Origin of the sequence: Rhodococcus globerulus (assembly GCF_019334125.1) — a bacterium.
In the GTDB taxonomy this organism is placed as follows: Bacteria; Actinomycetota; Actinomycetes; order Mycobacteriales; family Mycobacteriaceae; genus Rhodococcus_F; species Rhodococcus_F globerula.
In genome coordinates, this window is the sequence record NZ_CP079698.1 from 1,135,001 (window position 1) to 1,192,671 (window position 57,671).

Genomic DNA, 57,671 nt, shown 5'->3' on the forward strand with positions numbered 1-57,671 from the left:
GACAAAAAGAGTCAAATCACTAGCAAAAAAACTCAACTAGCAAAAAATATGTCGGCAACCATTCAGACGGAAGAATGAACAATCACCGACGAAAAATACTCACACCCCGAACATCAGAACCGAAACCCGAAGGCCCGGAACATCATTCGACATGTGAAGTACCAAATAATTTGGCACTGACATTCATCGACACACTGTTGAGTTCTCAAAGAACACGTGCACACCTTCGCATCAACCAGTGTCGAATGCTCCGGGGCAAGGGTTACAATCTTAGCTTATGCACCACCGGGAAGCAAGTTCCCGATGCAAGTGCTTGTCTCCGACTTCGTCCTACCGCGTGTCCCCGGCCTCTCGGTCGGGGTTGGTGTCCGTGTCGCTCTGACTTGGATAAAGTTACGCGACGGAAAACGGAGCGTCAAACTCCCAGGTCGCGGATGATCATTGTGTTAAATCCGCTGGTAGCTCGCTTGCAGGCGAGCCACCAGCGGGCTCAGGAGTCACTTTAGGCAACTGTGACCCCACACACGTCAGTTCGCCAGTACTTTCACGCCGGCAAAGTTGCGCTTTCCGCGTCGTACAACCAACCAGCTGCCGTGTAGGAGATCCGTGACGGCCGGCTCCCAGTCCTCAGCTGACACCTTCTGGTTGTTCACCGATGCGCCACCCTCCTTCACAGCGCGCCGAGCAGCGCCCTTGCTTTCGCATAATCCGCTGGCGACAAGAAGGTCGACGATCGTCCGCGGCTCCCCCGGTGCCAGTTCACTGACCGAGGCTTCCTTCAACGCAGCGGCCAGAGTGGATTCGTCGAGCTCCGTCAGCTCAGCTTTTCCGAACAGTGCCTGGCTGGCCAACTCCACTGACCGTGTGTTGTGCTCGCCGTGAACCAATGTCGTCATCTCCGCCGCAAGACGCTTCTGTGCCTCTCGAGCATGCGGGCGTTCTGCGGTAGCAGTCTCGAGTTCTGCCAATTCCTCTGCACTCAGGAACGTGAACCAACGCAAGTACTTGATGACATCGGCGTCGCCGGTGTTCACGAAGTACTGGTACCAGGCGTACGGGCTGGTCATTTCCGGATCGAGCCACAGGCTGCCGCCGCCGGTCGACTTACCGAACTTCTTTCCGTCAGCCGAGGTCACCAGCGGGACGGTCATCGCATGGACACTTTCGCCATCCACGCGACGGTTGAGTTCGACGCCGGCGATGATGTTGCCCCACTGATCCGAGCCACCCACCTGCAAGGTGCAGCCAAGATCGCGTCGGAGGTGCAGGTAGTCGTTTGCCTGGAGCAGCATGTAGCTGAACTCGGTGTACGACATTCCGTCGGATTCGAGACGACGCTTGACGGTGTCACGCGCGAGCATGACATTCACCGAGAAGTGTTTGCCTACGTCGCGCAAGAAGTCGATGGCCGACATATTGCCGGTCCAGTTCATGTTGTTCTCGATGACGGCGCTGGTCGGAGAATCGTCGAAGTCCACAAATCGTTCGAGTTGGCCGCGGATTCGTCCGGCCCAGTCAGCGACGGTATCGGCCGAGTTCATCGTGCGTTCCCCGACGTCGCGGGGGTCGCCGATCAGACCGGTTGCGCCACCGGCAAGAACGATCGGGCGGTTACCGGCACGCTGAAAACGCTTGAGCGCAAGAAGAGGAACCAAATGTCCGGCGTGCAGGCTCGGCCCTGTGGGGTCGAACCCCGCATAGAGCGTGACCGGTCCGGCCTCGAGATCCTTACGCAGAGCGTCGAGATCAGTTGATTGGGCGATGAGCCCACGCCAGGTCAGTTCGTCGAGAATATTCTCAGTCACGGGCTCGATCATCCCACCCTCACGAAAGGGCGGGCGCTCGCGGGCTTCGACGGTAGGCCGACACCGCCGGCGAATCAGGAATCCACAGCCGCCACGGGATCTCCGCTGCCGAGCTGACACCGACCCGGGGCCCCGCTACCCAGTTGTCCGACTCGCTCAGGTCCAGTCGAATTCGTGAATCCCGATCGAAGACATCAGCCCCGTTGTCCGCCAACGTAATTCCTGCTGCGGACCCGAGATTTCCCGGTCCGCGCGCCCAATCGCGGGGCGGACGATCCGGTGAACGACGGCCGGAGACAACATCGTGGCCGGCTTCGACCTCTGCTGCGCGGAGGAGTACTCCACCGGCCACTCCGGCCGGACCGTACGAGATGTTCATGCAGAAATGCATCCCGTAGCTGCGGTACACGTACAGCAAACCTGCGCGCTCGAACATCACCCGATTACGCGGCGTCCGCCCCCGATAGGAATGTGCTGCCGGGTCCGGCCACGGTCCGTCCTTCTCCCCGCCGTATGCCTCCACTTCGACGATCCGAAAGCTGACGTCGTCTACTGACAGTGTCGAACCGAGAATGATCAGTCCCGCCTCCAGCGGAGAAGTCACGCTCGCCAACTGCTTGATGCTCACCATTCGATTGTGCCTTTCCCCTTGACGCTGGGGCGCGTCCGGTTTCACAATTCAACATGTGATGAATTAACGGAATCGAGGTTCACCGTGACCACAGCACCTGCCATCGACATCCGAGGACTCACCGTCATCCGTGGAAAGCAGGAGGTTCTCCACTCCATTGATCTGCAAGTATCCGCCGGATCCGTCACCGGACTACTAGGCCCGTCTGGTTGCGGCAAGACAACACTGATGCGAGCGATAGTCGGAACTCAGATCGTCAAGAGCGGCGACGTACGAGTTCTCGGTGATCAAGCCGGAACACCGGCACTGCGTCGACGCGTCGGCTACGTCACCCAATCCCCCAGCGTCTACGGCGACCTGACTGTCACCCGCAACGTCCAGTACTTCGGATCGCTGTACGGAAAGTCCGGTGCCGATGTTCGGACCGCAATCGACGCGGTCGGGCTCACTCGCTACGCGGACCAGATCAGCGCAGACCTGTCCGGCGGACAGATCGGACGCGTGTCACTGGCCTGTGCTTTGGTTGCCGATCCCGATCTGCTGGTTCTCGACGAGCCGACCGTCGGACTCGACCCCGTCCTTCGAGTTGAACTCTGGGAGAGATTCGCTGAACTTGCCAAGGGCGGAACTACCCTGTTGATCTCCAGTCACGTCATGGACGAAGCAGATCATTGCGCCGAACTGATACTGATGCGCGACGGCTTCCTCCTTGCGCAACTCACGCCCGACGAACTTCGCGCGAAGACCAGGTGCGAACGCCTCGAAGACGCGTTCCTGGAACTCATCCGTACCTCGCCGGTGGGAGGCGAAATATCATGAGTGTCACCATCTTCGGAGCAACGACAGTTCGCATTCTCATGCAACTGCGTCAGGACCGCCGCACAGTTGCCATGATCTTGTTGGTTCCGTCGCTGTTGATGATCCTGCTCTACTTCCTCTACGTCGACGTCCCGACAGCGCCAGGCGCAGTACCGCTGTTTCAACGGGTCGCCATCACTATGCTCGGGATCTTGCCTTTTGTCGTGATGTTCCTGGTCACTTCCATAGCAATGCAGCGTGAGCGCAGTTCCGGAACCCTCGAGCGACTACTCACCACCCCGATGGGCAAACTTGACCTTCTCGCTGGATATGCCGCGGCGTTTTCGTTGTCGGCTGCGGCCCAGGCGGCCCTCGCGTGTGCCGTTGCCTTCGGGTTTCTGGGTCTCACTATCGCCGGAAGCCTCGGCTGGGTGATAGTCATCGCCGTACTGGGCGCAATCCTCGGAGTGGCGCTCGGTCTGTTGGCCAGCGCTTTCGCAAAGACCGAGTTCCAAGCCGTTCAGTTCATGCCGGTGGTCGTGGTTCCACAGCTGTTCCTCTGCGGACTCCTGGTTCCGCGCGACCAGCTACCGACTTGGCTCGAATGGATCAGCAACGTCCTACCTCTGAGTTACGCCGTCGACGCACTTCAGCAGGTATCGATACACGCCGATGCCACCGGCCAAATGTGGCGCGACCTCGCGGTGATGGCTCTCTTTGCCGCGGCCGCTCTCACACTAGCCGCTGCAACGCTGGACCGCCGAACCCCATGAGCAGCAACAACATACCGTTGCGGCCGGGGCGGCGGCCGGGAAAGTCCGAGACCCGGACGCAGATCCTCGCGAGCGCCAGACGCGCATTCTCACAAAACGGATTTGCACGAACCACGGTCCGCGCCATCGCAACCGAAGCCCAAGTCGATCCGGCCCTGATACATCACTACTTCGGCAGCAAGGAGCAACTGTTCACCGCCGCAATCGCCCTACCGCTGGATCCGAAGAAGGTTCTGGCCCCGGTTCATTCGTCGACAAGCGACCAACTGGGTACGAGCCTGTTGACTGCCGTCCTCGGCGTGTGGGAATCGGAGCATCAGGCCGCCATTCTCGCCGCATTTCGCTCGGCCATTTCCGGCGAGGGAACCCGACTGATTCAGAGCTTCCTTCTGAACATCGTCCTGCGGGACATCATCCCGCGGGTGGATTCACCGGCCGGGACAGGAATTATTCGAGCCGAATTGGTGGCGTCGCAGATCGCTGGACTCCTGGTCACTCGCTACATTCTCGAGCTTGAACCGCTGAAATCGCTGAGCGTCGACGCGTTGGTACCGCTGGTAGCTCCGAACCTCCAGCGGTACCTTACCGGCGAACTACCGATCTAACCTTCTGCCTTCGCGAGCAACTTCTCGTGCTCGTCGTCTGCAACATCGCGCGCTTCGTCGATCAGCAATACCGGGATACCGTTTTCGATCGGGTATGCGCGTCGCAGACGAGGGTTGTAGAGCAGCTCGTCCCCGACCAACAGCAGTGGACCCTTGTCTTGCGGGCAGGCCAAAATGCTGAGCAACGTCGAATCAATAGCCACGTTTATCCTCTCGAACCGAACACGAACCGATCAGGTTCAGGCTACCTGCTGAGCCGATACTCACCGCGAACCCGTACCCATCCTGGTTGGCATCAATTGCGCCGCAACTGCCTTGGTCAGCCGCTTGTACGACTGGGTTTCGGAGTCGAGATACCAGGTCCGCGGTCCCGGAGCCGGAAGCCCGGCCGCTGCGAGCACGGCGGGATTGGGCCGGAACGACGATCCAACGGCGATCTCGTCGACCACGTGCACGATGTCAGGACGCGCATCGAAGTCGAGGTGATCCAACGTCTCGGCGAGTTCTGCGGCACGGAAATTGCGGCCGGGCAAACAGGTCACCGCGGCGACAGCCAACTGGAACGGTGCCTCACCTACCGCGTACGCCACCGCAAGGTCCACCCGCGAGACACTCGACAGTGCGTCGACGATCGGAGCGGTGAAGACGGGTCCACGCACAGTCGAGATCACCGTGTTCTTGTGGTCGACCAGCCAGTAGTCGCCGTCGGAATCACGGCGGAACAGGTTTTCAGTGGGTATCCAGGAATCTCCGGCCTCGAAGAGTCCGCGCATGGCACCACCGGACAGATCGGCATTGAATCCTGCACGACCCAGCAACAACCCGACCTCGTCGTCGGCGCACTCGCGGACAAACCCGTCCTCGTTCTCGAGGATCCGGCCGCTGAGCGGGTCGTATGCCGCAAGTCGCACCCGCGCACTACCGGGCAACGGACGCCCTTTGCACCCGATCTTCGATCCGGCCACATTCGCGAGGATCACGTCACCTTCGGTTGAGGCGTAGAACTCGAGGATCTGAGCAGGATCGAACGCCTCGGTGGTGCGCTTCCACAGCCCCGGCGGCATTCCGGATCCGATGAACAACCGAACGGGATGAGTACCGTCGAGCAGGAGAAGATCCTCGTCGAGAATCTGGCGCATCATCGACCACGTGTAGCTCACCACGGTGACGCCGTAGCGATGGATCTCCTCGACAAATCGAGCCGGGTCCAGCCCCCTCGACAGCGCGATCCGGCTGCCACCTGCCATTGCGCCGCCGATTGTCGCCAGCAAACTTGACGAATGATGGAGCGGCGCAAGGCAATACACGGTATCGCCCCGGTCGAGGTCGGCAGCCGAGGCCGTACCGAATGCCGACAACGCCCACCGGTAGTTGGTAATCTGCTTGGCTTCGAGTCGGCCACCGGATTCCGCGAAGATGATGAAGGCAAGTTCGCGCGCAATCCCCGGATCAGGCCTGTACCAACCCGGCAGACTGACCGTCGTCGGGTCGATCTGCTCGAGATCGATGACGTCGTGCGCGGAATCCACGCTCAACCCACGCGCGTCACCGCCGCCGAGTACCAGTACCGGACGCCCAGCTGCGAGCACTTCCTGAACGTTTTCCGGATCGGTGATAATCCGATCGACATTTCCGAGTTTCACCGCCGTCGCAATGTCGCCGCCCGGTGGGAGCATGACTGCAACAGCTCCGAGTCGCGACAGCGCGGCGATAGCAGCGAGTGCACTCGGCCGGGTCTCCATGAGAATGCCGACGTGCGCTGCCGGGCGCACTCCAACCGAAATCAAACCGCGAACAACGTTGTCGATGCGGATGTTGACGGCTTCGTAGGTATGGACCCGGTTGTCGAAGAGGAAGCACTCCCCTGCCGGAGCCTTACGGCGCTGCTCGGCCAAGAGCGCACTGAGCGAAATCTTGGTGTGCGGCTGAATCTGATTGAGCCTGGCCAACCTGGGCAGAGCCCGAGCAGCCTCGCCGGACAATTCGAAAGTCCCGCGCAATGCTCCGCTGGCCAGATCGCTGATGCCCTTGGTCACGCCGACGCCGACCTCGGCTACCGAGGCCACGGTGTGAATGATCCGATTGCTCATCGACACCCCGGTCTCGTCCTCGGGGTACGGGCCCTGCGGCATGCGCTCGACGCGTGCCGGCCGTGTTCCGCCCTGCTCGATCCACTGCACGAACTCGCCTGTTGTCGGCCACGTGTGATTTGCGGCGACGGAACCAACGACCAGGCCGAAATGACCAGCGCGCAAGGTTGATTCGTAGACGTCAGCTCGCGGCGCTGCCTGCGTGATCCCGCGGACCGCTTGGGGCTGCCCGATGTCGTCGACCTCGCCGACAAATGCCAGAACGGGACAGGTGATCGACGCAAGCGTCACCGCTTGATCCTTGATGACAAACCCGCCGGACATCATCCGGTTGTGCACGACAAACTGCTTGAGCAGTTCGGCAACAGCGGGCCCGGACCAGCCGACCCATCCCTCCGTCGCCAGGAAGCGTCGTTGCTGTTCGCGCGGCAGGAGTGCCTCACGATCGTGAAGTTGCAGTAGGAAGTCGACACGCGACTTGAGCGTCTTGACGGGATCGAGCAATTGGAAGCCTGTCCGGGCCATCCACCCCGTGACCGCCAGCCTGTTGAAGACGTGATCCGCGAGGAAGTCTGCTCCCCACGTGGCTATCCCGGCCGGAATACCGAATGGGAGCGCCGCAAGTGTGTCGACGGGACTTCCGAAAGTGATGAGACTGGCGATGTTTCGGCTCTGCCGATATGCCGCAGCTTGGTAGGCGAACATTCCGCCCTGCGAATACCCGGACAGATGAACGTCTTTGCCGGTATGCCGATGAACGTGATCGACGATCTCACTGAGCGCGATGATGTGGTCTGCAAGATTACGGCCCCAGCCACCATCCTGTGCGTCAGGTTCACCGAAGTCGACCACCCACGGATCAAGTCCCATCTCGTGCAGGATGCCGACTGCCCCCTGATCGCGCGTCACGTCGTACACACCGGCCGACATCATCATCGGCGGGACCAATACGATCGGCGGACCGGTCTCCCCTGGATCGGTGTCGGGAAAATACCGCCGCAGACGGTACATCGGCGCACGTTCGACGCTCTCGAACGGCGAGGTTGTCAGATCCGTCTCGAGTCCACCCAGACGAACAACCTCCAGGCCGTTCTGCGCTGTCGCGACCACCCGCCGAAGCGGACCCAGCACCGACTTGGAATTCAATCCCACCATTTCACTCCCAAGTAACTCGCGTCAAAAACTCTGTCGCATTCGTGTCGAGCTAAACAAGCCTACTGCCCCCGAGAACACGTACGCGGCCAGTGAGGAAAAATCCTCTCTGACCGCGTACGACAACACCGACAACCGATGACTGATTTAGAGGGGCCACTCTCGCAGCGACTGAGCCAGCGTGCGTACGCCGTTCAGTTGCTCGGCCACCCGGACACCTGCGGTTCCGCCACGTGCGTTGCGTGAGGCGATGGAGCCCTCGACGGTCAGCACTTCCCGAACAGCAGGCGTCAACGACGCGTCGACTCCGGCCAGTTCCTCGTCGGTCAGATCCTCGAGTCCAACGCCGCGAGCCTCGGCGACACGCACACACGCGCCCGCGGCCTCATGTGCGACACGGAACGGAACGCCCTGACGAACCATCCATTCCGCGATGTCGGTGGCCAGTGTGAAGCCGGCCGGAGCCAACTCCGCCATGCGCTCGGTGTGGAACTCGAGGGTCTGCACCAGGCCGGTGATGGCCGGGAGCAACATTTCGAGTTGCGCAACCGAATCGAAGACCGGTTCCTTGTCCTCTTGCAGATCGCGGTTGTACGCCAAGGGCTGCGCCTTGAGCGTCGCCAACAATCCCGTGAGGTTGCCGATCAGACGACCCGACTTACCGCGCGTGAGCTCGGAAACATCCGGGTTCTTTTTCTGCGGCATGATCGACGATCCGGTCGACCACGCGTCGGCGAGCGTGATGTAGCCGAATTCCGGTGTACTCCAGATGATGACCTCTTCGGCCATCCTCGACAGGTCGACGCCGATCATCGCCAACACGAACGCAGCCTCGGCAGCGAAGTCGCGCGACGCCGTGGCATCGATCGAGTTCTCCGCCGAGCTGTCGAACTTCAGTTCTGCCGCAATGGCTTCGGGGTCGAGCCCGAGCGAGGAACCGGCGAGCGCGCCGGAACCGTACGGGGACACCGCAGCTCGCACGTCGAAGTCACGCAGACGCGCAACGTCACGCAACAACGGATGTGCATGTGCCAGGAGGTGATGCGCGAGCAACACGGGCTGAGCGGCCTGCAGGTGCGTCTTACCCGGCATGACTGCGTCCGGATGTGCAGCTGCCTGAGTGGCAAGAGCGTCGACGACGTCGAGCACTCCGTCCGCAACGCGGCGCACCGCATCACGGAGCCACATACGGAACAGCGTCGCCACCTGGTCGTTGCGCGAACGGCCGGCACGCAGACGCCCACCGACCTCGGGACCGACTCGTTCGATCAAGCCGCGCTCGAGTGCGCCGTGCACGTCCTCGTCGGACTCGCTGGGCCCGAAGACACCACTTGCGACGTCAGCGGCGAGGCGCTCCAAACCGTCGAGCATGGTGGCAAGGTCGGCTTCGCTGAGGAGACCGGCCTTGTTCAGCACGCGAGCATGAGCCTGCGACGCCCGCACGTCGTACGGAGCCAGAACCCAGTCGAAGTGAGTCGACTTACTCAGGGCCGCCATGGCGGCGGCCGGTCCGGATTCGAACCGCCCGCCCCACAACGCGCCTTCATTAGTGCCGTGTTTTTGGGCGTCTCCGACACCGTGCGCAGTCATTCTTTACAGACCCAGATCGCGCTTCGCGGCGACCTTCGACGACAGACCGTGGATCTCGACGAAGCCCTTCGATGCGGACTGGTCGAAGCTGTCGCCCTCGTCGTACGTTGCGAGGTTGAAGTCGTACAGCGACTCGGGGCTACGACGGCCGTTGACCGTGATGGCTCCACCGTGCAGGAAGAGACGGATGTCGCCGGTGACGCGTTCCTGCGTCTTCTCCACAAACGTGTCGAGAGCATCCTTGAGCGGGGAGAACCACAGGCCGTCGTAGACCAGCTCGGACCAACGCTGCTCCATCTGACGCTTGTAGCGACCGAGTTCGCGTTCGAGGGTGACGTGCTCGAGTTCCTGGTGAGCGGTGATGAGCACCATCGCACCGGGAGCTTCGTAGATCTCGCGGCTCTTGATGCCCACGAGGCGGTCCTCGACGACGTCGAGACGGCCGACTCCCTGAGCGCCGGCGCGGCGGTTCAGTTCCTGGATGGCTTCGAGGACGGAGACCGGACGGCCGTCGATGGCAACCGGGCGACCCTTGTCGAAGCTGATGATCAGCTCGTCGGGTGCGTTCCAGTTGGCCGTCGGATCCTCGGTGTAGTCGTAGACGTCCTTGGTGGGCGCGTTCCACAGATCCTCGAGGAATCCGGTTTCGACGGCGCGGCCCCAGACGTTCTGGTCGATCGAGAACGGCGACTTCTTGGACACGTTGATCGGGATGTTGTTCTCTTCCGCGAAGGCGATTGCCTTTTCGCGGGTCCACGCGTAGTCACGAACCGGTGCGATGACCGAGAGGTCGGGCGCGAGGGCGCCGAAGCCGACCTCGAAGCGAACCTGGTCGTTGCCCTTGCCGGTGCAACCGTGCGAGACGATGGTTCCGCCGTGCGAGCGTGCGGCTTCGACGATGTGCTTGACGATCAGCGGACGGCTGATCGCGGACACGAGCGGGTAGCGATCCATGTACAGGGCGTTGGCCTGGATGGTGGGCAGGCAGTACTCGTCCGCGAACTCGTCACGAGCGTCGACGACAACGGATTCGACTGCGCCGCAGTCGAGTGCGCGCTGGCGCACGACCTCCATGTCCTCGCCGCCCTGTCCCAGATCGATGGCGACGGCGACAACTTCAGCGCCCGTCTCCTTACCGATCCAACTGATGGCAACAGAGGTGTCCAGCCCGCCTGAGTAGGCGAGTACGACGCGATCGGCCATGGTGTGTGTGCTCCTTCGGTTGAAAATCTTCTATCAAGAATAAGGGGTCAGGCGAGGGATTCGATCATGGCGCTGAGTTCCGCTCCGGAAAGCGGTTCCCGGGCCATCACGAAGATGGTGTCATCCCCCGCGATAGTCCCCACGATATCGGTCAGCGAGGCACGATCAAGTGCACTCGCCAGGTAGTGCGCAGCCCCCGGTGGTGTCCGGAGTACCGCCATGTTTCCGCTGGAGTCCGTGGACACCAACAGCTCTCCGAGCAGTCGCGACAGACGATCAGTACCACCTGACACACCGCGTACGGGGTTACCGTCCTCGGGCACCACATACACACCAGCGCCGCCGTCCGCTGCCCGGAGTTTCACCGCTCCCAGCTCTTCGAGGTCACGCGAGAGCGTTGCTTGTGTCGCCTCGATGCCTTCTTCTCCCAGCAGCGACGCAAGTTCCGTCTGACTGCGAACCGGGTGCGCCGCCAGCAGCGCGATGATGCGCGACTGGCGACCGGCCCGAGTAGGAGCGATGCTCACGCCGCGCCTGCGGTTCTCTGCTCGAGCAGCCAGACCAAAAGGGCCTTCTGCGCATGCAAGCGGTTCTCGGCCTCGTCCCACACAACACTCTGTGGGCCGTCGAGCACCTCGTCGGTGACCTCTTCCCCTCGATGTGCGGGAAGGCAGTGCAGGACAACGGCCTTGGGGTCGGCGAGTGCCAGCAGGTCGGCATTGATCTGGTACGGACGGAAGGGACCGACCCGGTCGAGACCGTCGTTTTCCTGACCCATCGACGTCCACGCGTCGGTGACGAGTGCATCTGCACCAGCGGCAGCTTTCTGCGGATCCCGGGTAACCGTGATCGTGGCGCCGGTTTCCTCGGCCCGCTTACGTGCCGCGTCGAGAATCCACTGTGCCGGTTCGAAGCCCTCCGGACCGCAGATCGTGACGTTGATGCCGGCCGTGACGCCGCCGAGCATCAGCGAGTGCGCCATGTTGTTTGCACCGTCACCGAGGTAGGTGAGGTTCAGACCCTTCAAATCACCCTTGTGCTCGGCCAGCGTCTGCAGATCCGCAAGGACCTGACACGGATGGAACTCGTCGGAGAGTGCGTTGACGATGGGAATCGTTGCGCCCGTTGCCATCTGCTCCAAGCGCTTCTGGCCGAACGTGCGCCACACCACGGCTTCGACGTAACGGGAGAGGACGCGTCCCGTGTCGGCCAATGTCTCCTCGCGGCCGAGCTGCGTGCTCCGACCGTCGACGACAACGGCGTGGCCGCCCATCTGTGCGATGCCCATCTCGAAGGAGAACCTCGTGCGGGTCGAGTTCTTCTCGAAGATCACTCCGACGCCGCGCGGCCCCTCGAGTGGGCGACGCGAAAACGGATTCTTCTTGAGCTCGGCAGCCAGGGCAAGGACCTCGGCCTGCTGCGCAGGAGTCAGATCGTCGTCCCTGAGAAAGTGTTTCACCATGGTAGTCACTTCTCCCCCGGCTGATCAGCCGATAATGCGTGATCGAAAATGGCAGGTAGTGCCGCCACAAACGCCTCGGCCTGCTCGTCGGTGAGGATCAGCGGCGGTGCCAACCGGATGACTCCGGGATTCGCTGCATTCACAAGATACCCGGCTTCACGTGCTGCATTTTCCACTGCGGGCGCAACGTCCTGCGTCAGCACCACACCGAGCAGAAGTCCGGAACCGCGGACGTAGTCGACCAGCGGATGGCCCAGTTCTTCGATGCCTGCGGTGATGGACTTGCCCAGGCTGTCTGCGCGCGAGATCAGGTCTTCGTCCGCAACGGTCTTCAGCACGGCAAGTGCCGCCGCAGCGCACACCGGGTTGCCACCGAACGTCGTCCCGTGTTTTCCGGGACCGAACAGCTCTGCCGCAGCGCCGGTCGCAATGCAGGCGCCGATCGGCATTCCGCCGCCGAGCCCCTTCGCGAGAGTGATGACGTCCGGAACGATGCCGACAGCCTGATGAGCGTAGAACCAGCCGGTCCGGCCGATACCGGTCTGCACCTCGTCCAGTACCAGCAGAGTGCCCCGCTCCGCCGTGATCCGGCGAGCTTCGACCAGGTATCCCTCCGGCGGCACGACAACGCCGCTTTCACCCATGATCGGTTCGAGGAACACTGCTGCGGTATCGGAATCGACAGCCCGGTCGAGAGCCTCGATATCGCCGTAGGGAACGAATTCGACGCCGGCAGGCATCGGTTCGAACGGCGCCCGCTTGGCCGGCTGACCGGTCAGTGCCAAGGCACCCATCGTCCGGCCATGGAAGGAGTTCTCGGCGGAGATGATCTTCTTGCGTCCCGTGGCGCGGGCGAGCTTGAAGGCGGCTTCGTTGGCCTCGGTACCCGAGTTGCAGAAAAACGCCCGACCGGACACATTGCCCAGATGTCCGAGCAACTGCTCTGCCAATTCGATGACAGGCTCGCTCGCATACAGGTTGGAGACGTGCCCGAGGGTCGACAGCTGATCCGTCACAGCCTCGATGATTGCGGGATGCGCATGACCGAGAATGTTGACGGCAATGCCGGCGAGGAAATCGACGTACTGCTTACCTTCGGCATCGGTGAGAACGGCGCCTTCGCCGCGTACGAGAGCTACCCGAGGTACACCGTAGTTGTTCATCAGCGAAGCGGACCACCGCTGCTGCAATTCGATCGTGCTCATGAGTTGGCTCCCTGCTCGGTGATGTCGGCTCCGGGCACAACCATCGTGCCGATGCCCTCACCTGTGAAAAGTTCGAGTAGAACGGAATGCGCAAGCCGTCCGTCGATCACGTGCGCCGACGGAACTCCGCCTCGCACAGCGCGCAGGCAGGCCTCCATCTTCGGCACCATGCCCGCGTCGAGACTCGGCAGAAGCTGTGCCAATGCGTCGGTGTCGATTTCGCTCGCGAGCGAGGAGCGGTCCGGCCAATCCGTGTACAGCCCTTCGACATCGGTCAGAACAACCAGCTTCTCCGCACCGATCGCTTCGGCCAAGGCCGCTGCAGCCGTATCCGCATTGATGTTGTGAACAACGCCGTCCACGTCGGGAGCGATTGTCGACACCACCGGAATGCGTCCTGCCGCAATGAGATCAAGCACCGCGTCGGGGTTGACCGTGGTGACGTCGCCAACCAGGCCGATATCGGTCTGCTCGCCTTCCACTGCAACGGTACGACGCGTCGCTGTGAACAGGTGGGCGTCTTCGCCGGAAATTCCGACAGCGTACGGTCCGTGCGCGTTGATCAGTCCGACGAGCTCACGGCCCACCTGACCGAAGAGCACCATACGGACGACGTCCATGACTTCCGGTGTCGTGACCCGGAATCCACCACGAAACTCGCCCTTCATGCCCAGGCGGGCCAGCATGGCATTGATTTGCGGTCCACCGCCGTGAACCACAACGGGGTGAATGCCGACGGTACGCAGAAACGCCATGTCCGCGGCAAACGCCGTCTTGAGTTCGTCGTCGACCATCGCATTGCCGCCGTATTTGACGACAACGATCTTGTCGCGGAAACGCTGTAGCCACGGCAACGCTCCGGCCAGGACGTGTGCCTTCTGATGTTCGCTGATCGAACTCAACAGATCGGTCATGAGGAGTACGCCGAGTTCTCTTCGACGTACGCGTGCGACAGGTCCGTCGTGCGAATCGTCACGGACTCGTCGCCGATCCCGAGGTTGATATCGAGTTCGATGTCGATGCCACTGAGATCGACATCGCGCGCGCCCGGCGCACCGACGCCGTCAATGCAGACGGGACTTCCGTTGAAGGACACGCTGATTCGATCGGGATCGAGTTCGATGGGCGCGATACCGACGGCAGCAAGGACGCGTCCCCAGTTGGGATCGGAACCGAACAGCGCGGTCTTGACCAGGCTGTCACGCGCGATGGTCCGAGCACCGATCAGCGCGTCGGACTCGGAGGCCGCACCGCGAACCGTCACCTTCACACGCTTGGTGACACCCTCGGCGTCGGCCATCATCTGATCGGCGAGGTCGTCGCATACTGCCAACACTGCAGCGTTCAATTCGTCCTGGCTGGGGGCAACACCACTGGCACCGGACGCGAGCAACAGCACGGTGTCGTTGGTCGACGTGGCACCGTCGACATCGAGGCGATCGAAACTCAGGTGGGTTGCGGCGCGCAACGCGGTGTCGAGCTGCTCAGCGGTCGCAACGGCATCGGTCGTGACGACACACAGCATCGTCGCCAATGCGGGCGCGAGCATGCCTGCACCCTTTGCCATGCCGCCGACATTCCACTTGTTTGCGTGGTGCAGCGACGCCTGCTTCGGCACGGTGTCGGTGGTCATTATCGCGTACGCCGCGTCCGTACCACCGGAAATACCGCCCGCAAGTTCGTGCACTACTTCGGTGACACCGGGAAGCAGCTTGTCCATCGGCAGCCGGTCACCGATAAGTCCGGTGGAACACACGGCAACCTCGATCGCGCCCGTCTCGGTGCCCCAGTTGCTCAGCGCCGACGCCACTTCCTCGGCGGTCTTGTGCGCGTCCTGAAATCCACCGGCACCGGTGCATGCATTGGCACCGCCGGAGTTGAGCACAACTGCGCGCAGCTTGCCCGTCGTGAGCACCTGCTGCGACCACAAAACCGGCGCAGCCTTCACCTTGTTGAGGGTGAACACGCCCGCGGCCGCAAGATCAGGTCCTTCGTTCAGCACCAGCGCGAGGTCGGACTTGCCACTCTTCTTGATACCGGCGGCAATTCCGGCGCCGCGGAATCCGGCAGGTGCCGTCACACCCTGAGTGCGCAGCAGGCGGCCCCCGGCGACGTGCTTGACGTCGGATTCGGTTGCGCCGTCGATCTGCTGCGGATTGTCGGTGCTCACGGAGCTACTCCCACGGTAGAGAGACCTGCGGTCTCGGGTAGACCAAGGGCAAGGTTCATCGATTGCACTGCGCCACCGGCCGTGCCCTTGGTGAGATTGTCGATTGCTGAAATCACAACGAGCTGACCGGCGTCGCTGTCAACGGCGATACCGATCTGTACTGCGTTGGACCCGATCACTGCGCCGGTCTGCGGGAAGACACCGGCAGGCAGCACATGGATGAACGGCTCGTCCTTGTAGGCGTTTTCGTATACTTCCCGCGCCTGCGCTTCGGTCGCCGTGGTGGCGGCAGTGCAGGTTGCGAGTATGCCGCGCGGCATGGGAGCGAGGACGGGCGTGAACGACACGCTGATGTCCTGTCCGCCTGCAGCTTTCAGATTCTGGATGATCTCGGGAGTGTGGCGATGCACGCCGCCGACACCGTATGCACGGGCCGAACCCATCACCTCGGAGCCGAGCAAATCAGCCTTGGGAGCCCGGCCGGCGCCCGAAGTGCCGCTCACGGCAACAACATTGACGTGCGAGCCGACAATTCCGGCCGCAACCGCGGGTGCCAAGGCAAGACTTGCGGCCGTCGGGTAGCAACCCGGTACGGCGATACGCGTTGCGCCCATCAACTTCTCACGGTTGCCGGGTAATTCGGGAAGACCGTACGGCCACGTTCCGGCATGCGGGCTCTTGTAGAACTTTTCCCACAACGCGCCGTCCTGAAGCCGGAAGTCCGCGCCGCAGTCGATGATGACCGTCGACTCGGGCAGCGCCTTGGCATACTGCGCGGAGTTTCCGTGCGGAAGGCCCAGGAACACCACGTCATGCCCGGCCAGGATGTCAACCGTGGTCTCTTCCAGAACCCGAGCCGACAGCGGAAGAAGGTGGGGGTGATGCTCGCCGAGCGTCGAACCCGCGTTTCCACCGGCAGTCAGCGAACCGATCACCAGGCTGCCGTCGGCGTACGAGGGGTGTCCGAGAAGCAGACGCAGAACCTCACCACCGGCATACCCACTGGCACCGGCGACGGCGACTCTGATCGGCTTGCGTATCTCCTCAGTCATACACATCATTATGCATCATCGTGCAAGGGAATGCATAATTACTTATCCCGGTTGTTATTTACCCATCGAGCGCCGAATCTCCTCCAGTTTGGCCTTCGCAGCCTTCTGACGCTCGTCCCACTGCTCGTCGACGGTCTTGCCCGCCGGACTTTCGTGCGCCAACTCCGCCGAACCGATCGACGTACCGAATCGTCCTTCGATCTTCTCCCGCACACGATCGAAGGTAGGAACTCCCGCTTCGGTGTAATCCGACTGGGTGTAATCGGCTTCAGGGATTATTGCGCCGCTCACGGCCACCACCGGGACATCGATGATCTCGTCAACTTCCACTACGGTGTCGGGAAGTTCCACCACCTCGGCGTCGGCGGCCGTTGAATCGGCTATTGCTCGACTCTGGTCGATACTCGCAGCAGCCGCATCAACGACGGAGAGGAGGACCGACAAACTGGGGCGACGTTCCGCGACCGCACGAATAACAGCCAGAAAATCCTTGTCGTCGAGTGCGTGTGCAGCTTCGACCACATCGTGCACAGAACCATCGTGTACAGAACCACCGTGCTCGGTCATCGTCAGTCCCTTCTCGAAAACGCCGACGGACAACCTCGATCCTTCCACGGCGGCCGCCAGGAGCGTCAGCGTGACGCGAGATACGCGGTAAACGCCTCCTGGCTCGAATACGAGGGAACGTAACCGAACTGCTCCTTGAGTCGCCGATTGTCGAGAACCGGCCGGAACTGGAGAAAACCGACCCGTTCCGGACCGTGCTCCGTGACACCGAGACGCCGTCCGACGCGCAGAACGCCGCGCAACAACCACGCCGGCAGTGTCAGAGTTCCCTTTCCCATCTGTGCTGCCAGATCGTCGACCGTCAACGCTCCGTCACCGGCAACGTTGAAAATGCCGACCTGATCGCCCGTCACCGCTTCGGCAAAGGCCCCCGCCACGTCCGTGTGCCAGACAAATACGAATGGACTGTCACTACCGGCGACCTTGAGAAGTCGAGGGCGGTCGAACAGTGCGGTGATCTGGTTGTTCACCGTCTCCCCGAGGATCGTGCCGATACGGAAGATCACCTGCTCGAGTTCCGGGTGCACGATTCGATATTCGGCCAGCATTTCCTCGACGAGTCGCTTGTGGCGGCTGTAGGTGAATGCGTCGTTGCCCCTGACCGCGACATCCTCGGTGATCCACGGCGGATTATCGGCGTGATAGCCGTAGGCCGCACCGGACGACGACACAACCACTCGTCGCACGCCGAATTCGACGCAGGCAGCAAGCACATTCCGCGTCCCGTCGACGTCGACGCGATACTCCTGTTCCGCGGTGGTGTGCTTGCCCGGATTGACGATGGACGCAAGGTGAACCACGACGTCCGGCCGGTGCTCGGCAAACACTTCGGCCAACTCCGTAGCGTTGCGGACGTCCGCGTGCACTCGGCGCACGTGGTCTGCGGCCACCTCGGGCACAGATAGATCCGCGCTGACGACTGTGACGCCTTGCGCCGTCAATGCGTCGACGACTGCAGTACCGAGGAAGCCGTTTCCACCTGTAATCAGTGCAGTGGTCACGCTGCTACCTCCGTTCGGATTCGCCGTTTCGACCACAGAGTTGCGAGCGCCAATCCTGCGATGATGTCCCAGATCCCCCACCAGCCGGCAACAATTGCCATGCCGCCGAGGCCGTCGAAGAAGGTGAACACCAACCCAAGCCCGAGTCCTGCGTTGCGGATACCGACTTCGAACGAGACTGCGCGACGGCTGTATTCGTTCAACCCTGTCGCGACACCGCACACGTATCCCAGGCCGAGCGCAACAGCATCGTGCAGGAACACCGCGATCAGCACCACACCGATGTAGTCGACGAAGTACGACGCGTTGCCCGCCACTCCTGCCACGATGAAAATCAGCAGTGCGATCAGTGCGCCGTTCTTCACCCAGGGTTGGGCCTTCGCGGCCAGTTCCGGAAACTTCCGGGCAGCCCAGATTCCGATGACAAACGGCACCCCGATGATCAGCGCGATCTGCACGACCATCTCGAGGGCGTTCAGGTTCACCGACGCCAGCAGCGCGTCGGTCTCCGGGCGTCTGCTCCCCCAGAAGGCAAAGTTGAGCGGCATCAGGAAGATCGCGAGCACGTTCGACACAGCCGTCATCGACACCGACAGTGCGACGTCGCCGCCGGCGCGGTGGGTCAGGACGTTCGAGATGTTGCCTGGTGGGCAGCACGCCACCAATATCATGCCGAGCGCAACCGACGGAGCCGGCGAAAGAACCAGTGTCAGAACAAATGTCACGGCGGGTAGCAGTACGAATTGCGCGGCGATGCCCACCGCCATCGCCTTGGGTTTGGTCAACGCACGACGGAAGTCGTCGACCGACGTGTCGAGTGCGATCCCGAGCATGATCGCGGCCAGAACCACGTTGAGAATCATCAAGGACCCAGGATTGAAGTTGAGAACCACCTCGTCGATCGGCATCACTGCCCGCCTTCCGTCAATGCTGTGTCGAGCAGACCTATATGACGCTTGATCGCCGCGCGGTAGGCATCCTTGTTCACGTAATAGGCCATCCGGCCCAACGTCAGATATCGATATCCCCCGGACAAATCGGGCGGCGGACCAGCTGCGGCCGCGTCGAATTCTCGGGCTGCCGCGGGAGCGTCGGTTCGCGCTTTGATCAGCTTCGCGACCATCTCGGCCTGCTCGAAGCGGCCCTGCCACCCCAGGCCCGATGCTTCGACCATCCCGAGAACAAACAGATTCTCGTGACGTCGGCTTGCGACGTTGAGAAACAGATCCGGTGCTGCCCCTGCCCAATCCAGATGCTTGCGGGCAATGAACGGGTAGTCGAGGTGGTAGCCGGTCGCACACATCACGAGGTCGTAATCCGACACCGATCCGTCGACAAAATGGACACTGTCCCCGTCGAACCCGTCAATGTCAGCGCGAACCTGCACGTCGCCGTGTCCCACGTGATGCAAGATCAGCGAGTTCACCACCGGATGAGACTCGTAGATCTTGTAGTCGGGCGCCGGAAACCCGAAGTGCACCGGATCGCCTGTGAACTGTTTGAGTACCAGCGTGTCGAGTCGTTGTTTGATCCACGGCGGCAACGGCTTTCCCTGGTTCAGCGTGTCCGACGGACGCCCGAACAGGTACTTCGGTACAAAGTAGTATCCGCGCCGGACACTCAGATCCACGGAATCTGCGTAGTGAACCGCATCGACGGCGATATCGCACCCACTGTTTCCCGCCCCGATGATCAGTACCCTCTTGCCGCGGAAAACCTCTGCGCTCCGATATTCGCTCGTATGCAGGAGTTCTCCGCTGAACTGCCCGCGAAACGTGGGCATATTCGGCTTGGACAACGTTCCGTTGGCGATGATCACGCCCCGATACTTCGCGGACGTGATCTCCCCGTCTCGCCCGCGGGAAGTCACCTGCCACAGCGAGTCCGTCGGCGTGACCTCGACGACGGTGGTTCCGAAGCTGAAGTGTTTTCGGAGGTCGTGGACATCGGCATAGTCGCGGAAATACTCCGCGAGTTCCACATGGCTGGGATAGTCGGCCACCGAATCCGCCATCGGAAATTCCGTGAACGCAGTAGTGCTTTTCGACGAGATGAGGTGGGCCGATTCGTACACGGTGCTGTGCGGGTTGTCGATGTCCCAGAGACCACCGACATCATCGTGGCTCTCGAAACCGTCGAACTCGATACCGGCCCGATCAAGGTTACGAGCCCCGGCCAAACCCGACGGTCCCGCACCGATCACCGCGTACTTGTTCTCTGTGCTCATCCGTTGTTTCCGTCCACCCGGCCTGCTCGACGCAGATTCTTCCTGTCGCTCGAGAGTGGCAGATAGTCCGAAATTAACGCCGATATGCCGGATAATGACGGAATGAGTGCTGATTATGCCGACAAAGGTCTGTTTATCGATGAAATCGACTTGAGGATAATCAATGCGCTTCAACTCGCCCCGCGCTCCACATGGCTCTCACTGGCCGGGCCACTCGAACTGGATGCTGCGACAATCGCCCGACGGTGGAACCGGCTCTCCGACTCCGCGTTGGCCTGGGTAACAGTTACCCCTGGACCTCGCGTCCTCGACGCTATCGTGACAGCTGCAGTCGAAATCGACTGCGCACCGGCACAACTCGATGCCGTCGCCGATCGCCTGACGACGTTGGCCCACGCGGTGACCATCGAAATCTCTACGGGCAGAGCCGATCTCCTGGTCACTGCCGGAACACCGGATCTGGCATCGATGTCGCAATTCATCTCCCAGCAGATCGCCACGATCGACGGCGTGCAAGGCTTGCGAACGTCGATCATCACGCGCTGGTTCACCGAGGGCGGCCGGTGGCGACTCAACGCACTTGCCCCATCCGAGCGCGGCATCCTTGCTGCCGGCGAATCGCGTGGGCGACGCTCACCTTCGCGAGTAGCCGCCGTGTCGGAACAAGACCGCACACTTCTGACCACGCTCGCTCACGACGGGCGCACCCCGATGCGGGAACTTGCCGATTCGATCGGCATCAGCCCCGCCGCCTGCAAACGGCAAATCGACCGTCTGACCTCATCAGGTTTGGTGGCATTGCGGTGCGAATTCGCCCGGCCCGTCGCGGGACTACCGATACTCGCAACCCTGTGGTGCCGTGTCGACGCCGAGCATCTGGACATGGTTGGTCGGCTCCTGAGCCGAGCACCCGAGGTGCGGAATTGTTTTGCCGTCGTGGGTAGCGAGAATCTGGTGGTGCAATTGTGGCTGCATTCGCCCGCAGAACTCGACGCCTTCGAGATCCGAATACGCAGGGAGTGCCCCGAATTGCATATCGGGGAACGCTCGATCGTCCTCTACCTCCGCAAACTGCTCGGTCACGTACTCGACCAGCAGGGTCGCCGGACGGGCACCATCGCGCCGGATGTCTGGCTTCCCCGAGAAGCCTGAACATTCTCGAATCCGACTGAACGAGAAAGGGACCCGAGGCGCTGTGGCCTCGGGTCCCTTGACAACTCGTGCTGCTAGCCGCGCATCTGCGCGCCTACAGCCTTGGACGCTGCCTCTACTGCTGCGTCACGCGCGGCACTGGCCTCGTCCTCGGTCAGGGTGCGATCCACGCCGCGGAAGCGAAGTGCAAACGCCAGCGACTTGCGGCCCTCACCAACTTGCTCGCCCTCGAACACGTCGAAAAGACGAATGTCTTCGAGAAGCTCGCCGCCGCCGACGCGTAGAGCTTCCTGAACCTCGGCGGCCGGAACGTTGCGGTCGACAACGACGGCCACGTCCTGCAGAACAGCCGGGAACGGCGACACACGCGGAGCGGGCAGGTTCTCGACCAACGGCAGCGCGTCCAGATCGATTTCCAGTGCGCAGGTGCGAGCGGGCAGTCCAGCACGCTCGAGAACAGCCGGATGCAATTCGCCGGCATGCCCGACAACGTTGCCGTCGACAAGAACCTCGGCGCAACGACCCGGATGCCACGGCAGATACTGCGCCGCACGCAGTTCAACCTCGACGCCGGCTGCCGCTGCGATGACGCGCACTGCAGCAAACGCGTCCGATGCCTCTGCCGCACGGCCGGGGCCCCACGGGCCGTTGAGCTCACGCAAACCACTGAGCACAGCGGCGACGTGTACCGGCTGCTCGGGCAGTGACGCAATCAGGTTTGCGATCTGATCGTCCGTCGGGCGACGGTCGACCGGCAATGCGTCGACAGGCTTGGTGTCAGGCCCCGGAAGCACAACCTGGGCAATGCCGTACAGCGCAAGATCCCGCTGGCCACGAGAAGTGTTGCGAGCCAATACCTCCAACAAGCCGGGCAGGAGCGTCGTAGCAAGTTCGGGGCGATCCGCCTCGAGCGGGTTGAGCACCTTGCTGGTATTGCGACGCGGATCGTCGCTGCCGAGTCCCCAGACATCGAAGATGTTGGTGGGCAGGAACACCGGCGGCAGAACCTCGACGAATCCGGCATGTGCAATCGCCTTGGACACCGTGCGCTTGCGACGCTGCTTCGGCGTCAATCCACGTCCGGCAGGTGCAGCCGGGAGAACCGACGGAATCTGCTCGAGTCCTTCGAGACGCAAGACCTCTTCGACCAGATCAGCAGGCTGAACCAGGTCCGGTCGCCACGACGGCGGGGTTGCGACCAACTGGCCGTGCCCTTCGTCGCTGACTCCGACCTCGACAGTGCAACCGACCTGGGTGAGACGACGCGCAGCCGTGCCGTTGGGGTAGCTGACGCCGGCAACGCGATCGGGAAGGTCGATGTCCATCCGAATCGCTTCACGCGGCGCAACCGCACCGACATCGGTGAGGACGGGTTCGATACGGCCACCGGCGATCTCGACGAGCAGTGCTGCTGCGCGGTCGACTGCGGCAACCGGGATCGCCGGGTCCACAACGCGCTCGAAACGCTTGCTGGCCTCGCTGGACAGCTTGTGCCGACGCGCAGTCTTGAAGACTGCAAGCGGATCCCAGGTAGCTGCCTCGAGCAAGATGTCCGTGGTTTCGGACCCGACCTCGGTAGTCGCGCCGCCCATGACTGCAGCCAACGAGATGACGCCGGAATCGTCGACGATCACCACATCCTCGGGATCGAGGGTGCGCTCGACCTCGTCGAGTGTGGTGAGCTTCTCGCCGGCTTTCGCGCGGCGAATCACCAGGTCGCCCTTCACTGCGTTTGCATCGAATGCGTGCAGCGGCTGACCCAGTTCGAGCATCACGTAGTTGGTGACGTCCACAGCAGGAGAGATCGGGCGAACACCCGAGAGCAGCAAGCGTCGCTGCATCCACCACGGGCTGACCGCCTTGGGATCGATGCCGGTGACCTTACGCATCACGAAGCGCGTCGCCTTGGACTCCGGTTCGAGCTGTACCGGCCACGCCTGCCCCTCAGCGGGGTGGGCGGGAACCGAAGCAGGATCGGCAAATTCGAGATCGAAGCCGCACGCGAGTTCACGGGTAAGGCCGCGTACCGAGAAGCAGTAGCCACGGTCAGGGGTGATGTTCAGTTCGATGATCGTGTCACCGAGCCCGAGCAACTCGTTGCCGTCTGCGCCGGGCTCAGCAGTGCCGGGTTCGAGCACGAGGATGCCCGAGTGATCCTTGCCGATTCCGAGTTCCGCGACAGAGCAGATCATTCCGTCGGAGATCTTGCCGTACGTCTCACGAGACGCGATGGCAAAGCCGCCGGGTAGGACAGCGCCGGGCAACGCAACAACGACGAGGTCACCCTCGGCAAAATTGCGGGCACCACAGACGATGCCGCGCGGCTCTGCTTCGCCGACCTCGACCTGGCAGAAACGGATCGGCTTCTTGAACTCGGTGAGTTCGGTGATCTCGAGGACCTTGCCGACCACCAGGGGGCCGTCGATTGCCTCGAGTGTGTCGAGTTCCTCGACTTCGAGTCCTACCCGGACGAACCCAGCGTCCAACTCTTCGGGAGTGACTTCCCACTCCGGAGTTGCCCGCTGCAGGATCTCGGTCAGCCAGGATTGCGCTACTCGCACGTCAGCTCAGCTCTCTCGTTTTCTCGATAAGTCTGTTGGTCGAAAAGGTCCGGATACCGGACCGGTCAGCCGGCAACGCCGAATGGCAGCGTGAAACGCACGTCGCCTTCGACGATGTCACGCATGTCCGGGATGCCGTTGCGGAACTGCAGAGTCCGCTCGAGGCCCATACCGAACGCAAATCCCGAGTACTCGTCCGGATCAATTCCACTGGCACGCAGCACGTTCGGGTTGACCATGCCGCAGCCGCCCCATTCGACCCACCCTGCGCCACCCTTCTTGTTCGCGAACCACACGTCGACCTCAGCCGACGGTTCCGTGAACGGGAAGTAGTTGGGGCGCATACGCGTCCGAGTCTCGGGACCGAACAATGCACGTGCGAATGCGTCCAGAGTTCCGCGAAGATTGGCCATCGTCAGACCCTTGTCGACAGCAAGACCCTCGACCTGCGAGAACACCGGCGTGTGCGTCGCATCGAGTTCGTCGGTACGGAAGGTGCGACCGGGGCAGACGACGTAGATCGGAACCTCACGCGTGAGCATCGTGCGCACCTGCACCGGCGAGGTGTGCGTACGCAGCACCTGACGCGAGTTCTCCGGCGCCAGATGGAACGTGTCCTGCATGGTCCGCGCGGGATGATCCGGCAGGAAGTTCAGAGCGTCGAAGTTGAAGTGCTCGGTCTCGACCTCCGGTCCCTCGGCGACCTCCCAGCCCATCGCGACAAACACGTCGGCGACCTGCTCGGAGATCAAGCTGATGGGATGACGGGCACCCACTGGATAACGATCGGATGGCAGCGTGACGTCGATTGCCTCGGCGACCAGCACCGCGGCGTCTCGTTCGGCAAGGAGAACCTCGCGACGCGCGTCGTACGCAGAGCTGATGCGCGTACGGAAGATGTTGACACGCTTGCCCGCTTCGGCCTTTTCCTTACCGGGAAGGCTGCCGAGACCACGGCGAGCGAGGGCGATCGGGGACTTGTCCCCCATGTGCTCAACCTTGACCTGAGCCAGTGCATCCAGGTCCGCTGCTTCCGCGAGCGCCTTCTCTGCGTTCTCCGCGGCCGCGGTCAGCGACTCTTCGGTGAGCGCACTCGCATCGACGTCCGGCGGGGTCGCGCCCTCATTTTTGGCCACGGCTGTGACACTCCTGTCGCTTCTCGGTTTGCTTCTCTACTGCGGTCGAGCATTGTGTCGAGCATTGTTACGCTCTTGCATTCTCTCAGGCTTCCGCAAATGGAATTCCGAGAGGTCACTTCCGTCTTGTTCGTCAGCCCTGATCGGTGTCGCGATTTTGCACCCGCGCACTCGCATAGAGGCAGATGGCGGCTGCAGTCGCCAGATTAAGGCTCTCGGCGCGCCCGTGGATCGGAATACGGACACGGTAATCAGCGCGGGCCGCTATGGCCGGATCAAGACCGTGCGCTTCGTTTCCGAACAGCCAGGCCGTCGGCTTGCTCAACAACTCGTCCGCGTTGTCGAGGTCGATCTCTCCGTCGGCAGCAGTCGCCAGGATCTGAATACCGGCGGCGCGGATCTGTTCGATCACCGAATCGGTATCGCGTTCACGAACAACCGGTAGGTGGAACAGGCTGCCCGCCGACGATCGAACCACTTTGCCGTTGTGCGGGTCCACGCTGTCTCCGGCCAGGATCGCGGCATCAGCGCCAACTGCGTCGGCAATCCGAATTACCGTGCCCGCGTTGCCCGGTTCGTTGACCTCGACCGGAACGGCAAGGAGCTTGGTATCGGGGCGGATCGCGTCCGACAGAGGAACATCGAGGAGATCACACACGGCAACCAGGCCGGGCGGAGTCACGGTGTCGCTCAGTGCCTTAGCTGCGCGGTCGGTGACGAGAGCAGCGCGAACTCCGGAGCTCAACGCCAGATCGATGACGTGTTGATACCGATCGGCAGCGGCCTCTGTGTAGAAGAGATCACGGACCACGGTGGCGGTTGAGCCGTTGGCCTTCAAGACTTCTGTGACGGAGTTTTCGCCCTCGACCAGGAATCGTCCTGCTTTACGTCGTTCTGCTGTGCGCAGGAGCTTGACAGCAGAAACGACCCGCGGAGTCCGCTCGGTGAGCGGATCCACGGGCCGTTGCTGTGATGCGTCGATCAGGCTGCTTCTCCGGCAGGCGCATTCACGTCAGCCGGCAGAGCGGCCTTCGCGAGTGCAACGAGGCCGGCAAAGGCCTCTGCATCGGAGACGGCGAGCTCGGCGAGGATCTTGCGGTCGACGTCGACCTCAGCCAGGCGCAGGCCCTGGATCAGGCGGTTGTACGTGATGTCGTTGGCCCGAGCTGCAGCGTTGATACGCGTGATCCACAGCTTCCGGAACTCACCCTTGCGTGCACGACGGTCGCGGTATGCGTAAACCATCGAGTGGAGCTGCTGCTCCTTGGCCTTGGTGTACAGACGCGAACGCTGTCCACGGTAGCCGCTGGATGCAGCAAGAATTGAACGACGCTTCTTCTGGGCGTTGACCGCCCTCTTTACGCGTGCCACGTGAAAATCCTGTCAATCTAGGGGCTGAGATTCGGCCCCGGGTGGTCAGTAAGGGGGACGACTCAGATGCCGAGCATGCGCTTGATGCGCGGTGCGTCATCAGGGCTGACGACAGCGACACCGTCGAGACGACGGGTGACCTTGCTGGCCTTGTGCTCGAGAAGGTGGCGACGGCCGGCCTTCTGGCGCAGGAGCTTGCCGGAACCGGAAACCTTGAATCGCTTCGAGGCGCCGCTGTGGGTCTTCATCTTGGGCATGGAGTCCTCAGTTCTTTGTTACGTGATGGTGCTTGGGGAATCGACTAGCTGGTCGGAGCTTCGGGAGCCGCTTCTTCGGCTGCCGGGGCTGCCGGGGCTGCCGGGGCTGCCGGAGCTTCGGGAGCCGGCTTCGGAGCCGCCTGAGCGACGGGCGCCTGAGCGCTTTCCTGAGCCTTGACGCGGGTCTTGGCACCCTTGTGCGGCGCCAGAACCATCGTCATGTTGCGACCGTCCTGCTTGGCCGAGGTCTCGACGAAACCGAGGTCTGCGACGTCTGCTCCCAGACGCTGCAGAAGGCGGTAGCCGAGTTCGGGGCGTGACTGCTCACGACCGCGGAACATGATCGTGACCTTGACCTTGGAACCAGCTTCGAGGAAGCGAACAACGTTGCGCTTCTTGGTCTCGTAGTCGTGGGCGTCGATCTTGGGGCGAAGCTTCTGCTCCTTGATGACCGTAAGAGTCTGGTTCTTGCGAGACTCACGGGCTTTCTGTGCAGCTTCGTACTTGAACTTGCCGTAGTCCATGATCTTGCAGACCGGCGGACGGGCATCAGGAGCTACCTCGACAAGGTCGAGGTCGGCTTCCAGAGCCAAGCGGAGTGCATCTTCAACACGCACGATGCCTACCTGTTCACCGCCAGGTCCGACCAAACGGACCTCGGGAACGCGGATTCGATCGTTGATGCGGGTCTCAGTGCTGATGGGGCCTCCTAGGTTGAACGGTGCGGTCTTGTGACCGCACGCAGCTAGTTCTACCCAAACCCCAACAAAAAACCCCGCGGTGATATTTCTCCGCGGGGCCCGATGTCGACCGATCAGATCAAACCCAGCTCACGCCAGGAACAATCTCCTCGACTAAACGAGGAACCTGATGAAGAATAGATTCTTCGTCAGGTGACCGGAACCACTGAACTGCAGTTTCACCTGCCGCGCAGAGGTGGGAGTCGGGCTCCACTTGCTGCCCCCGAACATGTCGGAGGCGGTCGTTGGGACAAGAGTATCAGGCCGGCGGCGATGAATCTAATCGTGCCTGCACAAGACAAGGGCAGATTGAACTGCTCCGGACCGTGATGGAATCCTTGCAGACATGAGTGAGAACTTCGAAGCAGATCAGAACACCGACGCGAACCCTGATGTCCGCGAACTCTCCGAGGTTCCCGCAGTCGAGGTCATCAGCCGCGCCGCCGTGATGCTGATGAGCTCCGCAGCAGAGAAGCTCGGACTGTCCGACGCCGACCCGTCGGCCAGCCCCTACCTGGACCTGGACGAAGCGCGCCGGGTCATCACCGCGCTCGCCGGACTGGTCACCGCATCCGTCGAATACCTCGGCCCCCACGCGGGTCCCATTCGCGAAGGCCTGCAGGCCCTCCAGCGTGCGTTCCGCGAAGCGTCGTCGCACCCCGACGAGCCGGGCAAGGGCCCGGGCGAGAAGTTCACCGGACCGGTCTACTGAGTCACGAACGGCGACCACGCACATGGCAACCGCGAACAAAACGCAGCCGACTCCAGACGACGTCGGTGCCTTTGTCGATCGAATTGCCGACCCTGTCAAACGCGCCGACAGTGCGGAACTGATTTCCGTACTGTCGGCTGCGACCGGCGAACCGCCGGTGATGTGGGGAACCAGCATCATCGGATTCGGTGCCCGCCACTATCGCTATGCAAGCGGACACGAAGGTGACACCGCACTGATCGGGTTCTCACCTCGAGCGACCGCACTGACTCTCTATTTGTCACTGGACTTCGACGAGCACGCCTCGACGCTCGGCCGCCTGGGCAAGCACAAGATCGGCAAAGGCTGCCTCTATGTCAAACGGCTCAGTGACATCGATCGCTCAGTCTTGGAAGAACTTGTCACGGAATCCGTTGCGGCGGCCCTGAACATGAACTCCTGAGCCGTCAATTCGCGTCAGCTGCCGAGCGAGCCGTCGGCGGCGGCTCTCCGAACAGCGCAGTCTCTCGAGGAACAAAAAGCTCCTTGGTCAGCGTCGCTTTCTGGATCCGATCGAGACGGAACCACCGAACCGCGTCCCTCGTTCGGCACCAACCGATCACGAACCACCGATCTCGGGCGTGAGCCAGCAGATGTGGCTCGACCGCACGCGTCGATTCGGCACCGTCTCCGTCGATGTACCGCAACGACACAACACACTTACGTTCCAAGGCCTGCTCGATCGCGCGCCGGTTCACTCCTGACTCGTCATCGGATTCTTCGTCATGCCGAACCCAGACGCGCCCGCTGAGTTCCTCAACTCTGGCCCGACTGTCGGCATCCATGACGTCGAGTAGTTTGGCCAGGGCTGCCCGTCCGTCGTCCGCGAACGGAGCGTCTCCGACAGCAGTCAAGGCCAGGGCGATCGACACTGCCTGCGGGACAGTGAAATTCACCGGAGGTAGCGTCGCGCGCCCAATCAGACGGTAACCGCCGCCAGGTCCGCAGCGACCTTCGATCGCGGATCCCGACTCCGTCAATGTCTCGATGTCACGCTTGACTGTGCGCGGCGTGACACCGAATTGCGCCGCCAACTGCGCCGCATTTGACCCGCGATCGCCACGACGACGCAACTCCTCGAGGAGTGCGTGCAATCTGGCCGCTCGATTCACGTTTCCGATCGTCCCAGATTTCGATACCAAACGGTGACAAAATCGGTGACACGCAGTTGTCACCGATAGCCCGCCACTATGGGCTCATGAAAACTCACATCGTTCTGGTTCCAGGATTCTGGCTCGGCGCATGGGCGTGGGACGCGGTACTCCCCCACCTTCAACGCCCTGACACCCACGTAACCGCACTAACACTTCCGGGACTCGAGTCGGTGGACTCGCCCCGGAACACCGTGACTCTCGATTCCCACGTCAGCGCAATCGTCGACGCCGTCTCGAGGTCGGACGAACGCACGATCCTGGTCGTGCACAGCGGCGCCGGAGCGTCCGGGTACGCCGCGACCGATCGCGTACCCGACCAGATTGCGCGCATCGTCTACGTCGACAGCGGTCCGATGCCGGATGGCACCGCTCTTCGACCCGATCTCGCCGAGGATGCGATCGAGGTTCCACTACCGCCTTGGGCCGAACTGGAAGCAGACGGGAGCAGCATCGAGGGACTCGACGACGACGCCTTGACGGCATTTCGTGATCGCGCTGTCCCCGAACCTGCGGGCGCAGCTCGAGATCAGATCGTCCTGACCGATCCGAGACGCTATTCGGTTCCCACCACTGTGGTGTGCAGCAGCTATCCCTCCGACGTCATCAAACAGATGGCTGATGGTGGATTTCCCATTGCCGTCGAACTCGCGAAGTTGCCGGTGACGTACGTCGATCTTCCGACCGGACACTGGCCGATGTGGTCACGCCCGAAGGAGTTGGCCGAAACCATTCTCGACGCAGCAGACGCATAGCGTCACGACGCAGCAGTGATGCCGGGACGACAAACCGTCCCGGCATCACTGCGATCGCGCCTATCTCACCCTGTCAGGCCACCGATGCGGACTTCTTCCGCGGCGCAGCCTTCTTGGGGGCCGTAGCCTTCGCGGCGCGCTTCTTCGCCACAGTCTTCTTCTTCACGGGAGCCTGTTGCGCATGGAGTACCTCGCTGAGGAACTTGCCGGTGTAGCTCTCGGGCACGGCAGCAATTTCTTCCGGAGTTCCTTCTGCCACAACGGTTCCGCCGCCGGATCCACCTTCGGGACCCATGTCGACAACCCAGTCCGATGTCTTGATGACATCGAGGTTGTGCTCGATCACGATGACACTGTTGCCCTTGTCGACCAATCCGTTGATGACGATCAGCAACTTGCGAATGTCTTCGAAATGCAGGCCGGTTGTCGGCTCGTCGAGGATGTAGACGGTACGTCCGGTGGAACGTTTCTGAAGCTCGGCGGCAAGCTTGACGCGCTGCGCCTCGCCGCCGGACAGCGTCGGTGCCGGCTGTCCCAGTCGCACGTAACCGAGACCGACGTCCACCAGAGTCTTCAGGTACCGGTGAATCGAGGTGACCGGCTGGAAGAACTCCGCTGCCTCCTCGATGGGCATGTCCAGAACCTCGGCGATGGACTTGCCCTTGTAGTGAACCTCGAGTGTCTCGCGGTTGTACCGAGCTCCGTGGCAGACCTCGCACGGTACGTACACGTCGGGCAGGAAGTTCATCTCGATCTTGAGTGTTCCGTCACCCGAGCACGCCTCGCAGCGACCGCCCTTGACGTTGAACGAGAAGCGCCCCGGCTGATAGCCGCGCACCTTGGCTTCGGTTGTGGCAGCGAACAGCGTACGAATCTTGTCGAACACACCGGTGTACGTGGCCGCGTTGGACCGCGGGGTACGGCCGATCGGCGACTGATCAACCTGAACCAACTTGTCGAGTTGGTCAAGTCCGTTGATTCGGGTGTGGCGGCCAGGCACCTGACGCGCGCCGTTGAGCTTGTTGGCCATGACGGTGGCCAGGATGTCGTTCACCAATGTCGACTTGCCCGAACCGGAAACGCCGGTAACCGCGGTGAGAACACCCAACGGGAAGCTCACGTCGATGCCGTCGAGGTTGTGCTCACGCGCACCGACAACGGTGACCTGACGCTTACGATCGACGGGGCGACGGATCTCCGGGACCTCGATGAACTTTCGCCCGGACAGATAAGCGCCGGTAATCGACTCGTCGCAGGTGAGCAGCTCTTCGTAAGGCCCGCTGTGGACTACCTGGCCGCCGTGCTCTCCGGCGTACGGACCGATGTCGACCACCCAGTCGGAGGTACGAATCGTGTCTTCGTCGTGCTCGACCACAATCAGGGTATTGCCGAGATCGCGAAGCCTGGTCAGCGTTTCGATCAGTCGACGGTTGTCTCGCTGGTGCAAACCGATGGACGGCTCGTCCAGCACGTAGAGCACACCGACAAGACCCGAACCGATCTGCGTTGCCAGCCGGATTCGCTGGGCCTCGCCGCCGGACAGGGTGCCCGCGGCACGCGACAGTGAGAGATATTCGAGTCCGACGTCGAGGAGGAATCCGAGGCGGGCCTGAACTTCCTTGAGCACCTGTCCCGCGATGGCTTCTTCGCGTGAACCGAGTGTGAGGCTGTTCAGGAAATCGGCGCAGTCGGAGATCGAGAGTTCACAGACCTCCGCAATGGACTTGCTGCCGAAATCTCCGGCAGCAATAGTGACCGAGAGGATTTCCGGACGCAGTCGCGCACCGCCACATGCGGGACACGGGGTGTCACGCATGTAGCCGTCGTAACGTTCCTTCATCTGATCGGATTCAGTCTGCTCGAGCCTGCGATGCAGAAAGGGCATGACGCCCTCGAACTCCGCGTAGTAAGAACGGGTACGGCCGTACCGGTTCTTGTACCGGACGTGGACCTGCTCCTCACTACCTTCGAGAATTGCCTTGCGCGCCTTGGCCGGAAGCTTGTTCCACGGCGTTTTCATATCGAAGCCGAGGATGTCGCCGAGACCGGACAGCAAGCGCCCGAAGTACTCGGAACTCTGCCCCATCGACCACGGCGCGATGGCTCCGTCCTCGAGGCTCAACTCCGCATCGGGAACAACAAGTTCGGGGTCTACCTCTTTGCGAATACCCAGACCCGTGCACTCCGGGCAGGCTCCGTACGGCGAATTGAACGAGAACGAACGCGGCTCGAGATCGTCGATCGCGAGTGGATGGGCGTTGGGGCACGCCAGCTTTTCGGAGAATCGCCGCTCCCGGTCAGGCGCGTTTTCTTCACGGTCAACAAAGTCGAGAACAACAATGCCCTCGGCAAGGCGGAGAGCGGTCTCGATCGAATCCGTGAGTCGCTGCTTGGAGCTTGCCTTCACCTGAAGACGATCGACGACAACTTCGATGTCGTGCTTTTCCTGCTTCTTCAGCTTCGGCGGATCGGTCAAGGGGTAGACGACACCATCAACCCGTACACGTGAGTAACCCTGCGTATTGAGCTGTTCGAAAAGGTCGACGAACTCACCCTTGCGGGTGCGCACCACCGGAGCGAGGACCTGGAACTTGATGCCCTCCTCCATGTCGAGGACCTGATCGACAATCTGTTGAGGGGTCTGGCGTGCGATCTTCTCCCCACACACCGGGCAGTGAGCGGAACCTGCGCGGGCATAGAGAAGACGAAGATAGTCGTAGACCTCGGTAATGGTTCCGACGGTTGACCGGGGGTTCCGGTTGGTCGACTTCTGATCGATCGACACCGCAGGCGACAAGCCTTCGATGAAATCGACATCTGGTTTGTCCATCTGGCCCAGGAACTGACGCGCGTACGCCGAGAGTGACTCGACATACCGGCGCTGTCCTTCGGCGAAGATCGTGTCGAACGCAAGGCTGGATTTACCCGAACCCGACAAACCCGTGAAGACGATCATGCTGTCTCGCGGGAGATCCAGGTCGACTCCTCGCAGATTGTGCTCTCGCGCACCCCGCACGATCAGGCGATCCGACACACCAATTCCCTTCATCGTCATTCATCTGGGGCTGTCCACCAGCGACATCACCGACATCACGAGCACTCAAACGCAGCGAGTCCTCGAACGACGCCATGGTAGGCCGAGCCACCGACAAGTTTTGACTACAAGCACGAACCCAGCGTTCTACCAGCCCCTATTCGAAGGTAGCCTGCGAATCATGACGAATCAGCCCATCGTGATCGACAACTCCTATACCGGTCAGCTCTCCCCCGATTCTGCGCCTCAACGACGCACCATCGACAGTGCAACCATCACGAAGATGTCAGTCGGCCCCATGGACAACAACACCTACCTCGTGGTCTGTTCCGCAACCGGGAAATCACTCCTGATCGACGCGGCCAACGAAGCAGAGAAAATCGTTGCGCTGATCGAGCAGGAAGCTCCGGTGTTCGACTCCATCGTCACCACACACCAGCACGGCGACCACTGGCTGGCACTGAAAGACGTCCACGCTGCCACCAACGTGCCAACCGCTGCGCACCCCCTCGATGCCGAAGCACTTCCCGTGACCCCGGACGTTCTGCTCGAGGACGGCGACAGCGTCACGGTCGGCAACCTGAGCTTGGATGTCATCCACCTGTCCGGCCACACCCCCGGCTCCATCGCACTCGTGCTCACCGAACCGTCCGGCCAGGTTCACATCTTCACCGGTGACTCGCTCTTTCCAGGCGGAGTGGGTAAGACCGCTGATCCCGAGAAATTCACCTCACTGCTCAGCGATGTCGAGACCAAGCTCTTCGGACGCTACGACGACTCCGCCATCGTCTACCCCGGCCACGGCAAGGACACGACACTCGGCGCCGAGCGTCCGCACTTGCAGGAGTGGCGCGAACGCGGTTGGTGACCCTTGCACCGCACATCCCCAGCGCTGCCCCGCCGCGCGCGTTGGGGATGACCGCCCGTCGACGGACGTGATCAGTCCGGGAAGTCGCTCAGCAGCCGACTCAGACGGAATGGACTTCGACTCCAAGTTGTCGACAATCGGACTAGCTCCTCAGCCACGCAGCTTACTGGGCCGCAACCTACCCAGGGTCCGTCACTCACGGCCGCGATAGCTGGAACGGGGAGCTAGGACAGCTCCTCGGCTTCTTTAGCTGAGCGGTATCATCATCGCGAACCGTCACTTCCAAGGAGCCCACATGACCGCACCGCTCCACAGTCGGCAACTGCGGTCCGTGTCGACCGCGAAGCGCACTGAGCGGGAGTCGGTGCGCCGCCGCCACGGAGCATCCGAGGTCAAAATCTTCGGGTCGGTAGCCAGTGCCGTTGCCGGGGAAGAGCTTTCGGAGTTACTCGCCACACATGTCGGCGTCGTGGCGCGAGAAGTATCCAAGGAAGCAGTGCCGGAAACTGCCCACGCCGATTTGGTCGACGTGTGAGCAGAATTCTGGCTCCGGGCGAAACCTGCTGGCGCATCGAGCCGGCAGATAATCTTGCCTGCATTATCGATGCCGCTGACTACTTTCATCATGCGAAGTCCGCGATGCTGCAAGCTGAAAAACGAATCATGTTGATCGGCTGGGACTTCGACACGCGCATCAAACTCGAGCCGCGCGAGAAGACGCTCGACGGCCCCAATCGGCTGGGCAGGTTCCTACGCTGGCTTGTCCGCGAAAAACCCGACCTCGAAATCCTCGTACTCAAATGGAACGTAGGGGCCTTCACCGCAATCGGACGCGGCATGACTCCAGTCTTCGTGTCGAACTGGTTGACCGACGAGCGCCTTCGGTTCGAAATCGACGGCGCCCACCCAGTGGGCGCCGCGCACCATCAGAAAATCATCGTCATCGACGATGCTTTGGCGTTCTGCGGTGGCATCGACATGACGGTGGACCGCTGGGACACCTCGGATCACGTCGACCGCAACGACTACCGAATCACACCGAGCGGAAGGCGTTACGGCCCTTGGCATGACGCGACCACAGCGGTCGACGGCGATGCGGCCGCGGCCATCGGCGAATTGGCGCGGGCACGCTGGAAATCCGCAACCGGCGAGGATCTGAGACCGGTCAAGAGCACGGCAACACCGTGGCCCGTCAATCTGGCGCCCACGTTGCGGGTTGTCGACGTAGCCATCGCCAGAACTCTGCCGGAACTCGACGAACGCACTGAAGTACGCGAGATCGAGGCGCTTTATCTCGCGGCCATCGCCGGTGCCGAACACACGCTGTACATCGAAAGCCAGTACCTCGCCTCACGCACTCTGGCCGAGGCGATCGCTGCACGCCTGCGTGAGGCCGACGGACCGGAGATCGTTCTGGTCATTCCGCGCAATGCCGACGGGTGGCTGGAACAAAAGGCGATGGACGGGGCACGCCACGACCTGTTGCATCTGTTGTGGACCGCCGACGTCCATGACCGGTTCGGTGCGTTCTATCCCGTGACCTCTTCTGGTGCACCAATTTACGTGCACGCAAAGATCCTGGTGATGGATGATCGACTCCTGCGAATCGGGTCATCGAACCTCAACAACCGTTCGATGGGCTTCGACACCGAGTGTGACATCGCCGTCGAATCCGACGACGACTCAGATGTCGAGTTGCGGGCCTCGATCGTCGGACTGCGGCGCCGACTGCTCAGCGAGCACCTCGACGTCACCGAGAATGAGATCGACGACGCGTTGCGCGAGCACTCACTGTTGACGACGGTTCGCACACTTGCGTCCTCCGACGCCCGCAGTCTGCGTGAATTCGACCGAAATACAGTCGACAGCGAAGACCACGTGCTCGCTGAAAATGCACTGATGGATCCGGAACGTACGCCACCGAGGCTGAGCGACCGAATCGACGGGATACGCCGTCTCCTCGACAGACGCTGAGACTCGAACCGCTCCACGACCTGTCGATCGGAGAAGTAACAATGGAAGTCGTCACGACATATTCGACATCCCTGACGTTGGAGGTCGCCATGCAGTCGTCGTGTGCGGAACACACGGCAACGGCGCGGGGCCGAGGGGTTCGCCGCGCTGGACGCGCTGGCAGCGCGAACCTGATCTCAACCTGCTCGCAGTAGGCGACTCGATTGATCGCTCCAATCGCTGATCAATGTCGGCCGCGGCGCTTTTCATCTATCCCGGCGCAGATCGATGCGCAGGTCGTGGGGGCGAACATTCCGCCTTGCAACGGCACCATCCCCGTTTCGTGACTAAACCTACCGATCCCCCCTTTTTCGACGAAATCCGGAAGCGTTAGTTATCAATCAGCCAGTTCGTTCCGGAACTGAAAATATTTTGTCGATCTTCCAAACTTTCACTTTGAACTCACCGCCGATCCGAAGACATTCGATATTCAGTGATAGAAAGGAGGATTTTCCTCGGGATCATGAATTACCGCGTCGAGCCGAGAATCCGCGATGATAAGTTCGATCGCTTCTGCGGGGCCGGCGATCATTGCGAACTCACCGAACCGTCGGGCCAGGTTCACGTTTTCACCGGCGACTCGCTCTTCCCAGGCGGAGTGGGTAAGACCGCTGATCCCGAGAAATTCACCTCACTGCTCAGCGATGTCGAGACCAAGCTCTTCGGACGCTACGACGACTCCGCCATCGTCTACCCCGGCCACGGCAAGGACACGACACTCGGCGCCGAGCGTCCGCACTTGCAGGAGTGGCGCGAACGCGGTTGGTGACTTGGAGATGGGGGCGCCCGCTCCAGTATCGAATACCGGAGCGGGCGTCGTCGAAGATTCGATTTCGAAGAAACTGTGACTAGCTCGACACTCCGAATCGCTTCTCGATCCAGGCTGCTGTCAGATCGGCAAGCTCGTCACGGGCACCGGGGGTGAGGAAGTAGTGATCCGCCTCCAACGCGTGAAACTCCTTGTCCTGCGCGCCAATCAACCCGTGGATCGCGTCAGCATCACTGGGGAACACACCCGTATCCTGCAAACCGTTGACCACAAGTGCGGGAACGGTGATGTTGGGCAGATGCGCGACCGCCCGCGTCTGCGAGTCCTCGAGACTCCATAGCGAAAGCCACGTCCGCAAGGTGCAGGCCGAGGCAATTCCGAAGACCGACCGGTTGGCGCGCTCCGGGACTCCGGCGTAGCAGAGGTTCGCCTTGCGATTGGTGGGTTCGAGGGTCGGATCGACCATCCGCGGATCAGCCCAGGTCCGGAACACCGAAAACGGCCGGTCGTGGTAGCCCGCGGCCGTGAGTCGCTCGAATTCCTCCTTCACCCATCTGGTGATGCGATGGTTTCTGGCAACCTGCGCGGCCCGGTAGCGCTCGACGAACTCGACACTGTAAGCAGGCCCGTTAGCCGGATCGAACAAGTCGAGGGATGAATCGGTTGCCAGAGGATCGCTCTCATCAGTGACCGAACCGTCCATCCATGAAGTGAGAACGTCAGGCCGACCCAGGTGAGCTGCGGTCGAGATGTACGCATCGCCGGCCGGCAGGTTTTCGACACCTGCCGCCAGGGACATTCCGGGTAACGGTGTGATACTCGGTGCCACCGCCTGAGACTGGTAAGCCGCCATGAGCGAACCACCGCCCGAGTTGCCAAGCAGGATGACGTTCTCCACACCGGCTTCCTCGCGGAGCCAACGAACGCCAACTCCGATATCACTGAGTGCGTAATCCAGGATGAATCTCGCCTCGTCGCCGCGGAACCGGGTATTCCAGCCGAGGAAGCCGACCCCCCGTTCCGCAAGATAATCCGCCATGTAATGCTCGGAAAAGTCGATCTGGTAGTGCGTCGCGATGACCGCCGTCTTCGGGCGCGTTCCGGCCCGCCGGTGGTAGAGACCCTGACACGGGTGTCCACCCGCGCCCATCCGGGGAAGGTTAAGACTCGGCAGTCCGACAAAGGTGCGTTCGATGGCCACTACGACTCCTTGTTTATAAATCTGGGTTCAGATTTAGTATCACGGCGCCGAGCCATAAGTCCATACCTCTCACTCGCGCCAATACACGGCACGGAACCAGATCTCGGTCAACGTGGCGATGCATGCCTCGTCATCTACGCCCGCGGCGCCCCCGTTAGCCAGCTTCTCGTAACTGAACATGTTCAACATCCCCACAATCGCCGTGGCGGTGAGACGTGGATCGACGCCAGGGCAGTATCCCCGTTCCTGCGCGATGACGACTTCCTCGGCAATACCGGAAATAGCTTCGTCACAGAGCTCGTCCCAGACCCGAGCGAAGTCGTCGTTGACCATGGCGAGCTGAAAGACCCCCACCATCTCCGCAAGTCGCTCTCGGTATGTCTCCCAGTGGGCCCTGGCTGAAGCCTCTACACGCTGCCTCGGTTCGCGGCCGACCAGCTTCCGATTGGCCTGCGCACGCACACGCGCATCCACCTGGAACTGACGTGCCCAACTCTCGAGCAACGCCTCCTTGGATTCGTAGTAGTTGTAGAACGAGGCCGGCGATCTTCCGGCTTCCGCGAGAATGTCAGCCACGCGCATCTTGAGGAAGCCTTTCTTCGCGATCACCTTTCGTGCAGCCGCATCGATCGCTTCCAACGTCTCGCGGCCACGCTTTGTCGGTCGCGCCTTCTCAGGACCAGTCATGTGCGCACCCTTTCACGGCAGCCTTGGATCTCCAGCCGTCTTTCTACACCAGAAGCACGTTAAGGCTGCGCCCACTGCTCACTGCACGACCATTGTCCGCATATGAATCTGATGTTAGAATCATATTTTCACTCTGGAAGGGATGCCCATGAACTCGCCCCGTTTCGAAGTCCGCGGCTTCAACCATGTCGCGCTCGTCTGCTCGGATATGGAAAGGACGGTGGACTTCTACACCAACATCCTCGGCTTTCCGCTCGTAAAGACCGTCGATCTTCCCGACGGCATCGGACAACATTTCTTCTTCGACGTCGGCAACGGGAACTCACTAGCGTTCTTCTGGTTCACCGACGCTCCCGACGGCGTGCCAGGCATTTCCGCGCCGGTCGAGAAGCCCGGCTTCGGCGAATGGACGAGCGCTGTGAGTTCGCTCAATCACATCGCGTTCGATGTCCCACCGGAGAAGTTCCAGGACTATCGCCAGAAGCTGAAGGAATCAGGTGTCCGGGTGGGCCCTCTCGTGAATCACGACGACAGCCCTTCCCAGATCGCGACCGAGATGCACGACGGCGTGTACGTCCGCTCGTTCTACTTCCAGGACCCCGACGGCATACTCCTCGAGTTCGCATGCTGGATGCGTGCCTTCGGTCCGCTCGACGTCTCACACACTCCGCGAACTGGAGCGGACCGCCGTAAGCCCGTATCCGTCAACGACTAGAGCCAGCACTGACTGAATACCGGAAGGACGGGCCGTGGCGCCGCGTACCCTGTTCGACAAGCTCTGGGACGAGCACGTTGTGGTTCGCGGCGAAACCGGCCCCGACCTGCTCTACGTCGACCTGCACTTGCTTCACGAAATGACGTCTCCACAAGCCTTCGAGGGACTCCGGGCCGCGGGCCGTCCAGTCCGTCGGCCGGATCTGACCATGGCGACGGAGGACCACAACGTACCTACCACCGGAGCTGGGTCTCCCATCTCGGATCCGATGAGCCGACTGCAATTGGAGTTGGTTCGCCGCAACTGCGCGGCCTTCGGTGTGCCACACAACCCCATGGACTCAGCCGGCAACGGCATCGTTCACGTCATCGGACCCGAGCAGGGCTTGACGCAGCCCGGCCTGACAATAGTGTGCGGCGATTCGCACACCTCCACCCACGGAGCGTTCGGCGCACTTGCATTCGGGATCGGAACGAGTCAGGTCGAGCACGTCATGGCGACACAAACACTCCGCATGGAGAAGCCGAATTCGATGCAGGTATGCGTCGACGGCCATCTCGACACCAGCGTGAGCGCAAAAGACCTCGCCCTGTACGTCGTTCGCACTCTAGGTCCCAACGGCGGCGCCGGAAGCGTCATCGAATACCGCGGAAGCGCGATTCGTTCGCTCAGCATGGAACAGCGAATGACCTTGTGCAACATGACTATCGAATGCGGCGCACGCGGCGGCCTGGTTGCCCCCGACGGCGTGACCTTTGCTTATCTGCGCGGCCGCAAGCACGCTCCGACAGGCGCTTTGTGGAACCAGGTGCTCACCTACTGGCAAACCTTGCAGACGGACGACGGCGCCCTCTTCGACTACACGCACGAATTGTCCGCCTCCGACGTCTCCCCCACGGTCACCTGGGGCACCATCCCCAGTCACTCGGTCTCGCTGGACGGCTTTGTCCCATCCCCCGACGACTACAGCGATCCCGCCGAGCGCGAAGCGGCGACACGCGCCCTTGCCTACATGGCCCTCGAGCCAGGAACGCCTATGCGCGACATAACAATTGACACTGTTTTCATCGGATCGTGTACCAACGGTCGGCTCGAAGACTTACGTGCGGCAGCCCAGGTTCTCACAGGCCGCACCGTTGCTCCCGGCGTCCGGGCCCTCGTCGTTCCCGGTTCACGAGCCGTTGCGGCGGCGGCCGAGGCTGAGGGCCTCGACCGGATCTTCACTCAGGCCGGATTTGCGTGGCGTTCCGCCGGGTGTTCGATGTGCACTGCCATGAACCCGGATGCACTTGGTCCCGGACAACGTTCGGCATCGACGACCAATCGGAATTTCGAGGGTCGCCAAGGCCCTGGGGCGCGGACTCACCTGGTATCGCCTGCAGTAGCGGCGATGACGGCAGTGCGCGGCCGGCTCAGCGGTCCTGGGGACCACTGAGCCGGCCGGTTTAACCACCGAGCCGGTCGCAACACTCGGCTCCGTCTGCCTATCGAACCCCGAATCCGGCTTCACGGGTTCGGACCAGTGCCGTCAGTGTCGCATTGACCGGCGCAAGCCGCCCCACCTTTGCGGCTTCTCGGGGAACAGCGCCGTTGATCGATCCGATCTCACTGACCCGCCCGGCTTCGTGATCGAGTAGCGCCGACGGTTTTGCTGCGGGCATCGCCGCACCGAAATCCCGTACGAAAGCGACCGGGTCTGCCACATCGATCGCGATATCGCGGGCCCTGGCTATCTCCCAGGTCTCCGTCGCGGCGGCCCGGCTGACCGGACCCATGTGCTCGTGATCGAGCACATCGCCCACGGTGAGACCGGTGAGCGCACACGGCGCACTGTATGCGACATTGCAGATCAGCTTCTCCCACTGCATCGCTGCGATGTCGGCCACAGCCAGCGCGTCGAATCCCGCTGTCCGCCACGCACCGGCAACCCTGTCGACGGCCTCGAACGAGAGATCTTCGTAAGCACCGAATCGCATCGCCCTCATCGCGTTGTGATTCACCCGGCCAGGAGCGATCAGCGACGCGCCGAAACCGCTTGCAATGCCCACAGCCAGTCGGTCTGCGCCGATGTGCCGAGCGACCTCGTCCGCCGATCCCAATCCGTTCTGAATCGTGAGCACCACGGTGTCGTCACCGATCAACATCCCGAGGGAGGCGGCGGCGCCGGCGACGTCGGCGGCCTTGACAGCGAGTACGACGAGATCAACCGACTCGTTCGGGATCGTCAGGAAAGCGCGCACAGGCACCACACGTTCCCCGTCCGGACCTGAAATTCGCAGACCCGAGGTTGAGATGGCCTGAACGTGATCTCCCCAGCGGTCCACCACCAGCACGTCGTGGCCGGCCCCAGACAAGCGGCCTGCGTACACGGAACCCATTGCGCCGCAACCTACTACTGCAATCTTCAGAGATTGGTTCATGTCACCAACTCCACGATTCTCTCGGCCAGACCCGACTTCGCCTCCAACCCGAACCCGGGGTTGTCCGCGGGTCGAATCAGTCCGTCGGCCAGGACACAATCGTCGCTGTAACCGCCGAACGGTTGGAAGACACCCGGATACGCTTCGCAACCGCCCAAACCCAACCCGACGACGATATGCAGATTCATCAGGTGCCCACCGTGGGGCATTGCGGCCGTTCGATCGAAGCCCCGGTGTTCCATCAGCGCAATCATTTCCGCGTACTCGGTCAGGCCGTAACTCAGTCCCGCATCCATCTGGAGGATGTCGCGATCCGGTCGTAGACCACCGAATCGGAGGAGGTTACCGACGTCTTGTGTGGAAAAAAGGTTCTCGCCAGTCGCGATCACGCCGTCGTAGACCTCGCACAGATCGCTGCACAGGGCGTAATCGAGCGGATCGACCGCCTCCTCGTACCAGCGCAGACCATAGGGGGCGAGCGCCTCGGCGTATTTCAAGGCTTGGTCACGGTCGAAACGACCGTTTGCATCGACCGCCAGATGTCGTCCGCTCCCGGTGACCTCGATGGCAGCATCGATCCGGCGCAGATCCTCGCCGAGTTCGACCCCACCGATCTTGATCTTGACGGCCGAGTATCCGGCAGCCCGGTAACCGGCGATCTCAGCTCGCAATCTCCCCAGGTCGTCGATGTCCTGGTAGTAACCTCCGGCGGCGTAGACCGGCGCACCCGAAGCCAGCGGCGTCCGGCCGTATGCTCGCGCGATCGTCTGGTAAACCGGTTCATCGTGGTACTTGGCGAGCACGTCCCACACCGCCAGTTCGATCGCACTCGCCGCCGCCGCGCGGTCTCCGTGACCTCCTGGCTTCTCGTCTGTGCGGGCGACCTTCAGAACCCGAGCAGGATCCAGCAACCCGGTGGTCGGCGACAGCAGAGTGTCCGGGTCTGCCTCGAGGACCCGCGGAATCATCCGTTCGCGCAGAATACCGCCCTGCGAGTGCCTCCCGATCGAGTTGAAGGCAACACCCACCAACGGACGCCCGTTCCGAATTATGTCGGTGACAACGGCGACAAGGGACACCTTGTGCCGATCGAAGCTGACAACCGCGTTCGAGATGGCGCCGACCAGCGGCACATCAAGCTCGCGGATCTCGGTGATCCTCAATTTTCCTCCATAGCTGTTCTGAGCTAGCTGTTCTCAACGACGCCGCTGCATCGACACGTTGAAGTCGAATCGATCGCCCGGGTGTATCGACACCGTCACCTGGGCTACCGCCCCCGAGCTCTCTACATATCTGCGGGTGATTTCGAGGCAGGGCGAACCCGCCTCGGCACGCAATAGATCGGCAAGGTCGTTCGGCAAGGCGCACGCACGGATTCGCTGCTCGACGCGATCGGTCAGGCGCCCGGTACACCGCTCGACGATCTCGTTGATGAGACCGTCCGGGCGTTCGAGGCGGTCTCCGACGGTAGCGGCGACGTCAGGATCGAGGTACACGTCCGTGTGGCACACCGGGCTCTCTTCACCGAGATCACCGAGGCGCAACATCCGGATGCGCGCCCACCGATCACCGGCATGGCCGCCGATCTGCTCAGCCAACAGCTGATCGGCAACCACGCCGTCTCGAGTCAGCACCAGCCGTCGAGTCTCGACCGAGTACTGCAGCAAATCGTTCATGTTCGTGACGGTGCGCGAATATCCGCCGGTGGGCTGGATGGATTCCACCGTTGTCCCGATCTTGCGTCGCCGCGACACCATGCCCAAGCTCTCCAGGGAACCCAACGCCGAACGGACCGTGGCTCGGGACACTGCGTAGCTGTCGGCGAGGCTTATCTCCGTCGGCAGCTTCGAGCCCACCGGATACGACCCGTCCTCGATCCGTCGGGCGAGTGAACGCGCTACCTCCTCATACCGAGCTACCACTTATCTTTTCCTCCCGGTCGTGGGGATTCATGCGATCCCCCGCTCATGTTGCGCCCAATAGGGCCTGCGCAGCTCACGTTTGAGAAGCTTGCCACTGGGGTTTCGCGGTAGTTCGGCCACGATGTCAACCGACGTGGGGCACTTGTAGTGCGCCAGATGCTGCCGGCAGTAGGAGATCACGTCGCTCACATCCAGGCCCTCGCGGGTGGGCACAATCACGGCTTTCACCGTCTCACCCCAACGCTCGTGCGGCACTGCGATCACGGCGGCGTCGCGCACAGCGGGATGCGCCATGAGCACGTTCTCCACTTCCACCGGATACACGTTCTCCCCGCCGGAGACAATCATGTCCTTGACCCGGTCGCAGAGAAACAGATACCCGTCTTCGTCGAGGTAGCCCGCGTCTCCAGTCCGGAACCAACCGTCGCCACTGAGCACTGCGGCTAGTTCATCCGGCTGGTTGTGGTATCCCGTCAACAGCATCTCGCTGCGTGTCCACACCTCGCCGGTCGCACCCACCGATACCCGTTCCCCCGTGACAGGGTCGAAGACACCCATTTCGACGCCGCGCACAGGCCGACCGGCCGACGCGAGCAGCAGGCCGCCGCCGCGATGATCCTCTGCATCGAGAATCGTTATCGGACCGCAAGTTTCGGTCATTCCATAGGCTTGCATGAGGTCACAGCCGAAGACGTCCTGCGCAACCGAGGCAACGGTGGGCGACATCGGCGAACCGCCATAGATCAGGGTCCGCAACTCCGGGTACGTCGAGCGGCGCGCACTCTCGTGCTCGACCAACATCTGCACCACGGCGGGCACTGTCAAAGCGTGGTTGACAGCGCCCCCGGCCAGGACGGGCAGCACCAACTCCGGACGGACGTCGAGAACGTGGTGCGAACCGGCGCCAAGCCCGAGACAGTAGAAGATCCAACCGGTGCCGGAAATATGGAAGTTCGGCGCCGGAACCATGACAACGTCTCCCGGGTGGATCTGCCAGGGTGGGTTGGACGCAAGATTGGCAGCGATCGCCCGGTTGGACAGCTGCACACCCTTGGGCCGACCGGATGTTCCCGACGTATAAACCATGAGCGCGATATCGTCCGGGCCGGCGGCGGGTGTCACAGGCTCCTCGGAAAACTGCGCCAGCCAATTCTCGAAATCCTGTGGCTGTGCATCCGGGACGAGTAGGCGGGTACGGCCGTCCTCCGGTACCGGATATCCGAACTGCGGCATAAATTCTGCCTCGACCACGATCGCATCCAGGTTCGCATCCGCGACTATCTCTTGCATCTCCCGGCGGCTCAGCCGCCAATTAAGTGGCGTAGCAGTGGCTTTCACCAAGGAAGCTGCAGCAAGCACCACTCCCCACGACACTGCACTCTTTCCCGCAAAACCGACGCCACGGATGGTGGCACTATCAGGCACCAAAACAGCGAAGCCGTTGGCGAGCCGACTGCTGTGCCGATACCACTCGCCAAAGGTATGTGCGGCAACACCTTCGACGGCAATACCAGGTGAATCGGGCCTTTCCTGTGACCAGTACTCGAGCATTCGTCCGATTGAATAATGATGATCCATGTTCTCCTCGTCCTCTTGTACGCGAAGCTGAAGGGCCGTTCAGGCGGAACCGGCTACCAGGCGCTCGCGCAGTTCGACTTTGCGCACCTTGCCCAGAGCATTGCGCGGCAGCTCTGTGATGTGTTGGATCGAGGACGGACACTTGAACCCCGCCAGCCGTTCTCGGCAATGGCTGTCCAGTTCGCCGACATCCGGGACGACACCCGCTGCGCACACGACGAACGCCACCGGGGTCTCACCCCACTTCGGATGCGGCCGTGCAACGACTGCGACGTCGACAACTGCCGGGTGGTCGAGCAGTGCCCGCTCGATTTCGGCGGGGTACACGTTCTCGCCGCCGCTGATGATCATGTCTTTCGAACGTCCGACGATCCGGAGGAAGTTGTCCTCGTCGAGCACTGCCATGTCGCCCGTCCGGTACCAGCCGTCACTGGTGAAGGCTGCTTCGGTCTCGACGGGATTTCGCCAGTACTCGCGGATGACATTCTCGCTACGAACCCACAACTCGCCGGGTGCGCCCGTCGGTTGCGCGTTCCCGGCGGGATCGACGATCCGCGCCTCCCATCCCTGCGAGATCTGGCCCGCGGTAGCGAGCCGAGCGCTCCCCGGGACATGATCCTCCGGTCGCAGGACCGACAGGAAACCCTGGAGTTCGGTGCTGCCGTAGATTTGTCGGAACCGTCGGCAGATCACACGAAGCGCCCTCTCGAGCAGCTCCGATTCGATCGGGGCAGCGCCGTACTGCACTTCGAGCAGGCTCGACAGATCTGCGTCCTGTGTGGTCCGCTCCATCGTGTCAACGAGCATCTCGACGATAGTCGGGGCGGCGGTGAAGAAGTTGATCCGCTCGCGCCCGATCACGTCGATGACGCGGTCGATGTCGACACCGTCGTGAATGAAGAGCGTTCCTCCGGTGAGGAAGCACTGCATCGCCTGGGCGAACCCTGCGAGGTGGAACAGCGGCATCATCACCAGGTGGCGACTGCCTCGCTGCTGGTCGCCGATGTCGATCGCGAACCCCGCGAGCCCCCGGATGAGGGCGCCGTGATCGAGCGGGATGATCTTGGGCAGACCGGTGGTTCCACTACTGTGCATGAGGAACGCCGCCTGATCGGCACGCAACCGATCCCGTGGATACGGCGCCGGTGGTTCGCCGCAGCAATCCGCTCCCGTCCAGCCCTCACTCTTCGCTCCTGAAACCACACGGACGAGATCGTCTCGGTTCTCCATGACGGACTGATAGGCCTGGTCGACGAAAATACCTGCGGGCGTGGCAGTATCGAGCAAACGATCGATTTCGTGCGCAGTCATTCGCCAGTTCACGAGCAACGGCAGCGCTCCGAGTCTCATGAGACCCAATGTCTGAACCAGAAATTCGGCGCTGTTGCGTGCGATCACCGCCACAACGTCGTCCGGCCGAATGCCGCGTGCCCACCACTGCGCAGCAGTGCGCTCGACGCGGGCTCGAAACTGTCGGTAGGTCAACTGCTCCCGATCGTCGCTCACGGCCAGCGCGTCCGGATCGGATGTGGCACGCCAGTCAAGGACATGCAGCCAGGTGTACATCAGACGGTCTCCTTCTCCTGGTGTGGTTCGGGCGTCGGGTCAGGCTCAGGCGGCGGCGCGAGTTCTTGCTTCGGCCCGGGTCTGGAGCCCGCGCGGTGCGTCGGTCCGAGCAGCCATCCGAGAACTCGATCGAGCCCACCGCGGGCAAACATGATCACGAGAATCAGTAGACCGCAGTAGACAAAAACGCTCATGACGTTTGCGTCGATGCCGCCTTGTCCTACTGGCACGAGAAAGGGAATGTTGCCGGCGAACTGCCCGAGCACCCGCGGCAGTGCGGTGACGAACACCGCGCCGGCAATGGCGCCGCGCAGGCTGCCGAGACCACCGATGATGATGATGACCAGGTAATCGGTCGACAGCAGGAACCCGAACGCCTGTGGAGTGATGAACTGAATCGTCACTGCAAGAAGGACACCCGCAATACCGGCGTATACGGAGGCGACGAAGAATGCCGCAGCCTTGTTCCGGCCTACGTTGACACCCATCGCCGAGGCCGCCACTTCGCTCTCACGCACCATGGACAGAGCCAGGCCGGGCCTGGCCTGAACAATTCTGCGAGCCGCAATGTACGCAACTGCTACGAGTGCGATTCCGAGCAACCACAGTTTCTCCACCGCGCCGAAGGGCACACCGAGCACATTCCACGGTTCGCTGTCACCGAAATTCACGCCGAGGATCTCGAATTCCGGGACAGCTCTGCCGATGTAGCCACCGCTCAATTGTTCGACCTCGTTGAGAAAGTGAACCCAGATGAACACAAGCCCGATGGTGACGACCGCCAGATAGAGTCCGGTTACCCGACTCGACAACGGGCTGAGCAGCAGGCCCCCGATCCCCGCGGTGAGCACTGCCCCGACGGCTGCGACCGCAGGCGGCAAACCCAGGCCCCAGACATTGTCACCGGGTGGGCTCGCCAATGTGACGTACCCGTAGGCGCCGATACCGACGAAGACCGCATGCGCCAACGAAATCTGCCCCGCCACGCCCACGAGCATCGCCAAACCCATCGCAGCGATCGCTGCCGCCATCGCCAAACCGCCTAGTTGCAACCAGAACTCGCCGACGAAGTACGGCGCGATGACCAGTGCGACCACAAGACCCACCACGAGGAAACGTCCTCTAGACACGGGCCACCTGCTTTGTGCTGAACAGCCCCTCGGAACGCACCAGCAGGACGACCAGCAGAAGAATCCAGGCGCTGATACCCGAAAGGTTGTGCGCCCACCCGCCCAAAGAACTCTCGTAGGTTGCCGCAAACGCCTCCGTCAGGCCGAGCATCAATCCGCCGACCAGCGCGCCGGTGACCGATCCCAGACCGCCGATAACGGCAGCCGGGAAAGCGCGAAATGCTGTGTCCGCCAAGGACGGTGCAACACCTGCAGCCGGGAAGGACGCAAGGAACAACCCTGCGAGAACGGCCAGTGCACCACCAATCGCCCAGCTCGTCCACGAGACACGCGACAAACGCACGCCCATCAACTTGGCAACCTCCGCATCCTGGTTGCTCACCCGCATTGCCAGCCCCCAGTTGGTAAAGCGGAACAAGAGCAGAAACACCGCGATCGCAGCTACCGCAACGCCGAGCGCAATGAGCCGGGACGCAGGCATCGTAATCATCCCGAACTCGACGATGCGATCCCCGACCGGATCATTCAGTGGCCACGTTTCCGCTCCGAGACGACGGCTGACTTCGGTGACGATCAGCAAATTCACGCCGAGAGTAAGAATCGTCAGAGTTACGTGGTCCTGTGTTCGTGATTGACGAATGAAAACGACGTCGGTGACGATCGCGACCAGCGCTCCCACCGCCAACCCGGCTAGGACACCGACCAGATATCCATGCGATTCGCTGACGAGTGCCGCCACGAAAACGCCGGAGAGCAGGAACCCGCCGTGGGCGAAATTGAGGATCCCGGTGGCTCGGTAGATGACCACGAATCCTAGGGCCATCACGGCATACAGCGCGCCGAGTGAGACCCCACCGGCCAAGGCATTCAAGAAACTATCCACGAGAAGTCCTCTCGACTTCGAACGGCGCCTCACTACCGAGGTATGCGGCGATGACAGCGGGATCTCGTTGCACCACTTCAGGTGCGGCGTCGGCAATTACCCTGCCGGACTGCAATACGGTGATGTGGTCGGAGAGACCGAGAACCAAGTCCATGTCGTGCTCGACGAGAAGCACGGTCAGATCGAAGCGATCGCGGCATTCCAGTATCTGCTCACCCAGGGCCCACGATTCGGCATCGTTCATTCCGGCAACAGGCTCGTCGAGTAACAGCAGCGACGGCTGCGCACACAAAGCGCGGGCGATCTCCACCTTCTTTCGGATGCCGTAAGGCAACGGACCCACGGACTGGTCGAGGTACTTCTCGATTCCCAGCGCCTCCGCCATCGTGCGAACGACTTCGTCGTCCTCAGTCCTCTCACGACGCGCTGACGGGAGAGCAAGCGCAGCGGCGAACATCCCAGTGCGCGTGCGGTGGTGGCGACCGACACGAAGTGTGTCCGCCACTGTCAGATGCGGCGGGAGCACCAGATTCTGGAACGTACGGGCAATTCCGTGGGTGATGATCTGGTGCTGTGGCACTGTATCTAGCCGCACGTCACCGAAACGAACCATGCCCGACGCCAGGGGATACAGCGCAGTGAGTGCGTTGAAACACGTCGATTTCCCGGCCCCGTTCGGCCCGATCAACGAATGAATCGTGCCCCGCCGGATGGCAAACGAGACATCATCGAGTGCAAGAACGCCGCCGAACCGAACCGTGAGTCCCTCGGCCGTGAGAAGGTTTCCGTCTACTTCACTCATCACCCCGGCCCCCTGCCTTGGTCAGCACGGCGGAACCGTGGGCGGTGGTCTTACCCAGTGTGAGCTCGAGGAGCATGTCGGAATCGATCAGGTCTGCGGCCGGCCCCTGCGCGGCCATGGTACCGCCGTTGAGGACGTACGCATGGTGCGCGACGGAGAGTGCAAGCCTCGTATTCTGTTCAACCAGTAGGACACTCGTCCCGTCCGCATTCACCTGTGTAATCGTGTCCATGATCTGCCGAGCGACGAGAGGAGCCAGACCCAACGACGGCTCATCCATCAGTAATACCTTCGGCTCACTCATCAGCGCCCGTCCGATTGCGAGCATCTGCTGCTCTCCACCGGACAGCAGGCCGGCGGTTTGGCCGGCCCTCTCTACGAGGATCGGAAACAGTTCGCGGACCCGGCGCAGGCTGGCCGCCACGCGGGACCGCGAACGCACCGACAACGCGCCGGCCATGAGGTTCTCCTGGACCGTCAGCTGCGCGAAGATTCGACGCCCTTCAGGCACCTGAACGATGCCGTGTCGAACGATCTTGTCTGCATTGCTCCGATCGAGGTCCAGACCCTCGCCGCGCACCGTCCCGGCGACCACCTGTCCGCCTTGGGCACCGAGAATTCCCGAGAGTGCCCGCAGGAGTGTCGTTTTACCCGCACCGTTATTCCCGATCAGCGCAACGATCTGTCCCTCGTCGACGCGCAGGTTCACGTCGTGGAATACCTTCGCAGAACCGTAACTCACTGCAAGGGAATCGACTTCGATCATCGTGGCCCTCCTCGTCCTACACTCACTTGGTGTAGCTCTTGTCGGCGGCGTACTTCACTGCAGCGGCGCTGGCGGTGGGAGTCTGCGCAATCACGGTTCCACCCTTGGCATTCGGATCCGGCACGAGAATGAACGACTCCAGCGACGGCGCCGTTCCTGGGTTGGAGAAATCGAGGTCGACAGCGAGACCGTCGGTGTCGATTACTCCCACTTTGCTCATGGCTGTGGTGATGCCCTGCGGAGTCAGATCCTTGTCCTCACACGCCTGGTTCAGGCCCTTTTCGAGCAGTTGCGCCATCAGATACCCGGCGGCAGCAGGTGCGGTTGCCGCGCGGTCGCCGTACTTGGCCTCCCAGGCGGCGAGAAGTTCCTGGACCGGCGCCGCATCAGAACTGAACGGTGCACTGTTCGAGGTCAGGACAACGTGATCGACAAGCGCATCACGGGCCGGCCCCGCCAGGTCGCCACTTGACAGCAAGTTGGTGGCTTGAATCACGACGTCGTATCCGCCGGCCTTCGCGACAGCAGCAGCCGAAACGGTTTGTGCGCTCGCGGTGCCCATGACTATCGCCTTGGCACCCGCCTGGCGCAAAGTGTTGACCTGCGCGGTCGCGTCGGTAGCCGTGCTGTCGATCTTTGTGTTCTCCACCTTCAGACCGAACTGTTGCGCTGCACCGGCCACCCCGTTTGTCACCGCTACACCGATGCCGTTGGGATACGCGATGACACCGATCGTGTCGCCCTCCTTGAGGATCCCTTTCTCCACGAGGTAGGCAACACCGTTGACAGCTTCGACGTCGTACGGCGCCCCCGGCATGAAGGCCTGCGGCACGGTCAGGAGCACCGGATCGTACGAACCTGCCAATACGGCGAGTCCGTCCTGAGCGAGCTTGGGCCCGAGCGTCACCGCGTCAGTTCCCGGCGACAGATTGACAATTCCCGCGATATCCGTCCGCAGCGACGTGTACTGCGTCATCGTCTCCTGCGAGTTGTACTTGTTGTCACGCGATTCGATCCGCAATTCACGATCGCAGACTCCACCGCCGGCATTGACCTTGTCGAACCACAGTTGGATGCCTGCAACCCCGTCCTGGCCAAGACCGCCGATCGGTCCACTGAGAGGGACCAGCGCACCGAGGGTGATGGCATCGGACGTCACGCCGACGCCTGCCTTCACGCCGCCCGATTCTCCCGAGTCGGCATTGTCGGTCGCCTTCGAGGAGCAGCCGGCGATGGCAAGTGCGATCACTAGCGTCGGACCGAGGACCTTGAGCTTGTTCTTCATTCGTTCTCCAGGACAGTTGGTGGACGGGATGAAACAGGGCAAGCGGTTGTGGCACACCGACAATCCGAGCCGGCAGCCAGGACGCAGTCATTTCGCGTCAGATATAAATCTAAGTTCAGGTTTAGATATAAGCGTGAGCCAGTTCACAAGTCAAGGTGCGTACCAAATAATTTTCGGTCTGAATTGAAATATGCAGCTCAAAGCCAAATTTGCGATCCACATTCGTCAGCTATAGGTACGTACCAATAGATTTCAGCGGAGCTATGTCACGTCATCGGTTGCGTGCATGTCGAACCCACCCGTGCCAGACTCCGAAGTAGGCCCGATTACCGATCGAGTGCGGAGGACGTCAAATGACAACATCCAACACGCCGGCGGATTGGCCAGCACTGCGTGTGAACGACTGGACCGACACGCGCGACACCCTGCACATGTGGGTGCAGATCGTGGGAAAGATCCGACTCGCATGTTCACCACTGGTCAACCACTGGTGGCAGGTCACGCTCTATGTCACTCCGCGAGGGTTGACCACATCGTCCATCCCCTACGGCGACCGCATTTTCGATATCGAGTTCGATTTCTGCGAACACCAGCTACGCATCCGCGATAGCTCCGGGGCGTCACACGAGATTCCACTCGAACCTCAATCGGTATCGACGTTCTATGCACGCACGATGGAAGCACTACGCGCCCTGGGCATTTCAGTGGAAATTCAGCCAACACCGAATGAAGTCGAGCCGGCGCTTCCGTTTGCCGACGATCACGTCCACTGCTCCTACGACGCCGAAGCCGTCCACTTGTTCTGGCGCCAACTCGTTCAGGCCGACCGCGTCATCGCGTCGTTCCGTGCGGGATTCATCGGAAAGGTATCTCCGGTCCATTTCTTCTGGGGCGCAATGGACCTCGCCTGTACACGATTCTCCGGACGCACTGCGCCACCACATCCAGGGGGAGCCCCCAACTGTGGCGACTGGGTGATGGTGGAAGGTTACTCTCACGAATTGAGCAGCTGCGGCTTCTGGCCCGGCGGCGGCGAGGAAGGCGCGTTCTACTCGTACTCGTACCCCGCACCTGCTGCGTTCGAGGGTTATCGCGTCGAACCGTCGGCAGCGTTCTACAGCAACGATTTCGGTCAGTTTCTTCTGCCGTACGAAGCAGTCCGGACGGCCACCGACCCGGACGCGACACTGCTTGCGTTTCTACAGACCACCTACGCTGCTGCCGCCGATTCGGGGCGCTGGGACAGAGCCTCGTTGGAGAGCGACCCCCATCGCTGGGGATCGCGGCGATAACTATCGCGCTACGGTCCACCGCGACAGCGCTGCCGGCCAACCCTCTTCTCCCTCTCGAGAAGTAGAACTCCCTGCCCACGCTACGTAACCGTCGGGCCGGACCAGTAGCGCCGGTCCGTCGTCCATGCGTTGCGCTTCGACGAGTAGATCTGGTCCCGGTTTCTGCATCGTCGAGGTGTTCGCGCGCTCACGGATGAGAGCAAAACCCGGCAGGCGCTGCAGTTCCGTGAGTCGCCCTTCGTGTAGCGGCACTTCCGTCGCACGAGTCCCGACCAGATCACTCTGTCCGTCCGGCGGGGGATAACGTAGCTCAGTGCCTGCAAAACTGCCGGCGACGAGGTCACGCACCTTCGGGATCGACAGAATATGCGCAGCAAGGCGATCGCGCATGAACCTGACTGGGCGCGGATGCAAGGTGACGGCGCGCATCATCAGCCCCGACCGCCGAACCACTTGCTTCCCGATCGGGTGCCGCTCGCGGTGATAGGTATCCAGGATCGAATCGTCGGCACCCGCCAATACAGCGCCGAGTTTCCAGGCCAGGTTCACACCATCTTGAATTCCGGTGTTCATTCCTTGTGCGCCCATCGGCGAGTGCACGTGCGCTGCGTCGCCCACCAGAAACACCCTGCCGCTGCGATAGTCGCGAACCTGACGCTCGTCGCAATGGAAACGCGAATGCCAGCCAACGTCGACGACGCCCACATCGCGTCCCATGGCCCGGTTCAGCGCACCCACGATCTCGGCCTCGCCCACCGGATCGCTATCGGGAACCTGACGCTGTCGATCCCAGGTCATCGAGCGATACCACGCACCGTCGCTCTCCTCCTTCCCGTAGGGCGCGAGGAATCCGAACTCACGTGGAGTGTCCCCCAGCGTGAGGCCACCGTCGTGCGGTCCGGCGGTCAGTTTCACGTCAGCCAACACCACTGACGACAGCACGGATTTCCCGGGGAAATCCATCCCGACCAGACCGCGAACCGTACTGTGGGCGCCGTCCGCCCCAACGACGTATTCGGCGCGCCACGTCATCGTGGACGAAGGGTTGTCATCGTCTTTGGCACGAGCAGTGAGGGTGACTCCGGCGTCGTCCTGAACGAGATCGACAAGCGCGATACCACGGTGAATGTCTGCTCCCTGGTCCTTGGCATAGAGTTCGAGGGCTTGGTCGACGTTGGTCTGCGGGGTAATCATGGCGAACCGGTAGCGAGATCTCAGGTGGGTGAGGTCCAGCTTTGCACCCTTGAAAAGGTTGATCCCCGGGGTGGTCGTGCTGGTCGCAAGTAGCTGGTCGGCGAGTCCACGCGCGTCGAGCAACTCCAGTGTTCGCGCCATCGTTGCAAACGCCCGGCTGGACGGGTTGATCGTCGGCCACTTCTCCACTACAGCCACCGAGCGCCCCAGCCGCGCAAGATCACCAGCCACGGTCATACCTGCTGGGCCACCACCGACCACCACTACGTCGACGTTGCGATCCATCGTCAAACCTCCCACGCCGTCGTCCCAAGGTGTGTCGCAGCCGAGTTTCGGTTAATTCTTCGCTGATGGACGCGGTTTTTGCAGTCTTCCCACAGCGGCCGGCAAAACGTAACCTGTCCCAGGTTTCGTTCTGATCGCTAGTGTGGAAAGGACCTACATCGGGAGGCTTGGAACATGCTGGTACGTCGAATTGCTCGTCCACTACTTTCCACCATTTTCATTGCCGGGGGGATCGATGCGCTCCGCAATCCTGCGCAACGCGCGGCAAAAGCAACTCCGCTGATCGACAAATCAGTGGAAACACTCCCCGGCGCGGTGACACAAAAAATGCCCGCAGACCCAGAGACTTTGATCAAGCTCAACGCAGTAATCCAGATCGGTGGTGGAGCATTGCTGGCAACCGGAAAGGCTCCACGCATCGCGTCGTTGGCACTGGCGGGAAGCCTGATCCCCACCACAATTGCAGGCCATGATTTCTGGAACGAGTCGGACCCCACGCTTCGTGCGATGCAACGCACCAACTTCATCAAGAACGTCAGTCTGCTCGGCGGCCTGATGATCGCCGCCGTCGACACCGAGGGCAAACCGTCACTCAGCTGGCGCGGTCGCCGCGCCGCCAGGAAGGCGCAGGCCTCGATCGCGGCGACGCTGCCCTTGGCAGCCGCGAACCACGACGAGCACACCGGGGAACGCCTCGAGCACGCCCTCGCCGTTGCTTCGGAGCGTGGGACCGAGCTAGCCGAAGCTGCGAAGGTTCACGGTGCCGAATTGCTCGAGATCGCAAAGGAACGAGGCCCCGAGATTCTCGAGGTTGCCCAGAAGCGCGGGGCGGAACTGGCAGAAACGGCCCGCGAGCGTGGGTCCGAACTGGCGGAGTTAGCCGGCAAGCGCAGCGCCGAGTTTGCAGAACTTGCGCTCGAAAAAAGCAACGAATGGGCCGAGACTGCATCCGAGCAGTCCGAGGTCCTCGGCAAGCGAGCTCGCAAACGCGCCGAAATCGCCCTGGCGAAGGCCCGCGAGAAGCGCGACGAATTGACGCACTGACACAATCACACGTCCGGTCAGGCCACCCTCGGGTGGCCTGACCTCGTTGGATACACCCCATTCACCTAAGCGAACTAGACTGTCTTGGCACTTTTGCGGTGCTCGAACTTCTTTCACCAAGCCTAGGAGAACCCTTGCCCGACGCGGACCCGTCACACACCGAGCAACAGCTCGAGCAGCAGTACGTGACGATGCTGTATTCCCGTCTCGACGAGCTCCGGAAGCATGCCAAATCGCGCCTGAGCACCGTCTTGCTGGAAAGCGGTGGAACCCCGCAGGCACGCAGTGAACGCGAATCGTTCAACGCGATGTACACCGAGGATCTAGCCAAGTACGACGCAGCCGAAAATGGACTGTGCTTCGGCAGAATCGATTTCGACGACGAACATCGCTACGTCGGCCGCCTGGGAATTCTCGACACCGAGAACGACTACGAGACGCTCCTCCTCGACTGGCGCGCCCCGATGGCCCGCCCGTTCTACCTCGCGACACCAGCGGCGCCTGAGGGCGTGAAGCGTCGACGCCACATCCGTAGCCGTAGCCGCGCGGTCACCGGAATCAACGACGAATACCTCGACCTCGACGCAGCTCGCGCTGCCGGCGTTGTCACCGAAGCCGGTGGCGTAGCCGGCGAGAGCGCGCTACTCGACGCATTGAACGCCGCCCGCACGGGCCAGATGAACGACATCGTCGAAACCATCCAGACCGAGCAGGATTCGATCATCCGATCCGAACACAAGAGTGTGCTCGTGGTTCAGGGTGGCCCCGGTACCGGCAAAACCGCTGTGGCGCTCCACCGTGCGGCGTTCCTGCTCTACACCTATCGCCAGCAATTGGCGAAGGCCGGAGTACTCATCATCGGCCCTAACGCAACGTTCCTCGACTACATCAGTCAGGTGCTCCCGTCACTTGGTGAAACCGGCGTTCTACTCTCCACCATCGGCGACCTGTATCCCGGAGTGCGCGCAACACGAATCGATTCGCTTGCGGCCGGTGAGATCAAGGGTTCACTCGACATCCTCGAAGTACTCAAGAACGCTGTCCGTGATCGCCAGGAAGTACCGTCATCGCCGATTGTTCTCCGATTCGACACCTACGACCTGAAGCTGGATCGAAAGACAGTCACCAAGGCCCGTGGCCGTGCCCGCTCGTCCCGCCGGCCGCACAACTTGGCCAGGCCGATCTTCGTATCAGCGGTCATCGAAGCGCTGGCTCTACAGATGGCCGAGATCATCGGCGGAAATCTGGTGGACGGCGGTTCGCTCCTGAGTCGAGACGACATCGCCGACATCCGTGACGAAATGCGCGAAGACGCCGACATCATGTCCGCAATCGGCTCACTATGGCCCGAGTTGTCGCCGCAACAGATTCTCGCCGAACTCTGGACGTCACCGAGACGACTGGAAAAAGCCGCTCCACAATTCGACGACAACCAGCGCTCGGAATTGTTGCAGAGCGTCGGCCCCGGATTCAGTGCCGCGGACGCGCCGCTACTCGACGAGCTGGCCGAAATTCTCGGCGTTGACGACGCCGCTGAACGCGAACGGGCACAACGACAATGGCGCGCTCAGATTGCCGACGCACAGGGCGCTCTCGATATTCTGACAGGGTCGGCGCCACAGGATCTCGAAGACGAGATGGACCCCGAAATCCTGATGGCCTACGACCTGATCGACGCCAGTCAACTCGCGCAGCGTCACGATTTGGGCCAGCATCAGACCACTGCCGAGCGCGCCGCGGGTGATCGAACCTGGACGTACGGTCACGTAATCGTCGACGAGGCTCAGGAGTTGTCGGCCATGGCGTGGCGAATGTTGATGCGCCGCATACCGAATCGCTGGATGACGTTGGTGGGCGACACTGCGCAGACGGGTGATCCCGCCGGCACGTCGTCATGGCAGACAATCCTCGAACCATACGTCGCAAAGCGGTGGAAGCTCACGCAGCTGACCGTGAACTACCGAACCCCGTCGGAAATCATGGATGTGGCACACCGGGTGCTCGAGGAAATC

Annotated in this window: 52 protein-coding genes and 1 pseudogene (1 of these 53 cut by a window edge); 16 read left to right on the forward strand and 37 right to left on the reverse strand. The window is 61.9% G+C overall.

What is annotated here, in order from left to right; translation table 11 throughout:
* Positions 1–527: 527 nt before the first annotated feature.
* Complete coding sequence (gene tyrS, locus KYT97_RS05065; protein ID WP_095886398.1) at positions 528–1,805, reverse strand: tyrosine--tRNA ligase; 1,278 nt, start codon at positions 1,803–1,805, stop codon at positions 528–530.
* A 19-nt stretch (positions 1,806–1,824) separates the two neighbouring features.
* Positions 1,825–2,436, reverse strand: coding sequence for a DNA-3-methyladenine glycosylase (locus tag KYT97_RS05070; RefSeq protein ID WP_219111864.1), 612 nt, complete (start codon positions 2,434–2,436; stop codon positions 1,825–1,827).
* An 84-nt stretch (positions 2,437–2,520) separates the two neighbouring features.
* On the opposite strand from KYT97_RS05070, the gene KYT97_RS05075 reads away from it, so the two are divergent.
* The 3 genes from KYT97_RS05075 to KYT97_RS05085 are packed head-to-tail and all read left to right on the forward strand — an operon-like array spanning position 2,521 to position 4,612.
* Entirely contained in the window at positions 2,521–3,255 is a 735-nt protein-coding gene (locus tag KYT97_RS05075) for an ABC transporter ATP-binding protein (RefSeq protein WP_141484360.1), read from the forward strand.
* Positions 3,252–4,007, forward strand: coding sequence for an ABC transporter permease (locus KYT97_RS05080; protein WP_033230776.1), 756 nt, complete (start codon positions 3,252–3,254; stop codon positions 4,005–4,007). Before KYT97_RS05075 ends, KYT97_RS05080 begins: the two co-directional genes overlap by 4 nt.
* A complete protein-coding gene (locus KYT97_RS05085; RefSeq protein ID WP_116101325.1) occupies positions 4,004–4,612 on the forward strand; it encodes a TetR/AcrR family transcriptional regulator in 609 nt (202 codons plus the stop codon). The genes KYT97_RS05080 and KYT97_RS05085 overlap by 4 nt, the downstream gene beginning before the upstream one ends.
* Here KYT97_RS05085 and KYT97_RS05090 read toward each other — a convergent pair.
* The 14 genes from KYT97_RS05090 to KYT97_RS05155 form a co-directional block, all read right to left on the reverse strand.
* Entirely contained in the window at positions 4,609–4,815 is a 207-nt protein-coding gene (locus tag KYT97_RS05090) for a Trm112 family protein (RefSeq protein ID WP_033230778.1), read from the reverse strand. The two genes, KYT97_RS05085 and KYT97_RS05090, sit on opposite strands and share 4 nt — an antisense overlap.
* A gap of 60 nt (positions 4,816–4,875) precedes the next feature.
* The gene (locus KYT97_RS05095; protein WP_219111865.1) at positions 4,876–7,857 is read right to left on the reverse strand and encodes an acyl-CoA synthetase; all 2,982 of its coding nucleotides are present in this window, start codon (positions 7,855–7,857) and stop codon (positions 4,876–4,878) included.
* 144 nt (positions 7,858–8,001) lie between these two features.
* On the reverse strand, positions 8,002–9,444 hold the full coding sequence (gene argH, locus KYT97_RS05100; protein ID WP_045069978.1) for an argininosuccinate lyase: 1,443 nt from the start codon (positions 9,442–9,444) through the stop codon (positions 8,002–8,004).
* 3 nt (positions 9,445–9,447) lie between these two features.
* Positions 9,448–10,647 (reverse strand): argininosuccinate synthase, encoded by a 1,200-nt coding sequence (locus tag KYT97_RS05105; protein ID WP_033230781.1) that lies wholly within the window; start codon positions 10,645–10,647, stop codon positions 9,448–9,450.
* Positions 10,648–10,694: 47 nt separating this feature from the next.
* Complete coding sequence (locus KYT97_RS05110) at positions 10,695–11,174, reverse strand: arginine repressor (RefSeq protein ID WP_033230782.1); 480 nt, start codon at positions 11,172–11,174, stop codon at positions 10,695–10,697.
* Entirely contained in the window at positions 11,171–12,109 is a 939-nt protein-coding gene (gene argF / locus KYT97_RS05115; RefSeq protein ID WP_219111866.1) for an ornithine carbamoyltransferase, read from the reverse strand. The genes KYT97_RS05110 and argF overlap by 4 nt, the downstream gene beginning before the upstream one ends.
* 5 nt (positions 12,110–12,114) lie before the next feature.
* Positions 12,115–13,314 (reverse strand): acetylornithine transaminase, encoded by a 1,200-nt coding sequence (locus KYT97_RS05120; protein ID WP_219111867.1) that lies wholly within the window; start codon positions 13,312–13,314, stop codon positions 12,115–12,117.
* Positions 13,311–14,228 (reverse strand): acetylglutamate kinase, encoded by a 918-nt coding sequence (argB, locus tag KYT97_RS05125; RefSeq protein WP_219111868.1) that lies wholly within the window; start codon positions 14,226–14,228, stop codon positions 13,311–13,313. Before argB ends, KYT97_RS05120 begins: the two co-directional genes overlap by 4 nt.
* Complete coding sequence (gene argJ / locus KYT97_RS05130) at positions 14,225–15,484, reverse strand: bifunctional glutamate N-acetyltransferase/amino-acid acetyltransferase ArgJ (RefSeq protein ID WP_425332398.1); 1,260 nt, start codon at positions 15,482–15,484, stop codon at positions 14,225–14,227. Before argJ ends, argB begins: the two co-directional genes overlap by 4 nt.
* Positions 15,481–16,536 (reverse strand): N-acetyl-gamma-glutamyl-phosphate reductase, encoded by a 1,056-nt coding sequence (gene argC, locus KYT97_RS05135; RefSeq protein ID WP_116101328.1) that lies wholly within the window; start codon positions 16,534–16,536, stop codon positions 15,481–15,483. The genes argJ and argC overlap by 4 nt, the downstream gene beginning before the upstream one ends.
* A 54-nt stretch (positions 16,537–16,590) precedes the next feature.
* Positions 16,591–17,103, reverse strand: a complete 513-nt coding sequence (locus KYT97_RS05140) for a hypothetical protein (RefSeq protein ID WP_219112823.1) — start codon at positions 17,101–17,103, stop codon at positions 16,591–16,593.
* A 65-nt stretch (positions 17,104–17,168) separates the two neighbouring features.
* On the reverse strand, positions 17,169–18,104 hold the full coding sequence (locus KYT97_RS05145; RefSeq protein ID WP_219111869.1) for an SDR family oxidoreductase: 936 nt from the start codon (positions 18,102–18,104) through the stop codon (positions 17,169–17,171).
* The gene (locus KYT97_RS05150) at positions 18,101–19,012 is read right to left on the reverse strand and encodes a bile acid:sodium symporter family protein (RefSeq protein ID WP_033230789.1); all 912 of its coding nucleotides are present in this window, start codon (positions 19,010–19,012) and stop codon (positions 18,101–18,103) included. Before KYT97_RS05150 ends, KYT97_RS05145 begins: the two co-directional genes overlap by 4 nt.
* Positions 19,012–20,331: a flavin-containing monooxygenase gene (locus tag KYT97_RS05155; protein ID WP_219111870.1), complete on the reverse strand. Its 1,320-nt coding sequence runs from the start codon at positions 20,329–20,331 to the stop codon at positions 19,012–19,014. Before KYT97_RS05155 ends, KYT97_RS05150 begins: the two co-directional genes overlap by 1 nt.
* 102 nt (positions 20,332–20,433) lie before the next feature.
* On the opposite strand from KYT97_RS05155, the gene KYT97_RS05160 reads away from it, so the two are divergent.
* Positions 20,434–21,483: an Lrp/AsnC family transcriptional regulator gene (locus KYT97_RS05160; protein WP_033231392.1), complete on the forward strand. Its 1,050-nt coding sequence runs from the start codon at positions 20,434–20,436 to the stop codon at positions 21,481–21,483.
* A 74-nt stretch (positions 21,484–21,557) separates the two neighbouring features.
* Here the strand turns inward: KYT97_RS05160 and pheT are convergent, their stop codons facing one another.
* The 6 genes from pheT to infC all read right to left on the reverse strand — a co-directional run bounded on the left by pheT (position 21,558) and on the right by infC (position 27,509).
* A complete protein-coding gene (gene pheT / locus KYT97_RS05165; protein ID WP_116101334.1) occupies positions 21,558–24,044 on the reverse strand; it encodes a phenylalanine--tRNA ligase subunit beta in 2,487 nt (828 codons plus the stop codon).
* Positions 24,045–24,109: 65 nt separating this feature from the next.
* Entirely contained in the window at positions 24,110–25,180 is a 1,071-nt protein-coding gene (gene pheS, locus KYT97_RS05170; RefSeq protein ID WP_219111871.1) for a phenylalanine--tRNA ligase subunit alpha, read from the reverse strand.
* Between the two features lie 133 nt (positions 25,181–25,313).
* Complete coding sequence (locus tag KYT97_RS05175; protein WP_045069994.1) at positions 25,314–26,138, reverse strand: TrmH family RNA methyltransferase; 825 nt, start codon at positions 26,136–26,138, stop codon at positions 25,314–25,316.
* A 23-nt stretch (positions 26,139–26,161) separates the two neighbouring features.
* Positions 26,162–26,551: a 50S ribosomal protein L20 gene (gene rplT / locus KYT97_RS05180; RefSeq protein WP_033230794.1), complete on the reverse strand. Its 390-nt coding sequence runs from the start codon at positions 26,549–26,551 to the stop codon at positions 26,162–26,164.
* Between the two features lie 62 nt (positions 26,552–26,613).
* Positions 26,614–26,808, reverse strand: coding sequence for a 50S ribosomal protein L35 (rpmI, locus tag KYT97_RS05185; protein WP_033230795.1), 195 nt, complete (start codon positions 26,806–26,808; stop codon positions 26,614–26,616).
* Positions 26,809–26,852: 44 nt separating this feature from the next.
* Complete coding sequence (infC, locus tag KYT97_RS05190) at positions 26,853–27,509, reverse strand: translation initiation factor IF-3 (RefSeq protein WP_172936241.1); 657 nt, start codon at positions 27,507–27,509, stop codon at positions 26,853–26,855.
* A 385-nt stretch (positions 27,510–27,894) separates the two neighbouring features.
* Here infC and KYT97_RS05195 point away from each other — a divergent pair, with 385 nt between their 5' ends.
* Together KYT97_RS05195 and KYT97_RS05200 are read left to right on the forward strand one after the other, a co-directional pair.
* Positions 27,895–28,260 (forward strand): DUF1844 domain-containing protein, encoded by a 366-nt coding sequence (locus tag KYT97_RS05195; protein WP_033230796.1) that lies wholly within the window; start codon positions 27,895–27,897, stop codon positions 28,258–28,260.
* Positions 28,261–28,282: 22 nt separating this feature from the next.
* Positions 28,283–28,702, forward strand: a complete 420-nt coding sequence (locus KYT97_RS05200) for a DUF1801 domain-containing protein (protein WP_092800179.1) — start codon at positions 28,283–28,285, stop codon at positions 28,700–28,702.
* Between the two features lie 4 nt (positions 28,703–28,706).
* On the opposite strand, the gene KYT97_RS05205 is transcribed toward KYT97_RS05200, so the two are convergent.
* Entirely contained in the window at positions 28,707–29,411 is a 705-nt protein-coding gene (locus KYT97_RS05205) for a helix-turn-helix transcriptional regulator (RefSeq protein ID WP_219111872.1), read from the reverse strand.
* An 86-nt stretch (positions 29,412–29,497) separates the two neighbouring features.
* Between KYT97_RS05205 and KYT97_RS05210 the strand changes: the two genes are divergently transcribed.
* Entirely contained in the window at positions 29,498–30,205 is a 708-nt protein-coding gene (locus KYT97_RS05210) for an alpha/beta fold hydrolase (RefSeq protein WP_033230799.1), read from the forward strand.
* A 73-nt stretch (positions 30,206–30,278) separates the two neighbouring features.
* Here KYT97_RS05210 and uvrA read toward each other — a convergent pair whose 3' ends face one another.
* On the reverse strand, positions 30,279–33,239 hold the full coding sequence (gene uvrA, locus KYT97_RS05215; protein WP_179300814.1) for an excinuclease ABC subunit UvrA: 2,961 nt from the start codon (positions 33,237–33,239) through the stop codon (positions 30,279–30,281).
* Between the two features lie 181 nt (positions 33,240–33,420).
* On the opposite strand from uvrA, the gene KYT97_RS05220 reads away from it, so the two are divergent.
* The 4 genes and pseudogenes from KYT97_RS05220 to KYT97_RS05235 all read left to right on the forward strand — a co-directional run.
* Positions 33,421–34,107 carry an MBL fold metallo-hydrolase gene (locus KYT97_RS05220; protein ID WP_045070000.1) on the forward strand — a complete coding sequence of 229 codons (687 nt, stop codon included), beginning with the start codon at positions 33,421–33,423 and terminating at the stop codon, positions 34,105–34,107.
* 295 nt (positions 34,108–34,402) lie between these two features.
* A complete protein-coding gene (locus KYT97_RS05225) occupies positions 34,403–34,642 on the forward strand; it encodes a hypothetical protein (RefSeq protein ID WP_033230800.1) in 240 nt (79 codons plus the stop codon).
* The gene (locus tag KYT97_RS05230) at positions 34,639–36,081 is read left to right on the forward strand and encodes a phospholipase D-like domain-containing protein (RefSeq protein WP_095886410.1); all 1,443 of its coding nucleotides are present in this window, start codon (positions 34,639–34,641) and stop codon (positions 36,079–36,081) included. The genes KYT97_RS05225 and KYT97_RS05230 overlap by 4 nt, the downstream gene beginning before the upstream one ends.
* A gap of 577 nt (positions 36,082–36,658) precedes the next feature.
* Positions 36,659–36,889: pseudogene (locus tag KYT97_RS05235) on the forward strand (MBL fold metallo-hydrolase); the annotation flags it as partial.
* Positions 36,890–36,968: 79 nt separating this feature from the next.
* On the opposite strand, the gene KYT97_RS05240 reads toward KYT97_RS05235, so the two are convergent.
* Positions 36,969–38,090, reverse strand: a complete 1,122-nt coding sequence (locus KYT97_RS05240) for an alpha/beta hydrolase (RefSeq protein WP_045070009.1) — start codon at positions 38,088–38,090, stop codon at positions 36,969–36,971.
* Positions 38,091–38,159: 69 nt separating this feature from the next.
* On the reverse strand, positions 38,160–38,777 hold the full coding sequence (locus KYT97_RS05245; protein WP_033230803.1) for a TetR/AcrR family transcriptional regulator: 618 nt from the start codon (positions 38,775–38,777) through the stop codon (positions 38,160–38,162).
* Positions 38,778–38,925: 148 nt separating this feature from the next.
* Between KYT97_RS05245 and KYT97_RS05250 the strand changes: the two genes are divergently transcribed.
* Together KYT97_RS05250 and leuC are read left to right on the forward strand one after the other, a co-directional pair.
* Positions 38,926–39,492 carry a VOC family protein gene (locus KYT97_RS05250; RefSeq protein ID WP_425332399.1) on the forward strand — a complete coding sequence of 189 codons (567 nt, stop codon included), beginning with the start codon at positions 38,926–38,928 and terminating at the stop codon, positions 39,490–39,492.
* A gap of 16 nt (positions 39,493–39,508) precedes the next feature.
* Positions 39,509–40,927, forward strand: a complete 1,419-nt coding sequence (leuC, locus tag KYT97_RS05255; protein ID WP_095886411.1) for a 3-isopropylmalate dehydratase large subunit — start codon at positions 39,509–39,511, stop codon at positions 40,925–40,927.
* A gap of 49 nt (positions 40,928–40,976) precedes the next feature.
* Here the strand turns inward: leuC and KYT97_RS05260 are convergent, their stop codons facing one another.
* The 10 genes from KYT97_RS05260 to KYT97_RS05305 are packed head-to-tail and all read right to left on the reverse strand — an operon-like array spanning position 40,977 to position 51,844.
* The gene (locus tag KYT97_RS05260) at positions 40,977–41,900 is read right to left on the reverse strand and encodes a ketopantoate reductase family protein (RefSeq protein ID WP_033231397.1); all 924 of its coding nucleotides are present in this window, start codon (positions 41,898–41,900) and stop codon (positions 40,977–40,979) included.
* 8 nt (positions 41,901–41,908) lie between these two features.
* A complete protein-coding gene (locus tag KYT97_RS05265; RefSeq protein WP_033230806.1) occupies positions 41,909–43,075 on the reverse strand; it encodes an enolase C-terminal domain-like protein in 1,167 nt (388 codons plus the stop codon).
* Between the two features lie 33 nt (positions 43,076–43,108).
* Complete coding sequence (locus tag KYT97_RS05270) at positions 43,109–43,834, reverse strand: GntR family transcriptional regulator (RefSeq protein ID WP_033230807.1); 726 nt, start codon at positions 43,832–43,834, stop codon at positions 43,109–43,111.
* Positions 43,835–43,861: 27 nt separating this feature from the next.
* Positions 43,862–45,412 (reverse strand): AMP-binding protein, encoded by a 1,551-nt coding sequence (locus KYT97_RS05275; protein ID WP_116101341.1) that lies wholly within the window; start codon positions 45,410–45,412, stop codon positions 43,862–43,864.
* 39 nt (positions 45,413–45,451) lie between these two features.
* Positions 45,452–46,978 (reverse strand): class I adenylate-forming enzyme family protein, encoded by a 1,527-nt coding sequence (locus tag KYT97_RS05280; RefSeq protein ID WP_033230809.1) that lies wholly within the window; start codon positions 46,976–46,978, stop codon positions 45,452–45,454.
* On the reverse strand, positions 46,978–48,108 hold the full coding sequence (locus KYT97_RS05285; protein ID WP_033230810.1) for a branched-chain amino acid ABC transporter permease: 1,131 nt from the start codon (positions 48,106–48,108) through the stop codon (positions 46,978–46,980). Before KYT97_RS05285 ends, KYT97_RS05280 begins: the two co-directional genes overlap by 1 nt.
* Positions 48,101–48,991, reverse strand: a complete 891-nt coding sequence (locus tag KYT97_RS05290; RefSeq protein ID WP_033230811.1) for a branched-chain amino acid ABC transporter permease — start codon at positions 48,989–48,991, stop codon at positions 48,101–48,103. The genes KYT97_RS05285 and KYT97_RS05290 overlap by 8 nt, the downstream gene beginning before the upstream one ends.
* Positions 48,984–49,793 (reverse strand): ABC transporter ATP-binding protein, encoded by an 810-nt coding sequence (locus KYT97_RS05295; RefSeq protein WP_033230812.1) that lies wholly within the window; start codon positions 49,791–49,793, stop codon positions 48,984–48,986. The genes KYT97_RS05290 and KYT97_RS05295 overlap by 8 nt, the downstream gene beginning before the upstream one ends.
* Complete coding sequence (locus KYT97_RS05300; RefSeq protein ID WP_033230813.1) at positions 49,786–50,559, reverse strand: ABC transporter ATP-binding protein; 774 nt, start codon at positions 50,557–50,559, stop codon at positions 49,786–49,788. Before KYT97_RS05300 ends, KYT97_RS05295 begins: the two co-directional genes overlap by 8 nt.
* A gap of 22 nt (positions 50,560–50,581) precedes the next feature.
* A complete protein-coding gene (locus KYT97_RS05305) occupies positions 50,582–51,844 on the reverse strand; it encodes an ABC transporter substrate-binding protein (protein WP_033230814.1) in 1,263 nt (420 codons plus the stop codon).
* Between the two features lie 353 nt (positions 51,845–52,197).
* Between KYT97_RS05305 and KYT97_RS05310 the strand changes: the two genes are divergently transcribed.
* Positions 52,198–53,136: a DUF5996 family protein gene (locus KYT97_RS05310; protein ID WP_033230815.1), complete on the forward strand. Its 939-nt coding sequence runs from the start codon at positions 52,198–52,200 to the stop codon at positions 53,134–53,136.
* Here the strand turns inward: KYT97_RS05310 and KYT97_RS05315 are convergent, their stop codons facing one another.
* Entirely contained in the window at positions 53,137–54,615 is a 1,479-nt protein-coding gene (locus KYT97_RS05315; protein WP_172936188.1) for an FAD-dependent monooxygenase, read from the reverse strand. It lies immediately after the preceding gene.
* A gap of 174 nt (positions 54,616–54,789) precedes the next feature.
* Between KYT97_RS05315 and KYT97_RS05320 the strand changes: the two genes are divergently transcribed.
* Both KYT97_RS05320 and KYT97_RS05325 read left to right on the forward strand, forming a co-directional pair.
* Complete coding sequence (locus KYT97_RS05320; RefSeq protein ID WP_172936187.1) at positions 54,790–55,659, forward strand: DoxX family protein; 870 nt, start codon at positions 54,790–54,792, stop codon at positions 55,657–55,659.
* A gap of 134 nt (positions 55,660–55,793) precedes the next feature.
* Positions 55,794–57,671: the 5' portion of a HelD family protein gene (locus KYT97_RS05325; protein WP_141484370.1), read on the forward strand. 405 nt of this gene lie beyond the right edge of the window; the window shows 1,878 of its 2,283 coding nt (coding positions 1–1,878); it begins with the start codon at positions 55,794–55,796; its stop codon lies beyond the right edge, outside the window.

What these genes read in the sequence shown, in the direction of transcription:
- KYT97_RS05070 (WP_219111864.1), bottom strand. Translation starts at nt 2,436, where the DNA reads ATGGTGAGCATCAAGCAGTTGGCGAGCGTGACTTCTCCGCTGGAGGCG.
- KYT97_RS05080 (WP_033230776.1), top strand. Translation starts at nt 3,252, where the DNA reads ATGAGTGTCACCATCTTCGGAGCAACGACAGTTCGCATTCTCATGCAA.
- KYT97_RS05085 (WP_116101325.1), top strand. Translation starts at nt 4,004, where the DNA reads ATGAGCAGCAACAACATACCGTTGCGGCCGGGGCGGCGGCCGGGAAAG.
- KYT97_RS05095 (WP_219111865.1), bottom strand. Translation starts at nt 7,857, where the DNA reads ATGGTGGGATTGAATTCCAAGTCGGTGCTGGGTCCGCTTCGGCGGGTG.
- argH (WP_045069978.1), bottom strand. Translation starts at nt 9,444, where the DNA reads ATGACTGCGCACGGTGTCGGAGACGCCCAAAAACACGGCACTAATGAA.
- KYT97_RS05105 (WP_033230781.1), bottom strand. Translation starts at nt 10,647, where the DNA reads ATGGCCGATCGCGTCGTACTCGCCTACTCAGGCGGGCTGGACACCTCT.
- argF (WP_219111866.1), bottom strand. Translation starts at nt 12,109, where the DNA reads ATGGTGAAACACTTTCTCAGGGACGACGATCTGACTCCTGCGCAGCAG.
- KYT97_RS05120 (WP_219111867.1), bottom strand. Translation starts at nt 13,314, where the DNA reads ATGAGCACGATCGAATTGCAGCAGCGGTGGTCCGCTTCGCTGATGAAC.
- argB (WP_219111868.1), bottom strand. Translation starts at nt 14,228, where the DNA reads ATGACCGATCTGTTGAGTTCGATCAGCGAACATCAGAAGGCACACGTC.
- argC (WP_116101328.1), bottom strand. Translation starts at nt 16,536, where the DNA reads ATGACTGAGGAGATACGCAAGCCGATCAGAGTCGCCGTCGCCGGTGCC.
- KYT97_RS05140 (WP_219112823.1), bottom strand. Translation starts at nt 17,103, where the DNA reads ATGACCGAGCACGGTGGTTCTGTACACGATGGTTCTGTGCACGATGTG.
- KYT97_RS05150 (WP_033230789.1), bottom strand. Translation starts at nt 19,012, where the DNA reads ATGCCGATCGACGAGGTGGTTCTCAACTTCAATCCTGGGTCCTTGATG.
- KYT97_RS05155 (WP_219111870.1), bottom strand. Translation starts at nt 20,331, where the DNA reads ATGAGCACAGAGAACAAGTACGCGGTGATCGGTGCGGGACCGTCGGGT.
- KYT97_RS05160 (WP_033231392.1), top strand. Translation starts at nt 20,434, where the DNA reads ATGAGTGCTGATTATGCCGACAAAGGTCTGTTTATCGATGAAATCGAC.
- rpmI (WP_033230795.1), bottom strand. Translation starts at nt 26,808, where the DNA reads ATGCCCAAGATGAAGACCCACAGCGGCGCCTCGAAGCGATTCAAGGTT.
- KYT97_RS05195 (WP_033230796.1), top strand. Translation starts at nt 27,895, where the DNA reads ATGAGTGAGAACTTCGAAGCAGATCAGAACACCGACGCGAACCCTGAT.
- KYT97_RS05200 (WP_092800179.1), top strand. Translation starts at nt 28,283, where the DNA reads ATGGCAACCGCGAACAAAACGCAGCCGACTCCAGACGACGTCGGTGCC.
- KYT97_RS05210 (WP_033230799.1), top strand. Translation starts at nt 29,498, where the DNA reads ATGAAAACTCACATCGTTCTGGTTCCAGGATTCTGGCTCGGCGCATGG.
- KYT97_RS05220 (WP_045070000.1), top strand. Translation starts at nt 33,421, where the DNA reads ATGACGAATCAGCCCATCGTGATCGACAACTCCTATACCGGTCAGCTC.
- KYT97_RS05225 (WP_033230800.1), top strand. Translation starts at nt 34,403, where the DNA reads ATGACCGCACCGCTCCACAGTCGGCAACTGCGGTCCGTGTCGACCGCG.
- KYT97_RS05245 (WP_033230803.1), bottom strand. Translation starts at nt 38,777, where the DNA reads ATGACTGGTCCTGAGAAGGCGCGACCGACAAAGCGTGGCCGCGAGACG.
- KYT97_RS05250 (WP_425332399.1), top strand. Translation starts at nt 38,926, where the DNA reads ATGAACTCGCCCCGTTTCGAAGTCCGCGGCTTCAACCATGTCGCGCTC.
- KYT97_RS05275 (WP_116101341.1), bottom strand. Translation starts at nt 45,412, where the DNA reads ATGGATCATCATTATTCAATCGGACGAATGCTCGAGTACTGGTCACAG.
- KYT97_RS05280 (WP_033230809.1), bottom strand. Translation starts at nt 46,978, where the DNA reads ATGTACACCTGGCTGCATGTCCTTGACTGGCGTGCCACATCCGATCCG.
- KYT97_RS05295 (WP_033230812.1), bottom strand. Translation starts at nt 49,793, where the DNA reads ATGAGTGAAGTAGACGGAAACCTTCTCACGGCCGAGGGACTCACGGTT.
- KYT97_RS05300 (WP_033230813.1), bottom strand. Translation starts at nt 50,559, where the DNA reads ATGATCGAAGTCGATTCCCTTGCAGTGAGTTACGGTTCTGCGAAGGTA.
- KYT97_RS05305 (WP_033230814.1), bottom strand. Translation starts at nt 51,844, where the DNA reads ATGAAGAACAAGCTCAAGGTCCTCGGTCCGACGCTAGTGATCGCACTT.
- KYT97_RS05310 (WP_033230815.1), top strand. Translation starts at nt 52,198, where the DNA reads ATGACAACATCCAACACGCCGGCGGATTGGCCAGCACTGCGTGTGAAC.
- KYT97_RS05315 (WP_172936188.1), bottom strand. Translation starts at nt 54,615, where the DNA reads ATGGATCGCAACGTCGACGTAGTGGTGGTCGGTGGTGGCCCAGCAGGT.
- KYT97_RS05320 (WP_172936187.1), top strand. Translation starts at nt 54,790, where the DNA reads ATGCTGGTACGTCGAATTGCTCGTCCACTACTTTCCACCATTTTCATT.